Annotated in this window: 52 protein-coding genes, 1 other RNA gene and 1 pseudogene (2 of these 54 cut by a window edge); 13 read left to right on the top strand and 41 right to left on the bottom strand. The window is 53.9% G+C overall.

Annotated features, from left to right (window positions below):
* The 3 genes in view from GW579_RS11755 to GW579_RS11745 are tightly spaced (at most 23 nt apart) and all read right to left on the bottom strand, a layout consistent with a single transcriptional unit that may run on beyond the window.
* Window positions 1-1,041: the 5' portion of a M28 family peptidase gene (locus tag GW579_RS11755; RefSeq protein ID WP_165059214.1), read on the bottom strand. Its footprint begins 645 nt before the window's first position; only the first 1,041 of its 1,686 coding nucleotides appear in the window; the start codon lies at window positions 1,039-1,041; the stop codon falls past the left edge of the window.
* Window positions 1,041-1,838, bottom strand: a complete 798-nt coding sequence (locus GW579_RS11750) for a transporter substrate-binding domain-containing protein (RefSeq protein WP_152327791.1) — start codon at window positions 1,836-1,838, stop codon at window positions 1,041-1,043. Before GW579_RS11750 ends, GW579_RS11755 begins: the two co-directional genes overlap by 1 nt.
* 23 nt (window positions 1,839-1,861) lie before the next feature.
* Window positions 1,862-3,049, bottom strand: coding sequence for a M20 family metallopeptidase (locus GW579_RS11745; protein ID WP_165059212.1), 1,188 nt, complete (start codon window positions 3,047-3,049; stop codon window positions 1,862-1,864).
* 201 nt (window positions 3,050-3,250) lie between these two features.
* Here GW579_RS11745 and GW579_RS11740 point away from each other — a divergent pair, with 201 nt between their 5' ends.
* Window positions 3,251-4,120: a LysR family transcriptional regulator gene (locus GW579_RS11740; RefSeq protein WP_165059210.1), complete on the top strand. Its 870-nt coding sequence runs from the start codon at window positions 3,251-3,253 to the stop codon at window positions 4,118-4,120.
* On the opposite strand, the gene GW579_RS11735 is transcribed toward GW579_RS11740, so the two are convergent.
* Window positions 4,121-5,002: a PhzF family phenazine biosynthesis protein gene (locus GW579_RS11735; protein WP_165059208.1), complete on the bottom strand. Its 882-nt coding sequence runs from the start codon at window positions 5,000-5,002 to the stop codon at window positions 4,121-4,123.
* Window positions 5,003-5,154: 152 nt separating this feature from the next.
* Between GW579_RS11735 and GW579_RS11730 the strand changes: the two genes are divergently transcribed.
* The gene (locus tag GW579_RS11730) at window positions 5,155-6,435 is read left to right on the top strand and encodes a lysine N(6)-hydroxylase/L-ornithine N(5)-oxygenase family protein (protein WP_165059207.1); all 1,281 of its coding nucleotides are present in this window, start codon (window positions 5,155-5,157) and stop codon (window positions 6,433-6,435) included.
* Between the two features lie 61 nt (window positions 6,436-6,496).
* Here the strand turns inward: GW579_RS11730 and trhA are convergent, their stop codons facing one another.
* Window positions 6,497-7,141 carry a PAQR family membrane homeostasis protein TrhA gene (gene trhA / locus GW579_RS11725; RefSeq protein WP_152327786.1) on the bottom strand — a complete coding sequence of 215 codons (645 nt, stop codon included), beginning with the start codon at window positions 7,139-7,141 and terminating at the stop codon, window positions 6,497-6,499.
* A 348-nt stretch (window positions 7,142-7,489) separates the two neighbouring features.
* On the opposite strand from trhA, the gene GW579_RS11720 reads away from it, so the two are divergent.
* Window positions 7,490-8,098, top strand: coding sequence for an HD domain-containing protein (locus GW579_RS11720; protein WP_165059205.1), 609 nt, complete (start codon window positions 7,490-7,492; stop codon window positions 8,096-8,098).
* A gap of 39 nt (window positions 8,099-8,137) precedes the next feature.
* On the opposite strand, the gene GW579_RS11715 is transcribed toward GW579_RS11720, so the two are convergent.
* From GW579_RS11715 to GW579_RS11690, 6 genes are all read right to left on the bottom strand, one after another.
* Complete coding sequence (locus tag GW579_RS11715; protein ID WP_165059203.1) at window positions 8,138-9,445, bottom strand: ABC transporter substrate-binding protein; 1,308 nt, start codon at window positions 9,443-9,445, stop codon at window positions 8,138-8,140.
* Complete coding sequence (locus GW579_RS11710) at window positions 9,438-10,544, bottom strand: ABC transporter ATP-binding protein (RefSeq protein ID WP_206738898.1); 1,107 nt, start codon at window positions 10,542-10,544, stop codon at window positions 9,438-9,440. The genes GW579_RS11715 and GW579_RS11710 overlap by 8 nt, the downstream gene beginning before the upstream one ends.
* On the bottom strand, window positions 10,544-11,371 hold the full coding sequence (locus tag GW579_RS11705) for a phosphodiesterase (protein ID WP_165059199.1): 828 nt from the start codon (window positions 11,369-11,371) through the stop codon (window positions 10,544-10,546). The genes GW579_RS11710 and GW579_RS11705 overlap by 1 nt, the downstream gene beginning before the upstream one ends.
* 11 nt (window positions 11,372-11,382) lie before the next feature.
* Complete coding sequence (locus GW579_RS11700) at window positions 11,383-12,282, bottom strand: carbohydrate ABC transporter permease (protein ID WP_165059197.1); 900 nt, start codon at window positions 12,280-12,282, stop codon at window positions 11,383-11,385.
* Window positions 12,272-13,144, bottom strand: coding sequence for a carbohydrate ABC transporter permease (locus GW579_RS11695; RefSeq protein ID WP_165059195.1), 873 nt, complete (start codon window positions 13,142-13,144; stop codon window positions 12,272-12,274). The genes GW579_RS11700 and GW579_RS11695 overlap by 11 nt, the downstream gene beginning before the upstream one ends.
* 166 nt (window positions 13,145-13,310) lie before the next feature.
* A complete protein-coding gene (locus GW579_RS11690; protein ID WP_165059193.1) occupies window positions 13,311-13,613 on the bottom strand; it encodes a hypothetical protein in 303 nt (100 codons plus the stop codon).
* A 431-nt stretch (window positions 13,614-14,044) separates the two neighbouring features.
* Here GW579_RS11690 and GW579_RS11685 point away from each other — a divergent pair.
* Window positions 14,045-14,491: pseudogene (locus tag GW579_RS11685) on the top strand (STM2901 family protein).
* Entirely contained in the window at window positions 14,491-14,796 is a 306-nt protein-coding gene (locus GW579_RS11680) for a DUF1493 family protein (protein WP_420821541.1), read from the top strand. The pseudogene GW579_RS11685 and the gene GW579_RS11680 overlap by 1 nt, the downstream one beginning before the upstream one ends.
* A 24-nt stretch (window positions 14,797-14,820) precedes the next feature.
* Here the strand turns inward: GW579_RS11680 and GW579_RS11675 are convergent, their stop codons facing one another.
* The 17 genes from GW579_RS11675 to GW579_RS11595 form a co-directional block, all read right to left on the bottom strand.
* Window positions 14,821-15,303, bottom strand: coding sequence for an Hcp family type VI secretion system effector (locus GW579_RS11675; protein WP_165059191.1), 483 nt, complete (start codon window positions 15,301-15,303; stop codon window positions 14,821-14,823).
* 158 nt (window positions 15,304-15,461) lie between these two features.
* Window positions 15,462-16,394, bottom strand: a complete 933-nt coding sequence (rbsK, locus tag GW579_RS11670; RefSeq protein ID WP_165059189.1) for a ribokinase — start codon at window positions 16,392-16,394, stop codon at window positions 15,462-15,464.
* The gene (gene alsK, locus GW579_RS11665) at window positions 16,391-17,323 is read right to left on the bottom strand and encodes an allose kinase (RefSeq protein ID WP_152327777.1); all 933 of its coding nucleotides are present in this window, start codon (window positions 17,321-17,323) and stop codon (window positions 16,391-16,393) included. Before alsK ends, rbsK begins: the two co-directional genes overlap by 4 nt.
* A 15-nt stretch (window positions 17,324-17,338) precedes the next feature.
* The gene (alsE, locus tag GW579_RS11660) at window positions 17,339-18,019 is read right to left on the bottom strand and encodes a D-allulose 6-phosphate 3-epimerase (protein ID WP_104923174.1); all 681 of its coding nucleotides are present in this window, start codon (window positions 18,017-18,019) and stop codon (window positions 17,339-17,341) included.
* 38 nt (window positions 18,020-18,057) lie between these two features.
* On the bottom strand, window positions 18,058-19,131 hold the full coding sequence (locus tag GW579_RS11655) for an ABC transporter permease (protein WP_165059187.1): 1,074 nt from the start codon (window positions 19,129-19,131) through the stop codon (window positions 18,058-18,060).
* An 11-nt stretch (window positions 19,132-19,142) separates the two neighbouring features.
* Window positions 19,143-20,132: an ABC transporter permease gene (locus tag GW579_RS11650; RefSeq protein ID WP_165059186.1), complete on the bottom strand. Its 990-nt coding sequence runs from the start codon at window positions 20,130-20,132 to the stop codon at window positions 19,143-19,145.
* Entirely contained in the window at window positions 20,125-21,657 is a 1,533-nt protein-coding gene (locus GW579_RS11645) for a sugar ABC transporter ATP-binding protein (protein ID WP_165059184.1), read from the bottom strand. The genes GW579_RS11650 and GW579_RS11645 overlap by 8 nt, the downstream gene beginning before the upstream one ends.
* A 2-nt stretch (window positions 21,658-21,659) precedes the next feature.
* On the bottom strand, window positions 21,660-22,646 hold the full coding sequence (locus tag GW579_RS11640; protein WP_206738862.1) for a substrate-binding domain-containing protein: 987 nt from the start codon (window positions 22,644-22,646) through the stop codon (window positions 21,660-21,662).
* 18 nt (window positions 22,647-22,664) lie between these two features.
* Window positions 22,665-23,522 (bottom strand): DeoR/GlpR family DNA-binding transcription regulator, encoded by an 858-nt coding sequence (locus GW579_RS11635; protein WP_152327772.1) that lies wholly within the window; start codon window positions 23,520-23,522, stop codon window positions 22,665-22,667.
* 330 nt (window positions 23,523-23,852) lie between these two features.
* The gene (locus GW579_RS11630) at window positions 23,853-24,596 is read right to left on the bottom strand and encodes an SDR family oxidoreductase (protein ID WP_165059182.1); all 744 of its coding nucleotides are present in this window, start codon (window positions 24,594-24,596) and stop codon (window positions 23,853-23,855) included.
* Window positions 24,597-24,926: 330 nt separating this feature from the next.
* Window positions 24,927-27,800, bottom strand: coding sequence for an aminomethyl-transferring glycine dehydrogenase (gene gcvP, locus GW579_RS11625; protein ID WP_165059180.1), 2,874 nt, complete (start codon window positions 27,798-27,800; stop codon window positions 24,927-24,929).
* Between the two features lie 109 nt (window positions 27,801-27,909).
* Window positions 27,910-28,296, bottom strand: a complete 387-nt coding sequence (gene gcvH / locus GW579_RS11620; RefSeq protein ID WP_152327769.1) for a glycine cleavage system protein GcvH — start codon at window positions 28,294-28,296, stop codon at window positions 27,910-27,912.
* 60 nt (window positions 28,297-28,356) lie between these two features.
* Window positions 28,357-29,454: a glycine cleavage system aminomethyltransferase GcvT gene (gene gcvT / locus GW579_RS11615; protein WP_165059178.1), complete on the bottom strand. Its 1,098-nt coding sequence runs from the start codon at window positions 29,452-29,454 to the stop codon at window positions 28,357-28,359.
* 310 nt (window positions 29,455-29,764) lie between these two features.
* Window positions 29,765-30,991, bottom strand: a complete 1,227-nt coding sequence (gene ubiI / locus GW579_RS11610) for an FAD-dependent 2-octaprenylphenol hydroxylase (protein ID WP_165059176.1) — start codon at window positions 30,989-30,991, stop codon at window positions 29,765-29,767.
* A gap of 28 nt (window positions 30,992-31,019) precedes the next feature.
* Window positions 31,020-32,198 (bottom strand): 2-octaprenyl-6-methoxyphenyl hydroxylase, encoded by a 1,179-nt coding sequence (ubiH, locus tag GW579_RS11605; RefSeq protein WP_165059174.1) that lies wholly within the window; start codon window positions 32,196-32,198, stop codon window positions 31,020-31,022.
* A gap of 18 nt (window positions 32,199-32,216) precedes the next feature.
* Complete coding sequence (gene pepP / locus GW579_RS11600) at window positions 32,217-33,533, bottom strand: Xaa-Pro aminopeptidase (protein ID WP_165059172.1); 1,317 nt, start codon at window positions 33,531-33,533, stop codon at window positions 32,217-32,219.
* Window positions 33,534-33,587: 54 nt separating this feature from the next.
* On the bottom strand, window positions 33,588-34,160 hold the full coding sequence (locus GW579_RS11595) for a YecA/YgfB family protein (protein ID WP_101075350.1): 573 nt from the start codon (window positions 34,158-34,160) through the stop codon (window positions 33,588-33,590).
* Window positions 34,161-34,413: 253 nt separating this feature from the next.
* Here GW579_RS11595 and zapA point away from each other — a divergent pair, with 253 nt between their 5' ends.
* The 5 genes from zapA (at window position 34,414) to ydgU (ending at window position 36,469) form a co-directional block, all read left to right on the top strand.
* Window positions 34,414-34,743, top strand: coding sequence for a cell division protein ZapA (gene zapA, locus GW579_RS11590; RefSeq protein WP_013576788.1), 330 nt, complete (start codon window positions 34,414-34,416; stop codon window positions 34,741-34,743).
* Between the two features lie 49 nt (window positions 34,744-34,792).
* A non-coding RNA gene (ssrS, locus tag GW579_RS11585) (6S RNA) lies at window positions 34,793-34,976 on the top strand.
* Window positions 34,977-35,015: 39 nt separating this feature from the next.
* Complete coding sequence (locus GW579_RS11580) at window positions 35,016-35,612, top strand: 5-formyltetrahydrofolate cyclo-ligase (protein ID WP_165059171.1); 597 nt, start codon at window positions 35,016-35,018, stop codon at window positions 35,610-35,612.
* A 180-nt stretch (window positions 35,613-35,792) separates the two neighbouring features.
* The gene (gene asr / locus GW579_RS11575) at window positions 35,793-36,272 is read left to right on the top strand and encodes an acid resistance repetitive basic protein Asr (RefSeq protein ID WP_165059169.1); all 480 of its coding nucleotides are present in this window, start codon (window positions 35,793-35,795) and stop codon (window positions 36,270-36,272) included.
* A 113-nt stretch (window positions 36,273-36,385) separates the two neighbouring features.
* On the top strand, window positions 36,386-36,469 hold the full coding sequence (gene ydgU / locus GW579_RS24015) for a small membrane protein YdgU (protein WP_476705504.1): 84 nt from the start codon (window positions 36,386-36,388) through the stop codon (window positions 36,467-36,469).
* A 155-nt stretch (window positions 36,470-36,624) separates the two neighbouring features.
* Here ydgU and serA read toward each other — a convergent pair whose 3' ends face one another.
* Together serA and rpiA are read right to left on the bottom strand one after the other, a co-directional pair.
* A complete protein-coding gene (gene serA / locus GW579_RS11570; RefSeq protein WP_165059167.1) occupies window positions 36,625-37,863 on the bottom strand; it encodes a phosphoglycerate dehydrogenase in 1,239 nt (412 codons plus the stop codon).
* A gap of 340 nt (window positions 37,864-38,203) precedes the next feature.
* Entirely contained in the window at window positions 38,204-38,866 is a 663-nt protein-coding gene (gene rpiA, locus GW579_RS11565) for a ribose-5-phosphate isomerase RpiA (RefSeq protein ID WP_152327761.1), read from the bottom strand.
* Window positions 38,867-39,081: 215 nt separating this feature from the next.
* Between rpiA and GW579_RS11560 the strand changes: the two genes are divergently transcribed.
* Window positions 39,082-39,984 carry a LysR family transcriptional regulator ArgP gene (locus GW579_RS11560; protein WP_101075345.1) on the top strand — a complete coding sequence of 301 codons (903 nt, stop codon included), beginning with the start codon at window positions 39,082-39,084 and terminating at the stop codon, window positions 39,982-39,984.
* 62 nt (window positions 39,985-40,046) lie between these two features.
* On the opposite strand, the gene GW579_RS11555 is transcribed toward GW579_RS11560, so the two are convergent.
* The 10 genes from GW579_RS11555 to tkt form a co-directional block, all read right to left on the bottom strand.
* A complete protein-coding gene (locus GW579_RS11555) occupies window positions 40,047-40,787 on the bottom strand; it encodes an oxidative stress defense protein (protein WP_193333203.1) in 741 nt (246 codons plus the stop codon).
* Window positions 40,788-40,909: 122 nt separating this feature from the next.
* Window positions 40,910-41,527, bottom strand: coding sequence for an arginine exporter ArgO (argO, locus tag GW579_RS11550; RefSeq protein WP_152327759.1), 618 nt, complete (start codon window positions 41,525-41,527; stop codon window positions 40,910-40,912).
* 170 nt (window positions 41,528-41,697) lie between these two features.
* A complete protein-coding gene (gene mscS / locus GW579_RS11545; RefSeq protein WP_152327758.1) occupies window positions 41,698-42,579 on the bottom strand; it encodes a small-conductance mechanosensitive channel MscS in 882 nt (293 codons plus the stop codon).
* Window positions 42,580-42,714: 135 nt separating this feature from the next.
* Entirely contained in the window at window positions 42,715-43,983 is a 1,269-nt protein-coding gene (locus tag GW579_RS11540) for an MFS transporter (protein WP_165059165.1), read from the bottom strand.
* Window positions 43,984-44,043: 60 nt separating this feature from the next.
* Window positions 44,044-47,142, bottom strand: a complete 3,099-nt coding sequence (locus GW579_RS11535; RefSeq protein ID WP_165059163.1) for a beta-galactosidase — start codon at window positions 47,140-47,142, stop codon at window positions 44,044-44,046.
* A gap of 134 nt (window positions 47,143-47,276) precedes the next feature.
* On the bottom strand, window positions 47,277-48,359 hold the full coding sequence (locus GW579_RS11530) for a LacI family DNA-binding transcriptional regulator (protein WP_152327755.1): 1,083 nt from the start codon (window positions 48,357-48,359) through the stop codon (window positions 47,277-47,279).
* Window positions 48,360-48,493: 134 nt separating this feature from the next.
* Complete coding sequence (fbaA, locus tag GW579_RS11525; protein WP_165059161.1) at window positions 48,494-49,573, bottom strand: class II fructose-bisphosphate aldolase; 1,080 nt, start codon at window positions 49,571-49,573, stop codon at window positions 48,494-48,496.
* A 129-nt stretch (window positions 49,574-49,702) separates the two neighbouring features.
* Window positions 49,703-50,866: a phosphoglycerate kinase gene (gene pgk, locus GW579_RS11520; protein WP_165059159.1), complete on the bottom strand. Its 1,164-nt coding sequence runs from the start codon at window positions 50,864-50,866 to the stop codon at window positions 49,703-49,705.
* A 72-nt stretch (window positions 50,867-50,938) separates the two neighbouring features.
* Window positions 50,939-51,955, bottom strand: coding sequence for an erythrose-4-phosphate dehydrogenase (gene epd / locus GW579_RS11515; protein ID WP_165059157.1), 1,017 nt, complete (start codon window positions 51,953-51,955; stop codon window positions 50,939-50,941).
* A gap of 499 nt (window positions 51,956-52,454) precedes the next feature.
* Window positions 52,455-54,449, bottom strand: a complete 1,995-nt coding sequence (tkt, locus tag GW579_RS11510) for a transketolase (RefSeq protein ID WP_165059155.1) — start codon at window positions 54,447-54,449, stop codon at window positions 52,455-52,457.
* A 248-nt stretch (window positions 54,450-54,697) separates the two neighbouring features.
* Here tkt and loiP (GW579_RS11505) point away from each other — a divergent pair, with 248 nt between their 5' ends.
* Window positions 54,698-55,450 carry a metalloprotease LoiP gene (gene loiP / locus GW579_RS11505; RefSeq protein WP_152327750.1) on the top strand — a complete coding sequence of 251 codons (753 nt, stop codon included), beginning with the start codon at window positions 54,698-54,700 and terminating at the stop codon, window positions 55,448-55,450.
* Window positions 55,451-55,667: 217 nt separating this feature from the next.
* Window positions 55,668-56,426 (top strand): metalloprotease LoiP, encoded by a 759-nt coding sequence (loiP, locus tag GW579_RS11500; RefSeq protein ID WP_165059153.1) that lies wholly within the window; start codon window positions 55,668-55,670, stop codon window positions 56,424-56,426.
* A gap of 118 nt (window positions 56,427-56,544) precedes the next feature.
* Here loiP (GW579_RS11500) and speA read toward each other — a convergent pair whose 3' ends face one another.
* On the bottom strand, window positions 56,545-57,671 hold the 3' portion of the coding sequence (gene speA, locus GW579_RS11495) for a biosynthetic arginine decarboxylase (protein ID WP_152327748.1). The gene runs 856 nt beyond the window's last position; only the last 1,127 of its 1,983 coding nucleotides appear in the window; its start codon lies off the right edge, out of view — the gene reads right to left on this strand; the stop codon is at window positions 56,545-56,547.

Raw genomic sequence — 57,671 nt, 5'->3', positions numbered from 1 at the left:
CGCCGGTTCGCCGGTCACGGCTTCAACGGCGGCGTTTAAGAACGCATGCGATTCAGAACCGCTGGCATTCAGCACCACATTGACGGCGTCCAGACATCCCGGCGAATCCACGTTGATATGCGCCACACAATGTTGTTTCAGCTGCTGGCGGTAACGGTCGGCGTACCACGTCGAGCCGCCATAACGGGCATTGGAATGCCCCGGCCACCAGATAATCCGCAGCCCGCGCAACAACGTCTCGCGCTGCTGATAAAAATGGATCGCCATCGCCAGACACAACGCATTGCCGGTCGCGTTATCTGTCACGCCCTCATGCCAGGAATCGTAGTGGGAAGACAGCAATACAAACTCCGGGCTGCTGCCGGGAATATCCACCACCGGCATGCTGCATTCGGCGACGTGATAATTCAGCTGTGTGGCCATTTTCACGGTCATCCGCGGGTTATTCTGAAGCTCTGCCAGCAGCCGCTGGCCGCCCTGCTGATTGACTGAAATCACCGGCAGGCGCGGATAACGCAAAAAATCATCCGGCTCCGGCGTGCCCCAAACCGGCCCGACAGTTTCTTCATGCAGTGCGGATTCCGCAGAACCCCAGATATGGATCAGCCCGAGCGCACCGGCGGCACACAGCCGTTGCACGTAATCTTCAAAGCCCTGACCGGCGATCACGATTTTGCCTTTTACGTTCTGCGCCCACGCTTTCCACTGTAGATCGCTACGCGGCGCGCAGGCTTCTGCGTCATAAAAAGCCAGCCCTTCCACGCCCTGCGGGCAATGCGCAGAAAATGAACGGGTTTTCGCTTCACAGCGCCAGCCGGGTTTGCCGGACAATTCCAGGCTGCCGGCCAGCGGATCACTGAGATACAACGGGCAATGCATCAGGCGCGCATCCAGCCCCTGTTCCTGCAATAACGACACCATCCGATGCGCCGCCAGTTCAGCATCATCACAACCGGAAAGCCTGTGCAGCGAGGAAAACTCGTGCAACAGGCCGTCCATCAGCGGCAGTAAATGTTCACGAACCGGCGGACGCAGAGGCATTATTGGGCTTTCCCTTGCTGATGAACGGACATGTCCAGCGGGCCGAAATATTTCACCTTGATCTTCTCCCAGGTGCCGTCAGCCTTAATTTTTGCCAGCCCGTCGTTGAGCAACGCTTTGATTTTGGCGTCGTCTTTGCGCACGCCGTAGGAGGAGCCGACGCTGAATATTTTGTCGTCACGCACTTCCGGGCCGGTCAGTTCGAAGTTTTTACCTTCCGGCTTATTGAGGAAACCGAAGGTCACGGCGACCGCCGGGCTGAGCGCGCCGTCTAAACGCCCGGCGACCAAATCCTGATAGATCGTATCCTGATCGGCATAAGCCACCACATCGACGCCTTTCGGCTGCCAGAAGGTATTGGCGTACATTTCCTGAATCGATCCCTGCTGAACCGCAATGCGTTTACCCTGCAACGATTCCGGCGTCGGCATCAGCGGGCTGCCTTTTGCCACCACCAGCCTGGTCGGAATGTGATACACGAAATCACTGAAGTCGATCACTTTACGACGTTTTTCTGTCGCACCTTGTGGCGAAATAAAATCGACTTTTTTGGCAAGCAGGGAAGGAATTTCGGCGTCAAAACTGCTGACCACGAACTCGCATTTCACTTTCATCACGTCGCAGATGGCGTTGGTGATATCAATTTCAAAACCGGTCGGCGTCCCGCTGGCGTCACGGTACTGGAATGGGGGATAGCCCATGTCGGCGGCGACGCGCAGGGTTTCACCGTCAGCGTGAGCCATCGCGCTGCCAAAGGTCAGTGCCAGAACGGCAGCCGCCAGTGTTTTTTTCATCATTATTCTGTCCTCTCTTCCCAAAGTTATTGTTTTGACTGCCAGTTTGAAAATTCTTCTCTGACTGCGCGGAGCTTTGTGTCGTCCTGACATAAATCGAGAGCCGTCATCGCCAGCGCTTTGGCGGCCTGTAACATGCCCTGCAAACCGGCTTCTGAACCGGTGGCAACCGCGAATTCCGGCGTGTGAGGAAGGACATCGCCGATACGGATATACGGGTGGATTGCCGCCGTTATCTGGCTGACGTTGCCGATATCGGAGGAACCGATGCCGCCGTTCAGCGGAGGCGGGACGACCTCAACGCCGATTGATTCCAGATTTTGCTGGAAGAATCCGGCCAGCGTGAGGTTGTTGTTGCGTTCGGCATAGGTCAGCCCTTCTTCGATTTCCAGCCGCGCGCCGGTCATCAGCGCTGCGCCGCGTGCCGCATCGAAGACTTTTTGCTTCACGGCGGCCAGCCCTTTCACGGTGTCGGCGCGCATCAGGAATTTTGCTTCGCTGTAGGCGGGAACGATATTGGTGGCGCTGCCGCCGTCGGTGATGATGCCGTGAACGCGCACATCGTCGGTGAAAAGCTGACGTAACGCGTTGATCCCGTTGAAAGTGTGGATGACCGCATCCAGCGCGCTGATACCGTTTTGCGGCGCGGACGCCGCATGCGCCGCTTTACCATGAAATTTAAAGACGGCATCGACACACGCCAGCCCGCCGCGCACCACCATGGTTTTATCGCGTGGATGGAACATCATCACCGCATCGGCATCGTCAAAAATGCCTTTGTCGCTGAGGATAATTTTGCCGCCGCCTTCCTCTTCCGCCGGTGTACCGATCACTTCCAGCCTGCCCGTCAGAAACTGCGAAACCTGTTTCAGCGCCAGCGCTGCCGTCACAGAAGCCGTGCCGATCAGGTTATGTCCGCAGGCATGGCCCAGATTGACCAGCGCGTCATATTCGGCCAGTAACGCAATCACCGGCCCCGGTTTACCACTGTCATAAGTGGCGCGGAATGCCGTCGGCAAGCCGCCCAGTTCTTCTTCAATCTCAAAACCTGCCGCACGCAGGGGCGCAATGAGCGCCGCCGCAGAATTCACTTCTTCAAAACTGAGCTCCGGATTGGCATGAATGTTCAGCGCCAGCTCCGTCGCCTGAGCCGCCAGTAAATCGACGGCAGCGATAATCTGCGCCTTTTGTTCTTCTGTAGTGCAAACCGACATGTTTTATTCCCTGCGATGGTGCAAAGCCAAAAATTATTTTCTGACATCGTGAATTGGCCGTTGCGTTGTTTTGCCTCTATGCCTCCCAGAAATAGGGCTTTTAGGGATTTTGGTCAAATTGAGCCTTTTTATCTGTTGCCCTTTTTACGCAAAAATTATTTTATGGTATTCGACTTTGCGGGCAGTACTCCGGGGAAATCCATGAACGAAAAAGACTGGCTGATTTTGCGCGCCGTATATCAGCATAAAAATATTACCCGCGCGGCGGAGCAGCTTTACACCTCGCAGCCCGCCCTGAGTTATCGCCTGCGTCAGATCGAACGCAAACTGGCTATCCGTTTATTTGAAGAAGGGCAAAAGGGGCTGGTTTTCAGCGCGCAGGGGGAATATCTCGCGCAGCACGCGGTGACCGTACTCAGCGATTTACAACAACTGAAACTCAATCTGCACAGCCTGGATCAGGCGCAACAAGGGGAAATCTCGCTCGGCGTTTCCAGCAATTACGCGGCATATCGTCTGCCGCCTTTGCTGAGCCAGTTTCGCCAGACGCATCCGGGGATCCGCGTCAGCCTGATGAGCGGATTCAGCGAGGATATTATTCAAAAGCTGCTGCGCGGCGAGATTGATATGGCGCTGGTGAAAGATGATTTTAACTGGAAGGAAGGTAAGCACCTGATTGAAGAAGATGACTATGTGCTGGTGAACAGTCAGGATTTTGATTTTGCGCTGCTTCCGCACATGCCGCAGATAAAAATCCATCACGGCGCGCACGTCACGCAGCTGATTGAACGCTGGTGGAATGCCAATTTCTCGCACGCGCCGAACATCACGATGGAAGTCGATAAGCTCGAAGTGTGTATGGCAATGGTGGAGCACGGGCTGGGCTACGCGATTGTCGCCACATATTTACCGCTGCCGGAGCATTTTTACCGGCGGCCCGTCAGCGTCGATGGCACGACGGTGAAGAACCGCACCTGGCTGCTGCACCGCCATAACCTCAATGCCACGCCATATAGGCAGGCGTTTATTCATCTGTTACAGACGGCGCAACAAGGGCTGACGCCGCGCTGATCAGAGATCTAACGTGCCGTCGATCAGCGTGCAGGTATCGCCGCCAATCCACGGTTCGCCGTCCACGAAAGTGACTGTCACACGGCCATCGCGCTGAAGTTTTGTGCCCTGACGGACGCGGTAACTTTCGGCCATATGCGCACCGTCCGGGAATCCCCCGGCTTTCAAAACCCGCGCCAGACAGGCATTCGCGCTGCCCGTGACGGGATCTTCTTTCAGCACGCCGTCTTCGTCGATCAGCGCCCGCACTTCATAATCTGCCGGGCCGTTTTTATCGTGCAAACCGTAAACCGCAATGCCGTTCACGCCGAGGCGCGTTTGCAGCTCGCTGATGGCCGCTGCGTCAGCCGTGATATTCAGGCAATCCTGCGCGCTTTCCATGCGCACAACCAGCCAGATAATGCCCATGTCAGCCGCCACCGGCGTGACGTCAGCCTGAATTTTGCCACCGCGCAGCGCGGTCGCCAGCAACGCATTGTGTTCAGCCCCAAGCGGTTTCATTACCGCCGGCGGTGCAGAAAACGCCTGCCCGCCTTCGGACAACTGATTAACCTGAACCAACCCGACGCCGCATTCCTGTATCAGATGCCCCGGATTTTTAGGCTTCAGGCCGCTTTGCAACAACGCGTACGCCGTGCCCAGCGTCGGATGTCCGGCAAACGGCAACTCTTTGTCGGTGGTAAAAATACGGACGCGGTAATCGGCATCCGGCGATTCCGGTTTAAGCACAAAAGCGGTTTCCGCAAGATTGGTCCAGCGCGCCATGGCGAACATTTCGGCGTCGGTCAGCCCTTCGGCATCGAGGATTACGGCCAGTGCATTGCCTTTCAGCGGTTCAGCGGTAAACACATCAACTTGTTTAAAACGGCGCAGGCGGGTCATAACGGATCCTTTTGTTCATCTTTTGGAAACGAGCGAAGTGTCTGAGTCTATGAAGTTTTGTTTCTATTTTCGAGAAAAATGTCAGCTTGCGGTGGCTGGCCTATGCTTAAAGCACTTCACTGTCTTTTCTAAAACACATAAGGAACAGAAAGATGCCCGCGAAGGATTTGATTGGTATTGGCATCGGCCCGTTTAATCTGAGTCTGGCCGCCATGGCGAGGGATACCGCGAAACTTAACACGGCTTTTTTTGATGCCAACCCGGAATTCAGCTGGCATCCCGGCATGTTATTGCCAACGGCCACCATGCAGACCTACGTTTTGCAGGATCTGGTGACGACGGTAGCACCGCGCAGCGAATTCTCCTTTATCAACTATCTGGTTGAGCAGAAGAAGATTTACCGTTTTCTGGCGACAGAACAACTGATCATCAGCCGCGATGAATTCTCAGATTATCTGCGCTGGGCGTGTGACCGCATTCCCGGTCTGCATTTTTCCGAGCCGATTGAGCGTATTGATTTCGATGATAAAAAGCAGGAATTTGTGGTGCAGAGCGATAAAGGCGAGCACCGCGCGCGCAACATTTGCCTCGGCACCGGCCATGCGCCGTGGATCCCCAAACCGGCACGCGCGGCGCTGGGGGAAAACTGTTTCCACGCGGCTGAAATTGAATTGCGTGAACCAGATTTCACCGGCAAACGCGTCATTGTGGTCGGCGGTGGCCAGAGCGGCGCAGACATTATTCTCAATGCCCTGGGCGGGCACTGGGGTGAATTCGCGGAACTGAGCTGGTTGTCACGACGCCCGAATTTTCAGCCGCTGGATGAGTCGATTTTCACTAATGAATATTTCACGCCCGAGTATGTGAATTACTTCTACACGCTCCCCGAAGACGTGCGTGAGCAGGAGATCAGAACGCAGAAACTGCCTTCCGATGGCATCAGTTATCACACGCTGGAAGACATTTATAAGCAGCTGTATCACCGGTTTGACGTGTTGCATCAGCCGCGCAACGTGCGTTTACTGCCGCACCGCGCGCTGGATCATATCGTTCGCAACGCTTCCGGGGATTTCAGTTTGCAGGCGAAACACGGGCTGGAGAAATCCGAGGAACATTTCAGCGGCGATATCGTCATTCTCGCCACGGGTTATCGCCCCGGTTTGCCGGATTATCTCGCGCCAATGCTCAACAGAATTCCGTACGATCGCGAACAACATTTGCCGTTGCTGCCTAACTTCAACCTGCGCTGGGACGGCCCGGAACAGAACCGGATTTACGCGGTGAATGCCGGTATCCACAGCCACGGCAGCGCCGAAGGCCAGTTGACACTGACTGCGTGGCGCTCGGCCAAAATCCTGAACCATCTGCTGGGCGAACCGCATTACGATCTGCGCCCGGTGCCGTCGCTGGTGCAGTGGTGGTCTGGCGAATAGCAGCCACAAAAAAGCGGAGCACAAGACTCCGCTTTCATTTTTGTTTGACTCGCCGTTTTATCTACACGTAGAAGTAGATCGCCATAAAGTGGCAGGCGCTGCCGCCCAGCACAAAACCGTGCCAGATGGCGTGACCGAAACGGAAGCGTTTTGATGCATAGAAGATGACGCCCAGCGTGTACACCACGCCGCCCACAGCCAGTAACGTCACACCGCCAGGAGACAATTTGGTCGCCAGCTGATAAATCACAATCAGCGACAGCCAGCCCATGGTCAGGTAGGTGATCAGCGAAAGCACTTCAAAACGGTGCGCAAACGCCAGTTTGAAAATTACGCCAAACAGCGCCAGGCCCCAGATGACCGCCATCAGCCCTTTCGCCAGGGGAGAATTCAGCCCGATCAACAGGAACGGCGTGTAAGTTCCGGCAATCAGCAGATAAATCGCGCAGTGATCGAGTTTTTTCAGCCAGTATTTGGCTTTCTGATGCGGAATGGCGTGATACAACGTGGAGGCCAGATACAGCAAAATCATGCTGCCGCCGTACAAACTATAACTGGTGATCGCCATTGCGCTGGCGTTTACGCTGATCGCCTGCACCAGTAACAAGACCAGGCCGACAATCCCAAACACCAGCCCGACGCCGTGACTCAGGCTGTTGGCAATTTCTTCAGCCCACGGATATCCCTGTGGTGATGACTTACCCATACGATGAGAACCCTCGAGGCAAAACAATAAAATAACGTTAATCCGGCACTGTTTATAAATTACGCCGACAGGCAGATTAACTGAGAATGATTCCAGTGTACACCTGTAAGCCTAAATTGAGTATTTCCTGATGTAACAGTCTCTTAGCGGGATCATCATTTCAGTCAACCTCTTTCTGGAATCCCTTCAATTCATTCACTTTGTTTATAATTCCTCCGTGTGACATTCTGAAGACAGCGCCATTTTCCGCACCCAAAAACATGATTTTTTGTCATCAACCGATTAAGGTGTACCGGAAATCTCTGATAATGCTCTTCATAATGCCGTCAATTTGACTAAGGTTTGACTATGTCCGTAGCAACTTCCCCGCTGAATTTTGGCGCAATGACCGAAGTTTTTCAGTTCCTGATGGAAATCGACAAGTTGAAAAGCGTGCAACGTCGCACCAAAGTGTTAGGCACTGAGCGTCAGGAAAACTCTGCGGAACACAGCTGGCATTTCGCCGTGGCAGCCATGTCACTGGCACCTTTCGCACCGGAAGGCGTGGATATCAATAAAGTCATCCGCATGGCGCTTATCCACGACATCGTCGAAATCGATGCCGGTGACGTGCTGGTATACGATCTCGCTGCCCGTGCGGCGGTGCATGATCAGGAAATCATTGCTGCAAAACGCCTGTTCGGCCTGCTGCCTGCGCCGCTGAGCACACAATTTCTGGATCTGTGGAACGAGTACGAAGCCGGAGAAACCCCGGAAGCGCGGTTTGCGCTGGTCATTGACCGCGTCATGCCGATGGTCATGAACCTGAACAATCAGGGTCAGAGCTGGGTGGAGAACAATATCCGTCTGGAGCAGGTTTTAGCCCGCAATGCCTTTATCGCCGATATCCACCCGGAACTGTGGCTGCATATCCGCGGCCATCTTGATAACGCCCATCAGCAGGGCTGGCTGAAGTAATATAATCCTCCCCTTCACAGGGGAGGACGTTTAAAAAATTTACTTCGGTACCGTCAGCGCCGTTGATTCCACATAAGGTTTCATGATGGTGTCTGCATCTTTCTGTGCCTGCGCCGCCGCCGCTTCCGGTGTCACTTTTTCGTCGTTTACCAACGCAGCCAGCTGGTTTTCCATTGCCTGTCGAACCGCCACGGTTTCATAGGTCGCATACCACGGATAAGCGTATTTCAGCTGCTCCAGTGCAATCGACGCACGCGGGTCTTTTGCCAGATAATCTTTCATTTCCGGCGTGTCATAAGACGCCATACGCGGTGAAAAATAACCGGTAAATCGGCTCCAGGCACCGTTCACTTTCGGACTGACCAGATATTGCATGAACTGGTATGCCGCTTTTTTCTGATCGTCGGAAATCCCTTTAAAGCTCACCAGACTCGCGCCACCAATAGTCACTGCGTTACGCACTTTGGAAGGCATCATCGCCACCCCCAGCTCGAAATCTTTGGTGTTTTCACGCATAAAGCCCAGCGCGCCGGTGCTCAGCATCGCCATACCCAGTTTGCCAGAGAAGAACGCTGCGCTGATTTGTTTGGAATTCAGCACGCCTGAAGGCATCACTTTGTCGCGATAAACCAGGTTCTGCCAGAAGTGCAGTGCGCCCAGCGTGGACGGTTTGTCGTAATACACTTCGCCCGGGTAATCGGCGTTGTAATACTGCCCGCCGTTGGCACGCACCAGCGCGGATAAAATCCAGCCGCCGTAGTCATCGTTAGTCGATGGCAACATGATGCCCCACTGGCCTTTCGCCGAATCCGTCAGCTTTTTCGAATCTGCCAGCAATTCATCCCAGTCTTTCGGTGGCGCGGTAATACCCGCCCGGGCGAACATCGTTTTGTTGTAATACAAAATTGGCGTCGAGTTATGGAACGGAATGGCATACGTCACGCCGTTCACCTGCGCATTCTGGCGCATGGCGGGCCAGAAGTTTTGCGTCAGGAATGGCGTGGCTTTCTGATCGCCGAATTTGAACAGTTCGTCCATCGGCAGAATTTCATTTTTGATCGCCAGATCTGCCGTGAAGTTAGCAGACATGATCACCAGCGCCGGTGGCTGGCCGGATTTCGCCGCCGCTTCCGCTTTCACTTTGGTGGTGTCGTAACTGCCGGTAAAAATGCCGCGCACTTCGACATCATTTTGTGACTGGTTGAACTCTTTGATAACGCGGGTCATTTCCATGGTCAGCTTGCCGTCAACCGGCGCAGGGAACATGAAATCGATATTTTCTTTGGCGAAGGCGCTGCCTGTGGCAATGAAGCCAATGGCGAGCGTCAGTGCGTGAACTTTACGCATGATGGTGATTCTCCCGGTGCAGGTTCTGCTGGTTTTGGCCTGAAAAAAGATGAAGGTCGTGCAAAGAGAAATGCAAAGTGATGCGGTCGCCGGGTTGTGGGATCTCCCCGACGTTTTCCCGCAGCTGGTTTTTACGAACGTAACGAATTTTCCCCAGCGCAGTGTCGGCGTGGCAGAGATACTCCGCGCCGAGCAGTTCGCGATAGGTCAGTGTGGCCTGCAATTGCAGGCTTTCGCCATCCACCGGGCGGTCGCTGAGGTGTTCGGGTCTGATGCCCAGATACACTTCAGTAAGCGCCTGCGCGTGGTCAGTCTGCGGAAGACGCACCGGCTGATTTTCGACTGTCAGCACGCCTGCGGCGCACGGCAGCAGAAAAAGATTCATCGACGGTGTGCCGATAAATCCGGCGACAAATAAGTTAGCCGGATGCGCGTACAGCGCTTCCGGCGCGCCAATTTGTTGCAGATGGCCCTTATCCAGCACGGCGATCCTGTCCGCCATGGTCATGGCTTCCATCTGGTCGTGCGTAACGTAAACGGTGCTGGTTTTTAGCTGCTGATGCAGCTGCATAATCCCATCGCGGACTTCGGTACGCAGGCGCGCATCGAGGTTCGACAGCGGTTCATCCATCAGGAAAAGCTTCGGATCGCGCACTATCGCGCGGGCCATCGCCACGCGCTGACGCTGTCCGCCGGACAATTTGCCCGGTTTACGTTTGAGCAACGGCTCCAGCTGCAATAATCCGGCCACGCGATCGACACGCGCCTTGTGCTGATCTTTCGGCTCGTTGCGCATCCGCATACCGAACGTGATGTTCTGCTCAACGGTCATGTGCGGGAACAGCGCGTAGTTCTGAAATATCATCGAAAAATTACGTTCGCGGGGCGGCAAACCGGAGATGTCATTACCGTCGAGCATAATGCGCCCGTCGCTGACCTCTTCCAGACCGGCCAGCAAACGCAGCAGGGTACTTTTGCCACAACCCGACGGCCCGACCAGCACCAGAAATTCGCCGTCGGCAATCTCCAGCGACAGATGATTCACCGCCGTGCTGCCTTCAAACTGTTTGGTAATATTTTCCAGACGAATACCCGACATCATTGCTCATCCACCGGACAACTGATTTGTGCATCGTAAAGATACGGCCCCGGATATTGCGACAGCGGATGCAGATAACTGACCAGCCCGGTGTTATCCACCAGACGGTGCATGACGCAGGCCGCCGGTTCGAGGTTATAGAACGGCGCGGGATTATGATGGTAATACGGCACCTGATGCACAGTACCGGGAATGGTGGTGATGATCGCCTGTTTGTACTGGGTGAAAATCAGGCGGTGCGTATGGCCGCAGAACACGCGAACCAGCGACGGGAAGCGGTCAATCAGAGCCAGCAGCTGGTCGCCGTTTTCGCAGGAAATCGCGTCCATTTGCGCCGAACCAACTTTTACCGGCGGATGGTGCATAAACACCGCCGTCGGTTTCCCGCCGCCCTGCTCCAGCTGACCTTCCAGCCACGCCAGCGTTTCCAGCGTCAGGAACCCTTTTGATTCACCGGCCAGGCTGGAATCCACAAACAGCAGACGCATCGGGAAATCGTCGATGGCATAACGCATATTTTGCGGATCGGTGCCTAGCTGCGGACACAGCGGATGCAGCGCTTCCAGAAACTGCACTTTGTCATCGTGATTGCCGGGAATGATAAACAGCGGATAGCGCAGATTGCCCAGCGTGCGGCGCGCAACTTCATATTCCTGCGGCAGGCCACAGTTGACGATATCGCCGGTGATCACCACCGCATCCGGTTGTTCTTCCAGCGCATTGAGCTGGCTGACCACTTCGGCGTTACAGCCGTTCACATCGATAAAGTCATACAATTTGCGACCATGGCTGCGAAAGTGCATGTCGGAAATCTGAGCTAAAAACATGGATGACTCCTTTATTTAATGCCCGAGAAGCCAAAGCTTTTCAGGAACTGTTTCTGAAAAATAATGAACGCCAGCATCAGTGGCAGGCACACCATCAGCGTTCCGGCAGTAATCAATCCCCACTGGCCGCCCGATTCCGCGCCCATCGCGAAGGACACCAGCCCGACGGTGAGCACCTGTTTATCCGGATCGTTAAGCACCATCAGCGGCCATAAATATTCATTCCAGTGATAGGTAATGCTGACGGTCGCAAAGGCGAGAATGGCGGGCCATGACATCGGGATCAGCACGCGGAACACCACCTGCCACCAGCGGCAGCCTTCCATCAGAGCAGCTTCTTCGATTTCACGGGGAATACTGAGAAACGCCTGACGCATCAGGAACACGCCAAACGCTGAGGCGAAGTACGGCATCATTACGCCGGTCAGGGTGTTGAGCAGCCCGAACTGTTTGAGGATCATCATGTTCGGCACCATCATGATGACCGGCATGATCATCAGCTGGATAAGCAGCAGGTAGAACAGCGCCTGTTTGCCGCGAAATTCGTGATACGCGAAGACGTAACCGGCGGTGGTGATGGTCACCAGCTGAACCAGAAACGTGCCGAAGGAGAAGAAGATCGTATTGGCGTAAAGCCTCAGCCAGTCAGCGCTGTCCCATGCCTCACGGAAGTTTTGCAGTGTCAGCGGAAAGCGCGGCAGTAACGAGGCCATATCCGGCGAAAAGCTGCTTTCGCTGAACGCCGACGACAGCATCCACAGGAACGGTGCCATCCACAAAAACGCCGCGCACAGCAGTAAAACCGGCAATGTCGAACGACGCGCACCGCGCAATAACATCGACGGCGAACGCGCACCCGCCTGCGATTTTTTACCGGTCATCACCGGCGCTTCAGATGTTTCAACGCTCATAGTGAGCTCCTTTTTCCAGCACACGGAGATTCAGCATCGAAAAACCAAACAGCAGCACCAGCGTGAGGAAAGTCGCCGCCGAGGCCTTGCCTAAATCGTGGGTGTCATTGGCGAGACTCTGGATGTAATACAGCAGCACGGTGGTGGCATTATTCGGCCCGCCCTGCGTCATCACCGCGACGTGGTCGATCTGGGTAATGGAATAAATCAGCGCAATAGTGACCACAAAACTGATGGTCGGGCGCAGCAGCGGCAGGGTGACATAGAAGAAAACCTGAGGGCGCGACGCCCCTTCCATCAGCGCCGCTTCACGGGCAGAAGCGGGAATCGACTGCAATCCGGCGAGGAAAAACAGCATGTAATACCCGGCAAATTTCCATACACCGATAACGCTCAGGGCAATCAGCGCGCTGTTGCTCATGCCGAGATAGTTGTTATTCATCGGCCCGAACATTTTCGCCAGGGTGTAATCCAGCAGCCCCATGCCGGGCATAAAAATGAACAGCCACAGGGTTGCTGCGCTGACCAGCGGGATAATCATCGGAAAGAAAAACGCGGTACGCAGCCAGCGGTTGAGCGAAGTGTTTTCCCACAGCGCAACGGCCAGCAGCAGCGCCAGCACGATACCGGGCACGACGGTCATCAGGATGTAAGCCAGATTATTGAGCAGCGCACGCCAGAAAACGGGATCCTGCACCAGACGCAGATAGTTTTGCAGACCGACAAACGGCGGTGCGTCCGACGACAGATGGCTGTCAAACAGGCTGTCCATCGCTGACTGGAATAAAGGGTAATAGGTGAACAAAAACAGAAAAATCAGCGTCGGCAGCAAAATAAGATAAGGAAACAACGTGCGGCGCATTACAGGATACCGGTCAGCGAAATAAGGTGCCTATCCTGTCCTGCCTATGTGTCAGTTACATGGCGGAAGTGTGATGGTTATTTGAATGAAAAATGAGCGAATGTTACTGAACAAATAGGATGAAAAGACCGCCGTATTGCCGTCCTTAAAATCGTTACCCCTGAACTCATGACCTCGCCAGCGCGTTCCCGGCTTTTTCCGACAACTCAAACAAAGCAGGCAAAACATGCGCCGTAGCTTTGATGTACGCGCTCACCTGCGCCACACCTTCCGGCGGCAAAAGCTCCCCGCTTTCCAGACCTTCGCTCAGACAGAGCAAACCACGGCAAAGGCCTTCGGCAGATTCAGAGGCGACCGCGCCAAGATCATAAAGCTGGGGTTCGGTGAAGTTGCTGAGATCCATATCGGAAATCAAAGTGCGAAAAGCGGTGATGGAGTTTTCAGGGTATTGGGTTTCGGTTGTTGTCATGATGATCATTCCATTACCAGATTTAAGTTTCATCACGCCTTCAGGTTCCAAATTAAAGGAGTGTCTCAGACAGGTTTGGAACTCCGGATCTAGCGACCGGCCAATCATAAAGATTGCCCTGCCTGAGCCACGAATTGAAGTGTGCACGTAGCCGCTGAAAAAAAACAAATTTTTTCAGTTCCAGATATTCGGAGTTCCAAGTCCGGCTACGGATTTTGCCGCAGCGAGGTGACTATATTCCGATGATTTTGCCAATGAAACAGACTGTATGGATTTACAGGAAGTTACTTTGATAATTGGAAGGCGTCTCTCAGGAATGACTCCTGCTCGCCCCCTGTCAGGAAGAATTGAACCTATCTGCCTTGCTAATTTAATGCCCATTTTTAAGTGCTACTATCGCGAACCTCGTATGCGAACAGGGAACATAGGTAATGTATACAACAGAAGAGCTAAACGGGACGTATTTTTATCATGGGCATGAAAATGTATCGGCTCAGGAGTTATTCTGGTTAATATTTTTGGAAGAATTTTCAAAACATGAAGGTTTGGCGATTGAAACCGCTGCCACCATTCTTTCAGGCTGGCCGCTTATTCCTAAAAAGAAAGGATTAGGCAAGTCATCATGGGGTACCAGTGTTGCGTCTAAAATGTCCCGCAGGATATTTAAGGATATGCATTTTATTGAGCCCGTTGAAACACCCGTAGGAATATGGAAAACCCGATGGACAATCAGGGTCGGCACAGCCGTAGGGCGATATGTTCCGTACGTAGGATATGTTCAGGCAATGATAGTTTTTTCAATTGTCGCATAAGAAACCCGGAATAAATATAATCTGATTGCACGGCCTGACGACCGCATTCCATGGACCTATTTCTGATGTTCGATGAAAACGAAATCCTAAACTACATAACTGAGAAATATAGCTTCAGGAAACAGCCCGTCGGTAAAGAATGGACATTTCAGGAACACTTGAATTTTGTTCAGGAAGAGTTAGAAGAAATGTTAGTTGACCTGTTCACTCGATACGGCATCGAACACAACAACTTCAATCTCGATGATTACTTCGAACCAGAGTGGCCTGTTTGGTTATTGTGGAAAAGATTCCAGCGCAAAGAATATAAACCGCTCACGGTGGGAATGATTATTGAATCAGCAAAAGCGGGGAAATGGTTATATCAGTAAGGGGCATAATGGCCCCTTTTTTATTTATGCCGTCTGGCGGTCGTTCCATGCATCAGAGAAAATAATATTCCCGTCGTTATGTTTCCACGTAATTTTTTCATACCGCAGTTCAACAGATTCCATGTGATTATCATTTGGATTATCAGAAGCCCCCATCGTTGGGGATATCGAAACAATACGAACCTTTTCTAACATCATATTGAAGTATTCAACTTCTTGTCCGGCATCGTTAATCTTGTACCAGCGAATTTCTGCGGATTCGAGATTTTGGCCCGTTGCAACCGCCTTATAGAGATACGGGCTCGATGAATCAAAATCTTTCACGACAAGCATAGATGAATGCATCCGGGTACCCGTTACTTTTCCGGTGGCACTGTCCGTTGGGATCATCACGTTATGATGAAACCCTTTAACTTCAATACTGTATTCTCTGTCTTTAACGTCCACCGCGCCCTTGATCAGGGCGCCGCCATCATCTTTTAGCCACAGGTAAGCTGGAATAGCCATTTTCCTATCTCCTTATAAAAGTTATGGCTAACTTACTCCAGCCTTGTTTAATCACAAGCAAAAAACCTCATTAAAATCCATTTAATTGCATTTATTACAATGACTTATAATTATTACTTATACGTCGCGCACGCTCTTTTTTGCTGAAGAAAACCCAGTCAAACCACACCAACACCCATCCTTTCCCGTGCTTCTTCATAGGTCGGCATTGATGCCGCAGCCCCTGCTCTTTCCACACAAACGGATGCGTAGGCGGAGGCAAATTGCGCGGCTTCTGAAAGCGTGGAACCGGCGGCGAGCTGCGAGGCTAATGCGCCGTTGAAAGCATCGCCAGCGCCGGTGGTATCGACCGGTGTGGCCGGGCAGGCGGCGATGATTTGCGTTTCGCCATTCACGGAAAGCAGTGCGCCCTGCGTGCCGAGCGTGACGATCAGTGCCTGAATGCCCTTAGCGTGCAGCGCGAGGGCGGCGCACTTAGCGGATGGAATATCGTGAACCTCAATGCCGGTCAGTAATGTGCATTCAGTGGCGTTGGGCGTGAGCAAATCGACCTGCGCCAGCAGGTGGTCGGAAACCGGCTGGAACGGCGCGGGGTTGAGGATAATGTACGTCCCGTTTTCCCTGGCGATGTTGATCAGTTTTTCGATAGCCGGAAGATTATTTTCCAGCTGCGTCAGCAGGATATCCGCAGCGGCTACCGCCGGACGGCATTGTTCGACCTCTTCGTCGGTGACCGTCAGGTTCGCGCCCGGATCGACCGCTATCATGTTTTCCGCGTCCGCACCGGCGACGTAAATCAGCGCATTACCGGTCGGGCATTCGCTGGTGGAAAACAGCGTGACGGCATCGAAACCGGCGTTGTCGAGGTGGCGGCGGGCAAACATGCCGAAATCATCACGCCCGACTTTCCCAATGTAATGCACCCGCGCACCGGCGCGCAGTGCGGCAACTGCCTGATTCGCACCCTTTCCACCCGCACCCATCATGCTGTTACGCGCAATCAGGGATTCTCCCGGCTTGGGGAAACGCGCCATGCCAGCGACAATGTCGAGGTTGAAAGAACCAAATACGCATACCTTGCCTTTTTTCATGCCTCTCTCCTGAAAGAAAACGGTCGTGACTGCGACTGAAAAACGCGTTGTGCGGCCAGACAGGCGCCGCGGCAACCGGTCTCATCGGTGACGGCGCTGAAGTGGATCTTCAGTCCGTTCGCCGGATACGGGCTGCGCAGATGGCTGCGCAACTGCTGTTCGAGCTGCGCCAGCGGGAAATTCTCCATCGCCAGCACACCGCCGCCGAGCACCAGATATTCCGGGTCCAGAATGTTCATTTCACTGGCGACCGTTCGCGCCAGACGCGCTACAAATTCGGTTAAATCCACATGTTCTGCGTGACGCACAAACAGTTCGGCGAACGGCGTTTGCGGTGCGTGCTGCCGAGCCCAGCCGGTCAGCCAGTTGCCGGACGTCAGCGTCTCGACGCAGCCGGTTTTTCCGCAAGGGCACAGCAGCGGATTGCCTGCCAGCGGAATATGCCCGAGCTCGCCCGCACCGCCGTGCGCACCGTGATAAAAATCGCCGTTAATCCACAAACTGTTGCCCAGACCGGTGCCCAGATACAGGCCGACGGCGACGTCAGGCAGCGTGTCGTGCTGAAGTAAATCCCACCACATCAGATGGTTAACGTCTTTATCCATCGTCACCGGCAGATGCAGCCGCTGCGCAAGCTGCTCCGCGACCGGCTGATTATCCAGCGCGGAAATAAACGGCAGCGATAACACGGTTTGCCGGTCACGGGACAAGATCCCCGGCAAACCGAGCATCACCTGTGCCACCTGATGATGCGGATCCTGCGCATCCAGATACCCGCGGATCAGTGCTTCCAGCCCGCTCAGCGGATCACTTTGCCCTGCCCAACTTTGCGTCGGGGTTTTGTGGTAGCCGCGAAAATTTTGCTGGCTGTCCATCAGCATTAAACGGGTATTGGTGCCCCCGACATCCACTCCAAGAAAGTGCGGCATACGGCTCTCCTGCCCTCAGGCTGCGTGACGCGCCTGACGCATCTGATCGAGCATTTTGTCCCAGGCAATATCCAGATCGCTGTCGAGCGTGAACAGGCCGGAACTGCCGACGATCAGCACTTCCGCGCCCGCAGACATCAGATCCTGATACGTCCTCAGGTTGCAGGATCCGTCGATTTCGATCAGATAGCGGTAGCCTTTTTGCTGTTTGAGATCGCGCAGCTGAGCAATTTTCCCCAGCATTTCCGGGATGAACGGCTGCCCGGCATAGCCCGGATCGACGGTCATGACGGTAATTTTATCCAGCAGATGAATGTAGTGCTGGATGTATTCCACCGGCGTCGCAGGGTTAAGTACCACGCCGACCTTTTTACCCAGAGAACGGATCTGGTTGATGATGCGGAACGCGTCGCGGTTGATAGTTTCGGCGTGCGGGCAAATAAAATCGGCACCGGCTCTGGCTATCGGTTCGATAAAGTCGGACGGATTTTCCACCATCATATGCACGTCCAGAATCAGGGGCGTATGCGGGCGGATCTGTTCGATGAAGAACGGCGACAGCGTGATGTTTTTGACGTAATGGCCGTCCATGATGTCGATGTGCAGCATGTCAGCGCGGCGGTTCAGCACTTCGAGTTGCTGTTTGATGTCGATCAGGCTCATGCACATCAGCGACGGAGAAATTTTGTATTCCATGATGTTTTCCTAAGTCAGAAGCAATTTTAAAAAGGTGTTTAAGGTTGAGCCGCCCGCGCTTTGGCGGCGCTCATGCGTCCTGCGCGTTTTTGCAGGAAACGGGCACGGAAGAATTTCAGCGCCAGCACCACAATCAGTACCGCGCCCCACATCGCCAGGCTGAAATGCGGGCTGACGTTCAACAGATTCAGGCCGGTGGAAATCACCTGCAGGACAATCAGCGAGAGCACCACGCCCGCCACTTTGCCGAATCCGCCGTTCGGGTCGGTGCCGCCTAAAATGATCGCCAGTACGGTCAGCAGCAGGTAAGAATCGCCGTAGCCCATGCGTGCCGAGTTGAAGCGCGCCATCATCACCAGCCCGGCAATCACGCATAACATGCTGGAAATCACGTAAATGGCGATCAGCACGCGGTGGGTATTCACGCCGCTGAAATGGGTGGCGTTGATGTTGCTGCCGCTCATGTAGATGTATTTGCCAAGGCGCGTGCGTTCGAGGAATACCGCGATTAAGGCGGCCGTCAGCAGAAAGATGATTAACGGAACCGGCACGCCGAGCAGGGTTTCCGCGCCGATAAAGCGCACGATGTCGGGCATACCGCTGATGGCCGCGCCGCGTGAGAGATAGATGCCAACGCCGTTCACCATCGTCATGGTGGCGAGCGTGACCAGAATCGGATGCGCCCCGACATAGGCCACCAGCGCACCGGTCAGCATGCCGATGACCAGCGCCAGAATCATTGCGCCGACCAGCGCCACGGTCAGCCAGACCGCCTGCATCGCCATGCTGGCATCGGGCGGCAGCCAGGTGAGAAACACCCACGCCATCAGCAGGCTGGTCAGGTTAGCGGTGGCGATAATGCACAGGTTCAGGCCGCCGCTGAGGATCGGGATAAACATCGCCAGCGTCAGCAAACCGAGTTCCGGCAGCTGAAACGCGACGCTCATAAAGGTGGCGTCACTGAAGAATCGCCCCGGCATCGCCAGGCTGAAACCGATAATGACCACCAGCAGCAACAGCGATAATCCCAGTGTGGTGTTGTCTATTTTCAGGGAAGCCATTTTCAGCCGTGGCCGGGCTTTAAGATTCACATTTCTGCTTTTCGCGAACATAGCGGTTTTCCTCAGGCGTAGCCGACTTCGGTTTCTTTGCGTTTCTTGTAATGGGTGACGGTGATGGCCGCGACAATCACCACGCCGATGACGATATTCATGAAGTAGCTGGAGACACCGATCAGGTTGAGGCCGTTTTTCAGCACGCCAATCAGGAACACGCCCATCAGTGTGCCGACCACGCTGCCTTTGCCGCCGTTAAGGCTGGCGCCGCCGAGCACCGCCGCCGCCAGCACATCCAGCTCGCCGCCGACCAGCGCATTCGGCACCACTTCACCGACGCGATACACCTGTACCAGGCCGCCAATCGCCGCCATTGCACCGAGATAACCGTAAGCAAAAAGATGCAATAACCCGACACGGATCCCGATACGACGCGCGGATTCCTGATCACCGCCGACGGCAAACAGCTGGCGTCCCAGATGGGTTTTGTTGAGCAGGATCCAGCTCAGCGCTGCCACCGCCAGCATCACTACCACCGGCAAACCCACCTGATAGTGCTGCTCGCCGACGCTGAAGGGCAGCACGCGGAGCGGCGTGGTCAGCCAGTCCGGCAGGTCGTAGAGGCTGGTGCCGTTGGTCAGCCACATCAGCATGCCGAACAGCAGTGACTGCATGCTGATGGTGACGATGATCGAGACAATGCGCAGGCAGTAGATCAGGATGGCGTTGATCATCCCAAGGACGGTGCCGATGGCGATCGCCAGTAAAATGCTGCCGGTCGGGCTGCTCAGGCCATAATGAATGGCCAGGGTGGCGATGAGGTACTGCACGACGGACGCCACGGCGGCGAACGAAATATCAATGCCTCCGGTGACCAGCACCACAAACAGGCCGAGGGCGAAGATACCGCTGACGGCGTAGCTTTCGGTCAGATCGAGCAGGTTCTGAAGCGTCAGAAACTGATTGGTGAGCAGGGAAAACGTGACGATAACCACCAGCAAAACCCAGGCTAAATAACCTTCGTTGCTGGACGGGCGTAACCGGCTGAGCTTAAGCATTGACCGCCTCCGCAAGCTGTTGCTGAGTAATCGCGCCCGGAAGATATTCGCCCTTCACTGTGCCTTCGGAGAAATGCAGCACGCGGTCGCAGTTGAAATACACTTCCGGTACTTCGTCGGAAATCAGCAGGATCGAAATGCCCTCTTCCGCCAGCTGATGCACCAGCTGGTAAATACTGGCTTTCGCGCCGACATCCACGCCGACCGTTGGCGAATCGAGGATCAGGATTTTGGGCTGCGTCAGTACCCATTTTGCCAGCACGATCTTTTGCTGATTCCCGCCGGACAGCGTGGAAATCGCCTGATCAGGATTAGCGACTTTGACGCCGAGTTTTTCGATCCACTGCTGGATGATTTTGTTTTTGCGATATTCGTCGATCAGATGAAAACGGCTGCGCAGCTGATCCATGATCGCCAGCACGGTGTTGTCGCCGACCGACTGTTGCTGGATCAGGCCCAGGGTCAGACGGTCTTCCGAGACATAACCTATGCCGGATTTGATCGCGTCTTCGTGGCTGCGAAAACGCACGGGTTTGCTGTCGAGATAAATTTTGCCGCTGTCCGGCCTGGTCATACCAAACAGGCTGAGCGCCAGTTCAGTGCGCCCGGAACCAAGGAGGCCGCACAGGCCGAGCACTTCACCTGCATGAAGTTTAAAACTGACGTCGTGGTACTGACCCTCTCGGCTGAGTTTGTCGGTTTCCAGCATGATGCGCTGGTCATTCATGTTGGCGGCTTTCAGGCGGTGATCGAGTTTCAGACCGGTCATCAGTTCGGTCAGGCGTTCGCTGCTGACTTCAGAGGCCGGAAAGGTGCCGACTTTTTTACCGTCACGAATGACCGTGACGCTGTCGGAAATCTCAAGCACTTCATCGAGACGATGGCTGACGAACACCACGCTGATGCCTTTGTTTTTCAGGTAATGCACGGTGCGCAGCAGCTGATTCACTTCTGTGCGGGTCAGCGAGGCGGTCGGTTCATCCATAATCACTAACCGCGCATCGGCGACCAGCGCGCGGCAAATTGCCACCTGCTGGCGCTGGGCAATCGGCAGCGCTGACACTTTGCTGTCGAGGTCCAAGGTGTAATTGAGTTCAGTCAGAATGCGCTGCGCGGTGTCGCGCAGACGTGACGGGCGATACCAGCCCATCAGCCCTTGCAGGTTGTGGTCGAAGGCGATGTTTTCAAACACGCTCAGGTTCGGAAACAGCGAAAGATCCTGATAAATCACCTGAACGCCAAACTGCCGCGCCTGATCCGGGCTGAGTTTGCTGAACGTCGAAAGCCCCTGCGTGGCAGAACCCAGCGTGATCCGGCAACCGTTGTCCGGCTGATAAACCCCCGAGATCACTTTGATCAACGTACTTTTACCGCAGCCGTTGGTGCCCGCCAGGCAGTGAACTTCCCCCGGCATCAGCCGCAGGGAAATATCGTTAAGCGCGCGCTGTCCGCCAAAGGTCACCGACAGATTCTGTACATCAATCAGCGGCGTGTTATCTGTTTGAATGATCCCGGAGATTGCCATGATTACAGCCCCATTTTGACCAGTTTCGGCAGGTTGGCTTTATCCAGACTCTCAGTTTCGTTGCCCAGAATAGTGCGCGTGGCTTCATCGACTTTCACTTTACCCATGCCTTCGATGGTCATGCCGTCAGTGATTTTTTCGCCTTTTTCCAGCTTCTCGGCGATGCGCACGAAGACTTCACCGGCGACCATCGGATTCCAGATAAAGCCACCTTTGATGGCACCGGCTTTCACCAGGCTTGCGCCCTGGCCCGGACTGAATGGCCCGAAGACGCAGACATCATCGGTTTTGCCGCGGTTAAGCACCGCACGGCCTGCGCCGATCGGGCCTTGTGAACCGATCGCCAGAATGCCTTTCAGGTTGGCGTCTTTAGACATCAGGTCATTGGTAGTTCGGATGCTGTCATCAAGCGATTCGCCGACACCGAATTTGTCGCCGACCAGGTGCATGTTCGGATAATGTTCTTTCTGGTAATTGATGGCGGCATCGGCCCATTTCTGATGCAAAGGCACGGTCAGGCTGCCGACATACACCGCGTAATCGCCTTTTTCTTTCATACATTGTGCGAGGGCGATCATGTGGTTAATGCCGTGCTGCGTGGCATCGACCATTTCGAAATCCCAGTCGGCATATTTCTGATCCGGCGATTCATGCACAATGACTTTGATGCCGGCGTCGTGTGCGCGTTTCAGCACCGGCTCCAGCACGCGGGCATCGTTTGGCACCACGCCGATCACATCTACTTTTTGCGCAATCAGATCTTCAATCGCACGCACCTGCAACGCCGGATCCGCGCTGGTTGGTCCGACCTGCCACGCATCTATCCCGCGTTTGGCCGCTTCACTTTTGATCCCGGCTTCCATCGCATTGAACCAGGCGTTACCGCCGACTTTCACCACCACGCCCATGCGAATTTTATCGGCGGCGTGTGCCGACAGGGACAACATGGCTGTCGCGAACAGGCAGGCAAGAACGGATTTCTTGATCATGTTTACTCTCCTGGAAGGTCAGTTATGTGCCGCAGCTAACGGACCGTTGCGGCTGTTTTTAGTTTTTTTCTGTAGGGGTGACGGAGAAACTTCAATCACGTTGACGTTGCTCCAGGCCAGTTCCTGGCGGAATTCTTCATCCTCCAGATGGTCTGTTATCAGTGTGTCGATTTCCCGGTAGTGGCAGATCCGCGCAAAAGAGCGGCGGCCGAATTTGCTGGAGTCAGCCAGCAAAATTTTGTGCTCGGAGGAAAGCAGCATTTGCTGTTTCAGCCGCGCATGATGCTCGTTACTCTCACGGATGCCGCCTTCATGGCTGATGCCGTGACAGGAGAAAAACAGTTTATTGATGACGAACTCTTTCAGCATTTGCTCGGCCAGCACGCCGACAAAATCTTCGTATTTCGCCGAGTATTCACCGCCTAAACCGATGGTGCGCACATTGGCTTTCACCGACAGCGTCTGGATGATCTGCACTGAGTTGGTCAGCACCACCAGCTGAATGTCGGGCAACTGACGCGCCAGATACCAGCTTGTCGAACTGCTGTCGAGCAGCAGACAGTCACCCGGATTAATCAGCTGCAATGCGCGTTTGGCGATGCGCGTTTTGCTGTCAGGCGACTGATTACTGCGGTCACGAAACGATTCGCCCTGTTCAATCTGCGACGGTACATAGGTTTTTTCGCCCGCCGAATGTTCCGTAAAGACCGCGCCGCCGTGGCTGCGTAACAGCACGCCGCGCTTTTCCAGCAGCGCCAGATCCCGCCGCGCCGTTTCCAGCGAAATACGGCATAACTGCGCCACTTCCTGCACCAGAATGCGTCCGCGCTGGGTGAGAATTTCGGTAATAAAACGATGTCGCTCTACTGGCAGCATGTGGTGATTCCTCTTTCCCGATGTCAAACAGGATACGCAGCCCGGTGGTTGTGGAATGCGCAGTGCCTCAAACGCGGCTGTGTGCATTTTTTGCCACCGCCGTCATGTGATAGTTGTCACGAAAAGCTGAGAAAAGATGAAATGTTAAAGTTTGGATCTGTGGCGGGAACGGCATTAAATCGTCATTTGCGTTGCAACAAGACAGCAACAGTTTTGCAAACGGTCACAATTCCTCGTGGTTTCTCATGACCGGTTATGACCGTTTGTGTGGAGCTGACCGTTTGGACATAAAAAAAGCGCCCTAAGGCGCTTCTGCATCCGAAGAAAGTATTATCTCCCACCCGCCAGATCGAGAAAACTGCCGGTGACGTAGGAGGAGGAATCGGAGAGCAGCCAGTAAATCGCCTGCGCCACTTCTTCCGGCTGGCCACCGCGCTGCATCGGCAGATTGGCCTTCACGCGATCGACGCGTCCCGGCTCACCGCCGCTGGCGTGCATTTCGGTATAAATCAGACCGGGCCGCACGCAGTTAACGCGAATACCGTACGCCGCCACTTCCAGCGCCAGACCGGTGGTCAGGGTATCCACCGCCCCTTTTGACGCGGCGTAATCAACATATTCGCCCGGCGCCCCCAGACGGGCAGCCGCCGAAGAGACATTCACAATCGTCCCGCCCTTTCCGCCGTGCCGGTACGACATGATTTTCACCGCCTCGCGGCAGCACAGGAAATAGCCCGTCACGTTGGTGGACAGCACTTTATTAATCCGCTCCGCCGAGAGGTTTTCAATGGTGGTCTGCTGGAACAGAATTCCGGCATTATTCACCAGCGCGGTGATTGTCCCGAGTTCTTCGCCCAGGCGTTTAAACATCGCGACCACCTGCGTTTCGTCGGCAATATCAGCCTGAAGCGCGATGGCTTTGCCACCGGCCTGATGAATTTCATCGACGACAGATTGTGCAGCGGTTTCGTTATTCAGATAGTTGACGCCGACGGCGTAACCCTGCTGCGCGAGGAGGATCGCGGTTGCACGGCCGATACCGCGGCTACCGCCGGTGACGAGAGCGATTTTCATTGAATACTCCAGTGGGATCTTAAATTCAAAAACACAGGGGGTTTATCTTTTAGAAAACGTAATTGGCGTGCTCAAAATTCAGCTGAACGGAGCGGCTTCAAGACCTATGGCTTGAAGACCGAGAGAAGGCAGTGCGAAGCACCTGAATTTACGCCACTCACTATTTTAACGAAGCATGTCCATCGTAAATGCGACAGCGCGGAGTGAAAAAACGCAGGATTGTTAAGGGGCGCGTTTACGCCCCTTAACCCGGTGTGGGCCGGCGCCCACGCCCCTGATTTAGACGTTAGCTGAGGCCGCAGATAATGGCGGCCTCAGTCAAAACGAGTCTTACTCGTAATCTGACATCGGTACACATGAACAGAATAAATTCCTGTCCCCGTACACGTCATCCAGACGTTTCACGGTCGGCCAGTATTTGTTGTCGTACCCGGCCGGGAATACCGCCACTTCGCGGGTGTACGGATGGTTCCAGTCGCTGACCAGCTCATTCTGCACGTGCGGTGCATTCACCAGCGGGTTGTCTTCCAGCGGCCATTCGCCTTTCGCTACGCGGTCGATTTCACTGCGGATTGCCAGCAGCGCCTCGATAAAGCGATCCAGTTCCACTTTGCTTTCTGATTCGGTGGGCTCAACCATCAGCGTGCCGGCAACCGGGAAGGACATGGTCGGGGCGTGGAATCCATAGTCGATCAGGCGTTTGGCGATATCCATTTCGCTGATACCGGTCGTTTCCTTCAGCGGACGGATATCCAGAATACATTCGTGCGCCACACGACCGTCGCGGCCAGTGTAGAGCACCGGATACGCGTCCTTCAGACGGGTAGCGATGTAGTTGGCGTTAAGGATAGCGACCTGGCTGGCTTGTTTCAGGCCTTCCGCGCCCATCATACGGATGTACATCCAGCTGATTGGCAGGATTGACGCGCTGCCGAACGGGGCCGCAGAAACCGCACCGTTTTGCGTCAGCACGCCGTCAATCTGTACCACGCTGTGACCCGGAACAAACGGTGCCAGATGCGCTTTCACACCAATCGGCCCCATGCCCGGACCGCCGCCGCCGTGCGGGATACAGAAGGTTTTGTGCAGGTTAAGGTGCGAGACGTCAGCACCGATGTAACCCGGCGTGGTGATGCCGACCTGTGCGTTCATGTTCGCGCCGTCGAGGTAAACCTGACCGCCGTACTGGTGAACAATCTGGCAGACTTCGCGGATGGTTTCTTCGTAAACGCCGTGCGTTGAAGGATAAGTCACCATGATACAAGACAGTTCGTCACCCGCTTTCGCCGCTTTCTCACGCAGGTCGCTCAGGTCAATGTTGCCTTGCTTATCACAAGCCACCACCACGACGGTCATACTCGCCATCTGTGCAGATGCCGGGTTGGTGCCGTGTGCTGAACTTGGGATCAGGCAGATGTGACGACCACTTTCGTTACGGCTTTCGTGGTAACGACGGATGGCCAGCAGACCCGCATATTCACCCTGCGCGCCGGAGTTTGGCTGCATACAGACAGCGTCGTAACCGGTGAGCTGAACCAGCCATTGTGACAGCTGACCGATCATTTGCTGATAACCGCCCGCCTGTTCTGTCGGGCAGAACGGATGCAGTTCGGCGAATTCCGGCCAGGTTATCGGGATCATTTCTGCCGCAGCATTCAGTTTCATGGTGCAGGAACCCAGCGGGATCATCGCCTGATTCAGCGCCAGATCCTTTTTCTCCAGACGGTGCATATAACGCATCATCTCGGTTTCGCTGTGGTACTGGTTGAATACCGGATGGGTGAGGATCGGATCCACACGCAGCATGGCCGCAGGAATCGAGTTGCTGTCGGTCGATGCGGCATTGTCCAGCTTGTCGATGTCCAGACCGTTATCGTCACCCAGCAGGGCAGCGAAAAGCACCTGAACGTCTTCGCGAGAGGTCGCTTCGTCGAGCGTGATACCGACCGCGCCGTGAATGTCTGTACGCAGGTTGAGACCGAAGCTCAGCGCGCGTTCAAGCACAGCAGCTTTGTCTTTCACTTCAACAGTCAGCGTATCGAACCAGGTGTTATGACGCAGTGTCAGACCGCCCTGTTTCAGACCAGCGGCCAGGATGTCGGTCAGGCGGTGAATGCGTGACGCAATGCGTTTCAGGCCTTCAGGGCCGTGGAATACCGCATAAAGGCTGGCAATATTGGCCAGTAAAACCTGCGAGGTACAAATGTTGGAGTTGGCTTTTTCGCGGCGGATATGTTGCTCGCGGGTTTGCATCGCCATGCGCAGTGCTGTTTTACCTGCAGCATCGCGGGAAACGCCGATGATACGGCCCGGCATGGAACGTTTGAATTCGTCTACGCAGGCAAAGAACGCCGCGTGCGGACCGCCGTAACCCATCGGTACGCCAAAGCGTTGCGCCGAACCAAAGACGACGTCTGCGCCCTGCCTGCCCGGTGCGGCCAGCAGCACCAGCGCCATAATATCAGCGGCAACGCTGGTGATAATTTTGCGGGATTTCAGTTCGCCCAGCAGCGCAGTGTAATCGTGCACTTCGCCGGTAGTGCCGACCTGCTGTAACAGCACGCCGAACACGCCTTCCAGTTCGAGCACTTTTTCAGCTTTATCAACGATGATGTCAAAGCCGAACGTTTCCGCACGGGTGCGAACTACGTCCAGCGTTTGCGGATGCACGTCGTCCGCCACGAAGAAGCGGTTAGCATCTTTCAGTTTGCTGGCGCGTTTTGCCAGCGCCATCGCTTCTGCCGCAGCGGTTGCTTCATCGAGCAAAGAAGCAGAAGCCAGATCCAGACCGGTCAGGTCTAATGTCAGTTGTTGGAAATTCAGCAACGCTTCAAGACGGCCCTGCGACACTTCCGGCTGATACGGGGTATACGCTGTATACCAGCCCGGATTTTCCAGCATATTGCGCAGGATAACCGGCGGTGTCAGCACCGCGCTGTAACCCATACCGATGTAGGATTTATAGCGCTGGTTCTGGCTGGCAATGGCTTTCAGCTCAGCCAGCGCCTGATGTTCCGTCACGGCATCACCGACGGCCGGTGGCCCCGGCAGCTGAATATCGACCGGAACGATCTGCTGGATCAGCGCGTTTAACGAGTCTGCACCGACCGTATCCAGCATCTGTTGCTGCTGCTGAGAAGACGGACCAATGTGACGGCCGATAAAGGCTTCGTTGTTTTCGAGTTGGCTGAGAGTATGAGTCATTTGCTACGCATTCCTGAAATCTGCTGGAGGTGTCTTGGGATACTGACAAAAGCTACGGGTGTTGAATTCGCCCCGCAAACGGGTTGCGGGGCGGGCATTGCAGTCCTGATTATTCGTCTACAGAAGCAGCATAGGCTTCTGCATCAAGCAGGTTAGCCAGTTCGCTTTCGTCTGACGCTTTAATCTGGAACAGGAAACCTGCGCCGTACGGCTCGCTGTTGACCAGTTCCGGAGAACCTTCCAGTTCGCCGTTAACCGCAACGATTTCGCCGCTGACTGGAGAATAAATATCGGAAGCCGCTTTAACCGATTCCGCCACGGCGCAGTCTTCACCTGCGGCGACTTCACGGCCCACTTCTGGCAAATCAACGAAAACCATGTCGCCCAGTAATTCCTGCGCGTGTTCAGTGATGCCTACGGTGTAAACGCCGTTGCCTTCTGAACGTACCCACTCGTGGGAAGAGGCATATTTCAAATCTGCTGGAACATTGCTCATTATATTTTCTCCAAAAAAGTGCTTAATTCAGCGTTAACTGGATAATTTTATCTCAAATTTTTACTGCGCCAGCGGTTTGCCATTGCGGACAAAACCTGGTTTGGTGACTTTCACCGGCATTTCGCGGTTACGGATTTGCACAATGGCGTGCTCGCCAATGCCCGCCGGAACGCGTGCCAGAGCAATACTGTAGCCGAGCGTCGGAGAGAATGAGCCGCTGGTAATCACGCCTTCCAGCGTGTTGCCCGCGCTGTCGGTGAATCGTACCGGCAGTTCGTTACGCAATACGCCTTTCTCTGTCATCACTAAACCGACCAGCTGTTCGGTGCCCTGCTCGCGCTGTCTTTCCAGTGCGTCACGGCCAATAAAGTTGCGGTCTTCAGGTGCCCAGGCGATGGTCCAGCCCATGTTGGCTGCCAGCGGTGAAACGCCTTCGTCCATTTCCTGACCGTAAAGATTCATACCCGCTTCCAGACGCAGCGTGTCGCGCGCGCCCAGACCGGCAGGTTTCACGCCTGCTGCCAGCAGTTTCTGCCAGAAATCAGCAACCTGTTCTTGCGGGAGTGCGATTTCATATCCTGCTTCGCCGGTATAACCGGTGGTGGCGATAAACAGGTCACCCACCTGAACGCCGAAGAACGGCTTCATCCCCGCGACCGCTTGTTTTTGTTCAGCGGTAAAAAGTGTTTCTGCTTTCTCTTTTGCATGAGGGCCCTGCACGGCTACCAGCGCTAAGTCATCACGCACGGTCAGTTCGATGCCATACGGTTCTGCATGCTGCGAAATCCATGCCAGATCTTTCTCCCGGGTCGCGGAGTTCACCACCAGGCGGAAATAGTTTTCGTTGAGGAAGTAAACGATCAGGTCGTCGATCACGCCGCCGGACGCATTGAGCATGCCGGTATAAAGCGCTTTACCGGGAACGGTGAGTTTGGCGACATCATTCGCCAGCAGGTAACGGAGGAATTCACGGGTACGGGCACCGTGGAGATCAACGATGGTCATGTGCGAGACGTCAAACATACCGGCATCCTGACGCACAATGTGGTGTTCATCCAGCTGAGAGCCGTAATGCAATGGCATCATCCAGCCGTGGAAATCGACCATACGCGCGCCGCACGCAACATGTTGTTCATAAAGCTGAGTCTGCTTAACCATCTTATTCCTCATTTAATTAAGTGCATAAACAGCACACCGCGCAAACGATACCCTTTGCTCGAACTTACCACTGAATAAGCTCACTAACCATAAGTTAAAATATGCAGAGCGGGATAAATGTCAGTGATTTCACAAGGGCATTGTGCAGAGTTTTTGACTGGTAAACTGGGGTTTGTGGCGCAAAATCTACAAATAAACATCAAAAGTATCGATGTTATATAACGACAAGGCCAGATTTCTCACCATTTGCAGAATGAGAAATCCGGCCCCGGATTAGAAAATGTAATGGAAAAACTGAGCTGAAATTAGATTATTTCAATCGAAGTAAATCGTCCTGTAACCACTCCGGTAAATCATTCAGCCCCATCGCCTGACGCACCAGTTTTGGTTTCACGCCCGGCAGAGAATCCGCCAGCGTAAGACCAATATCGCGCAGCAGTTTTTTGGCAGGATTGTCACCGGCAAACAATTCGCGGAAGCCCTGCATACCCGCCAGCATCAGCGCGGCGCTGTGTTTGCGGCGGAGCTCGTAACGACGCAGGTACATATGCTGGCCGAAATCTTTGCCTTCTTTTTGCAGGCGTCTGATTTCCGATGCCAGTTCTGCGGCATCCATGAAACCTAAATTGACGCCCTGTCCTGCCAGCGGGTGCACGGTGTGCGCGGCATCACCGACCAGCGCCAGACGTTGTCCGGCAAAGCTGCGGGCATAACGGCCGGTCAGCGGGAAGGTCAGGCGCTCACTTTCAACGGTACAAATACCCAGGCGCAGGTCAAAAGTGCTGGCGAGGATTTTGTTGAACTCCTCAGGCTCCAGCGCGCTCAGACGCTGAGCTTCATCCGGCGAAACTGACCAGACGATAGAAGACAAATGCGCATCAGCCAGCGGCAGAAACGCCAGAATGCCTTCGCCGTGGAATACCTGACGTGCAACAGACTGGTGCGGCTCTTCAGTGCGGATGGTCGCCACCAGTGCATGATGGCGATAATCCCAGAATGTCAGCGGAATGTCGGCGTGCTGACGCAGCCAGGACTGGGCACCGTCCGCTCCGACCACTAACCGCGCGCTGAGCTGGCGATCGTCATTAAGGGTGATAAACGCCTCATTCTCGCCCCACGCCACGTTTTTCAGTGTGGCCGGCGCAAGCAAAGTGATGTCGGAAGATTTTTCCGCACGCTGCCACAGGGCGCGGTGGATCACCTGATTCTCAATAATGTGCCCGAGATGACTGAACCCATATTCTTCGCCACTAAATGCAATTTTACCGAAGCTGTCGCGATCCCAGACTTCCATTCCCTGATACGCATTGGCGCGCTGAGCGATGATGTTGTCCCAGACGCCGATATATTTGAGCAGGCGCTCGCTGGCGGCGTTGATGGCAGAAACGCGCAGACCCGGCTGTTCCGGCAATGGCGAATCGAGATCCGGCAGCTGGTTTTCCAGCACCGCAACGCGCAGACCGCTGCCCTGTAAACCACATGCCAGCGCCAGACCGACCATTCCGCCCCCGGCGATAACCACATCAAAAGATTGCATAATTTTTCCTGTAAAGCCCGGAACGGAATTAACGGTCAACCCAGCCGAGCGTCCGTCGGGTAAACGCATCGCGCAACGGCGTGATGCCTTCCATCGCCAGTAAACCCAGATTGCGGCCAACCATTAACGGCAGATAACGGTTGGCAAAGAGGTGGATCAGGCCGTCGGTCACGCCGACGGTCGCCAGCTGATCGGGCTGACGGCGGTTCTGATAATCGCAAAGTACGCGATAACTGCCGACGTCGTTACCCTGCTTTGCGGCGCTTGCCAGCGTTTCCGCCAGCGTCATCACATCGCGCAGGCCGAGGTTAAAACCCTGACCGGCAATCGGATGCAGCGTTTGCGCCGCGTTACCCACCAGCGCCAGACGATGGCTGATATGGCTGTTGGCTTTTTGTAATTGCAGCGGATAACTGAAGCGTTTACCGGCCTGTTTCATGGTACCCAGACGCCAGCCAAATGCCTTTTGCAGTTCGCTGAGGAACTTCGCCTCGCTCCAGTGATCAATTTCTTCACGGGCTTCGCGCGGGTGGCACCAGACCAGCGAACTGCGCCCGTCGGACATCGGCAATAAAGCCAGCGGTCCGTTTTGGGTGAAGCGTTCGAACGCGCGGCCGTTATGCGGTTCGCTGGTGGCGATGTTGGCGATGACGGCAATCTGCCCGTAATCCTCGCGCTGCCAGCTGATATTGCAGGCTTTCGCCAGCGAAGAGTGGGAACCGTCGGCAGCGACCAGCAACTGCGCGGTCAGAGTTTCACCGCTGTCGAGCGTGACACTCGCGCTGTCGGTTTGTCTTTGAACATCAACCACTTTTGCCGGGCAATGCACCGTCACGCCGGGAGCTTTGGTGAGCATGGCAAACAAACGATTACCGACTTCATGCAGCTCCACAACGTGACCAAGCGCTTCGACACCATAATGCCCCGCAGTGAGATTCACAAAAGCCGCATGGCCGCGATCGCTGACGTGAATGTCACGGATAGGCGTCGCGATTTTTGCCAGTGCCGGCCAGATCCCGACGCGCGCCAGTTGCTGGCAGGTTCCCTGCGCGAGCGCAATCGAACGGGCATCAAAACCCGGATGCTCGTGTTCTTGCGGCGCGGTCGCCTCCACCAGATGCACCGGCAGACGCCCCTGCGTCAGCGAGGAAATTGCCAGCGCCAGCGTGGCACCGGTCATTCCGCCACCAACAATCACTATGCTCATAGAGAAACAATGCTCATATTATTTACGTGCCGCCGCCATTAAGGCTTCGATATCATCGGCTTCTTTCACCACGTCGCCGGTCAGAATTTCGATGCCGGTGGAAGTGATCAGAATGTCGTCTTCGATGCGGATGCCGATACCGCGATACGCTTCAGGTACGTCAGCATCCGGCGCGATATACAGGCCCGGTTCAACGGTCAGTACCATGCCGGGTTCCAGCGTACGGCTGCGATCAACCGAGCCATAATGACCGACGTCATGAACATCGAGCCCCAGCCAGTGAGATAAACCGTGCATGAAGAACTGGCGATGCGCCTGCTCAGCGTAAAGCGTTTCAACATCACCTTTCATCACGCCCAGTTTGACCAGTCCTTCGATCATGACGCGGACAGCCGCTTCGGTCGCCGCCTGAATACTGCTGCCCGGTCCGAAGACTTCCAGTGCTTTGTATTCTGACGCCAGCACGATGTCGTAGATCTCACGCTGTGCTTTGCTGAACTTGCCGTTCACCGGGAATGTACGGGTGATATCACCGGCATAGCCCTGATATTCACAACCGGCGTCGATCAGCACTAAATCGCCGTCACGCAGCTCACATTCGTTTTCGGTGTAGTGCAGGATGCAGCCGTTTTCGCCACCGCCAACAATCGTGTTGTATGAAGGATAACGCGCGCCGTGGCGGTTGAATTCGTGATGAATTTCTCCCTCGAGCTGATATTCAAACATTCCCGGACGACATTTTTCCATTGCGCGGGTGTGTGCCAGCGCAGTGATTTGCCCGGCACGGCGCATAACTGCGATTTCTTCGGCGGATTTGAACAGACGCATATCGTGAACCCACGGACGCCAGTCAGTGACGGTCGCGGGCGCGGCGAAGTTCTGACGAAAACCTTTACGCAGTTTTTCCATCGCGCGGTTAACGATTTCATCGGCATAGGCATATTCGCCCTGCGCGTGATAGACCACGTCAAGGCCGTTGAGCAGTAAATGAAGCTGGTCGTTGATGTCGCCGAAAGGCAAGGCTTTGGTCACGCCCAGCTTAGCCGGTGCTGCTTCCTGCCCCAGACGGCGCCCGAACCAGATTTCAGCGGTGAGATCACGCACGCGGTTAAACAGCACGCTGTGGTTATGATTTTCATCACTTTTAACCAGAATCAGCACAGCTTCCGGTTCGTTGAAACCGGTGAAATACCAGAAGTCACTGTTCTGACGATACGGGTATTCACTGTCGGCGCTGCGCGGGGCTTCGGGGGCCGCAAAAATTATCGCAGCACTTCCCGGTACCATTTTCGCTAACAGCGCCTGGCGACGGTTCTCGATCTCTTGCTGAGTCATCACTTTCTCCTGAAATCGTTTTAGTTCGTTGTTATTAACTGGGTTCTCAAATTATCAGTGCAACGTGCGGGTATTTTCCGGTGCAGACGGCAGGCTGTGGCCAAATTCGCCAAAGCATAAAATGGCTGCCACGCGGACGTACTCCACCACTTCCTCTAAAGATTGCGCCAGTTGCTCCTGATCTTCATCTTCGTCGTAGCCAAGTTGCGCGATGCTGCGCAAATCATCGATGGCTTCGCCGACTTCGCCTTTCACTTTCGCAAGTTTAGGCTGCATCATGCCAAGGCCGAGCAGGAAATGGTTGACCCAACCGGCGAGGGCGTCGGCACGTTCGAAGACACTTTTGTCGTCATCGGGCATCATCATTTTAAATTCGAAGCTGTCATCTTCCAGCGTATCGGACGTAACTTTACGAAGTTGTTGCAGCAAATCCGCCAGCGTATGCGGGAAGGCCAGGCCTTCATTGGTCAGGTCATGCACCATCGTCAGCCAGCTGCCGTCGCGGTTGCCGCCACACAGTAAGCCACTGATCAGACCGTGCATTTCTGCTGCGGTCAAAGCAACCGATTGTTGTTTCAGGTTTTGATCCAACGAATCGTAAGTAGGGTAAGTATTCTCAATAGACATGCGCATTCGCCATCGTTGGCAGGTTAAGTTCGTGTTATGCTACCACCAAGGTCTGTCGTAGTACCAGATTAGCAGCCCGCAATCAGGCTCAGTTTGGCCTGAATGGCACGCCCTGAACAATCGGGCAGCAGTCAGCCGGTCATGGGGTTGTAACCTGGTATTGAGATAGTTATAGTGGCGCCCGCTTCCAACATCCTGCGCCAGGTCGTAGTGGTCACGTTGGGGCGGACGAATAAATCAGCAGGAAGGTGGCATGTCTGCACAACCGGTAGATATTCAAATTTTTGGTCGCTCGTTACGGGTGAATTGTCCGCCAGAACAACAGGAAGCACTGAATCTGGCAGCTGAAGATCTTAATCAGCGGTTGCAAGATCTTAAAGTTCGCACTAGAGTCACCAATACAGAGCAACTGGTTTTCATCGCGGCATTGAACGTATGTCACGAACTTGCTCAGGAAAGGTTGAAAACGCGCGATTACGCATCCAATATGGAACAACGTATCCGGATGCTGCAACAAACCATCGAGCAGGCATTGCTCGAACAAGGCCGGATCTCTGAACGTGAAGGGGCGCCTTTCGAATAACACACGTTGCTGATGTGGCTCGTCACAGGCCAGTCAGAAGCGGTAAAAAATTTCTCTGAGATGTTCGCCAGCGGGCCCGTCCCCTGAGCCGATAATTAGTACCAACAGAATGTGATGATCCGTAATCGGTGCGCATGCTCGGTCCGTCCGAGAAGCCTAAAGATTGCGACAGCACGTTCACCTTGAACCATGGGTTCAAGGGTTACAGCCTGCGACGGCATCTCGGAGATTCCCCTTTCTTTTCGGTACATCCCTTTCTGGTGTTTGTATCTATGTCGCACACTCCTCTTTTTGCTTCTGCCCGACAAAATATTCGCACTGAAATTCGCCAGCGTAGAAAAAATCTGATTGCCAGTCAGCAAACAGAGTTTGCCCTTCAGGCCGCAGATCGCGTTGCCGCGCACCCTGAAATTCAGTCTGCCACCACGATTTCAGTTTTTCTGTCCTTCGACGGAGAACTTGATACCACACCGCTGATTCAGCGCCTGTGGCAGGAAGGAAAAGAGCTTTGTCTGCCGGTGCTGCATCCGTTTTCCCCTCACCATCTGTTGTTCCTGCGCTATGCGCCTGAAACACCGCTGGTACGCAATCGTCTTAAAATCCTCCAGCCACAACTTGATGTCACACAGGTTGTGCCATTGTCTCAGTTGGATATCATCCTGACGCCGCTGGTCGCGTTTGACCGCCACGGACAACGTCTGGGTATGGGCGGAGGGTTCTACGACCGCACGCTGGAGCACTGGCGGGATGGCGGGCCGTATCCGATTGGCTTAGCGCATGATTGCCAGCAGGTGGACGTCTTGCCGGTGGAGCACTGGGATGTGCCTTTGCCGCAAGTGATCACGCCGGGCAAAGTGTGGACGTGGTGAAGATAGGCTGACTGTTGGTACTCCTCTCAGATAATACTCCCCTCAGAAAATTCCCCTTATACATACCGTTACACGCCGAAACCAATCCCTCACGGACAATAAATTCCGGCATGTCTATTATCTTCTCAACGGCCCCGCAGTGGGGCAGACACATAAACCGATATCGCTGAGGAATTAAACATGAAAAAAGTATTAGCTCTGGTTGTAGCCGCTGCAATGGGTCTGTCTTCTGTCGCTTTCGCTGCTGAAACAACCGCTACTCCGGCACCTGCTGCTGCAACGACCGCTGCGCCTGCGGCCAAGCATGTAACTAAACACAAGACTCACAAGAAAGTCGCTCAAAAAGCGCAGGCTGCTAAAAAACACGTGAAACACGCTAAGAAAGCTGCTCCGGTAGCGCAGAAAGCGCAGGCTGCTAAGAAACACGTGAAACATGCTAAGAAAGCAACTCCGGTAGCGCAGAAAGCGCAGGCTGCTAAAAAACACGTGAAACATGCTAAGAAAGCTGCTCCGGTAGCTCAGAAAGCGCAGGCTGCTAAAAAACACGTGAAACATGCTAAGAAAGCAGCTCCGGTAGCGCAGAAAGCGCAGGCTGCTAAAAAACACGTGAAACATGCTAAGAAAGCTGCTCCGGCTACAAAAGCAACCCCAGCAGCATAAGAAGTTACCAAGAAGTCTTTGTGAGGTATTAACTCGCAATTACCTGAAATGCTAAATTTACACCCGGTTCGCCGGGTGTTTTTTTCTCCAGTTTTTATCCTGAGGTACTGTGGATGATGCTGCGCCGCTTCCAGTTCGAAATCACCCTGTCTTCACTGATCCTCTGTGGTCTGGTCAGCCTGTTCTTTTACTTATGACATTTTCGTGAAGTGCCCTGAGATGGCGCCCGTCATCGGCTCAACGCCTTGAGCAATCTGGCAAACGACTCATCCGGTAAGATCTTCCCGTCTGCGGGAAATAGCATAAAAAAACCGCCTTTCGGCGGTTTATAGTCTGTTACTGCGCAGATCTCTCAATAAAGCAAGCGCGCACGGATCGTGCCCGGAATCGCTTTCATCAGTTGCAGCGCGGTGTTCAACGTTGTGACATCCGTTTCAGCATCGATAACCACATAACCGACTTCCGGGCTGGTTTGCAGATACTGTGCTGCAATGTTGATGCCCTGCTCCGCGAAAATCTGGTTGATGCTGGTCAGCACACCCGGACGGTTTTCGTGGATATGCAGCAAACGGCTGGCTTTCTCGGTATGCGCTGGCAAAGAGGCTTCCGGGAAGTTAACCGCGGACAAAGTCGAACCGTTGTCAGAGTATTTCGCCAGTTTGCCCGCCACTTCCAGGCCTATGCCTTCCTGCGCTTCCATGGTAGAACCGCCGATGTGTGGCGTCAGCAGCACGTTGTCGAATTCACACAGCGGAGAATTGAACGGATCGCTGTTGGTCGCCGGTTCTTCCGGGAAGACGTCGATAGCTGCACCGGACAGATGTTTGCTGCGCAGCGCATTGCACAGGGCAGGAATGTCGATCACCGTGCCGCGTGAGGCGTTGATCAGCAATGCGCCCTGTTTGATTTGTGCCAGCTGCACTTCGGAAATCATGTTTTTGGTGCCTGGCGTTTCTGGAACGTGCAGGGTCACGACGTCGCTGGTGCTGAGCAGTTCTTCCAGAGTCGCAATCGGCTGCGCATTACCCAGCGGCAATTTGCTTTCGATGTCGTAATAGAAGACGCGCATCCCCAGGCTTTCCGCCAGAATACCTAACTGTGTACCGATGTGGCCGTAGCCGACAATACCCAAACGTTTACCGCGCGCTTCAAAAGAACCGACGGCCAGTTTGTTCCAGATCCCGCGGTGCGCCTTGGCGTTGGCCTCAGGAATACCACGCATCATCAGCAGCATTTCGCCCAGCACCATTTCGGCGACGGAACGGGTATTAGAGAACGGTGCGTTAAAGACCGGAATACCACGACGGGTTGCCGCTTTCAGGTCAACCTGATTGGTACCGATACAGAAACACCCTACAGCCACCAGTTTTTCTGCTGCCTGGAACACTTCTTCGGTCAGCTGAGTACGCGATCGGAGTCCAACAAAGTGCGCATCACGGATCGATTCTTTCAGCGATTCCGTATCTAAAGCACCTTTGTGAAATTCAATATTGGTGTAACCCGCGGCACGGAGTGTATCAACCGCACTTTGGTGGACGCCTTCCACTAACAAAAATTTAATCTTGTCTTTCTCAAGTGATACTTTTGCCATTTCCCGACCCTATATTTTTTCTGGCTGAATTCGAACTGCTAGGTGACTGCTCACAGTCAACATAACAAAAAATACGCCATCATCAATACAAACGATTGCCTGCCAGACAGCAGAAGGCTCACCGCGCCTGTTGGTTTTCAGCATTTCCTGCTGGTTAGATTTTACAAAGCAAGACGTTCAGGAGGCGATAGTGAGAAATGTGACATAAGTCACCAAATTCAGGCTTTTGAAGAAAAGATGATTCATTCAGAAAATTATCATCTTCATAACATTGTGTTATGACAGGGGGATGACTGGCTGCTTTCAGCAAAAGCAGCCAGATCTTCTGCTTATTGATAGGTTACTTCAGCGTGACAGTTTTTACGCCTTCAGAAGTGCCTACCAGCGCAACGTCGGCGCCACGGTTGGCGAACAGCCCGACCGTCACCACGCCCGCAATTCCGTTGATCTTATTTTCCATCGCGACGGCATCCAGAATGCTCAGATTATGGACGTCGAGAATGATATTGCCGTTGTCAGTCAGAACGTTCTGGCGGTATTCCGGCAGACCACCGAGTTTCACCAGTTCACGCGCAACGTAAGAACGCGCCATCGGGATGACTTCTACCGGCAGCGGGAATTTACCCAGCACATCGACTTGCTTAGACGCGTCCACAATACAGACGAATTTTTTGGCGATCGCGGCAATGATTTTTTCGCGGGTCAGCGCAGCGCCGCCGCCTTTGATCATCTGCATGAAGCCGTTGATTTCATCCGCGCCGTCAACGTAAACGTCCAGCGAGTCCACTTCGTTGCTGTCGAAAACGTGAATGCCTAAGCTTTTCAGTTTTGCCGTTGAAGCGTCAGAACTGGAAACGGCGCCCTCGATCTGACCTTTGATCGAACCCAGTGCATCGATGAAATGGGCGGCGGTGGATCCGGTTCCGACACCGACGATGGTGCCCGGAGTCACGTAATCCAGTGCGGCCCAGCCGACTGCTTTTTTCAATTCTTCCTGCGTCATAATGGCTTCTCTGTCTGATAACGTAAGTGGCGTGAATACGGAAAAGTGTCGGTGATTATAAAGCATGTGCCGGCAGATTGGGCAGACAAGAGCGTGACCAGATCACACTTATTAAGTGCAATTGGGTTGTAAACGCCCCGATTTTCCTCACCACAAAACCTGACAATCTGTGGCATAGTGTTCGGATAAAATTAAATCCAAGGGACAGAACTCCGATGAAACGCCCGGACTATAGAACGCTACAGGCACTGGACGCGGTGATCCGTGAGCGCGGTTTTGAGCGCGCCGCACAAAAGCTTTGCATCACCCAATCGGCGGTCTCTCAGCGCATTAAACAACTGGAAAATTTGTTCGGCCAGCCTCTGCTGGTGCGTACCGTGCCGCCTCGTCCGACGGAACAGGGGCAGAAATTACTGGCCCTGTTACATCAGGTGGAACTGCTGGAAGAAGAGTGGCTCGGCAGTGACAGTAACAGCGACAGTAACGATACGCCGCTGCTGCTTTCGCTGGCGGTTAACGCCGACAGCCTGGCAACCTGGCTGTTACCGGCGCTGAAATCCGTGCTGGTCGATTCACCTATCCGCCTGAATTTGCAGGTTGAAGATGAAACCCGGACGCAGGAACGTCTGCGCCGCGGTGAAGTGGTCGGCGCGGTGAGTATTCAACCGCAGCCGCTTCCGAGTTGTCTGGTCGATCAACTTGGCGCGCTGGATTACCTGTTTGTCGCTTCCAAGCCGTTTGCCGATCGGTATTTCCCGAACGGCGTCACCCGTTCCGCGCTGCTGAAAGCGCCGGCGGTTGCGTTTGATCATCTCGACGATATGCACCAGGCATTCCTTCAACAGAACTTCGATTTGTCACCGGGCAGCGTGCCGTGTCATATCGTTAACTCGTCGGAAGCCTTTGTGCAGCTGGCACGTCAGGGCACGACCTGTTGTATGATCCCGCATCTGCAAATCGAGAAAGAGCTGGAAAGCGGCGAGCTTATCGACCTGACGCCCGGCCTGTTCCAGCGCCGGATGCTTTACTGGCACCGCTTTGCGCCGGAAAGCCGCATGATGCGTAAAGTCACCGATGCCCTGCTGGCACACGGACATCAGGTGTTGCGTCAGGACTGATTTAGCGCCGCAGAAAACAAAAAACCCGCCGGAGCGGGTTTTTCATTATTACGGCGTCATATTTACTGAGCTGGTGCGGGTGCCTGCGGCTGCAGTTCGAACACCACATCGACCTGATCATCAAAGTGAATGCTTTGCTGTTCGTAGGTTTCAGCGGCATCATTTTGCGTGGGTGCGGCGGCGGCTTTAAACATGCGCGCAACCGGCATTGGCTGGTAGTTGGCGACGTGATAACGAATGCTGTAAACCGGCCCCAGTTTGGTGTGGAAGCCCTCTGCCAAAGATTTTGCCTGCTGTGTGGCGTTATCAATGGCTTTCTGACGCGCTTCGTCACGGAAACGATCAGGATTTGCCACACCCAGTTCGATAGAACGGATTTCATTCAGGCCGGATTTTAATGCACCATCCAGCAAATCGTTCAGTTTATCCAGCTGACGCAATGTCACCTGAACCTGACGCACCGCACGGTAGCCTTTCAGCTCTGAACTGCCGTCTTTCAGGTAATTATATTCCGGCTGTGTGCTGAGATTAGCGGCATTGATGTCTTTCTTTTCAATTCCGTTTTTCTGCAGGAAACCAAAATATTCCGCCACACGATCGTCGGCTTGTTTCTTGGCGCTCGCGGAATCTTTTGCCGATACGCTCACTTCAATGGCCAGCGTCGCGATATCCGGTGTGGCGTCAACGCTTGCCGTACCTGATGTCACCACGTGCGGGCCGGCAGGAACTTCTGCCGCGTGCAACGCTAAAGGTAAAGTCCCTAATCCCAACATCGCTGCTACAGCCAATGCTTTCAGTTTCACAGTGCCTCCATTAATCATCAAAGATCTGGCAATAGTTAATTCAATCAATCCGCAAAACCGTAGCATAAACCGTTACAACTGAAACTAAGATTAGTGACAAAAACCTGTTTTCGGGTAAAAACTCAAAATACGCCGGTCTGACGCGCCAGTTGTACGGCAATCCCCCACATAATTACGCCAACAATAAAGTTGATGACGCGCTGCACTTTCCCGGTGTTTAACCAGGGCGCGAGTAATGCCGCGAGAATGGCCAGCCCGAAGAACCACAGCACAGAAGCACTGACCGCGCCGAGCGCAAACCACGAACGTTCATCGTGGCTCAGGCTTCCGCCCAGACTACCCAATACGACGAACGTATCGAGATAAACGTGAGGATTGAGCCAGGTCACCGCCAGCATACTGACGACAATCTTCCAGCGGCTTTGCTTCGCCACTTCCGCCTGTGCCAGTTCAGGATTTTTGCTGAATGCCGTGCGAAACGCGCCCCAGCCATACCACAGCAGAAATGCCACGCCGCCCCAACTTACCAGCGCTAATAACAGCGGCGATTTGCTCAGCAGCGCGCTGCCGCCAAATATCCCGCCGCAAATCAGCACGATATCGCTCAGCGCGCATAAAGACGCAATCATCAGATGATACTGGCGGCGAATGCCCTGATTCATCACAAACGCATTCTGCGGTCCGAGGGGTAAAATCATTGCGGCGCTCATCGCCAGTCCTTGCAGGAAAATAGCCAGCACGTGAATATCCTTAAAGAGTTAATAACAGAGATTGCGCGCAGTGTAAGGGCTTTGGTGTCATTAGAGGAAATGGATATTTCTAATCGGTCATTAGCCTGACTTATTTGTGAGGAGCCCATTTTTCAGACACAAAAAAGGCGCCCGCAGGCGCCCTTTGAGAAGCCGCGACTTTATTCCGCAGGCTGTACGTTTTTATCCACAACGACAGGGGCCGCCGGATACAAATGAACGTCCATTTGCGGATACGCAATATTGATATTGTTTTTATCCAGCGCACGTTTGAACGATTCCAGAAGATCCCATTTCACGTTCTGCGCATCACCGTTGCTGGTCCATGCGTACACGATGAAATTCAGGGTAGAAGCGGCCATTTCATTCAGACGTACGGTGACGCCTTTATCCTGTAACACACGCTGATCGGCAGTGATGATCTCGGTGAGGATCGATTTGACCAGATCAATGTCAGAGTCATAACCCACGCCGATGGTCATATCGATACGGCTTGTCGGTTCGCGTGAATTGTTGATGATGTTACCGGCAATAATTTTACCGTTTGGTACGACGATGATTTTGTTGTCCGGCGTACGCAGAGTGGTTGAGAAAATCTGTACGTGCGTCACCGTACCGGCTACGCCGCCGAGATCCACATATTCACCGGCACGGAACGGACGGAAAATAACCAACAACACGCCAGCCGCGAAGTTAGACAGCGAGCCCTGTAACGCCAGACCGACGGCCAGACCGGCGGCACCGATAACCGCAATCACCGACGTGGTTTGCACCCCGATGCGTCCGAGAACCGCAATCAGCGTGAAGGCGATAATCGCGTAACGCACCATAGCGGAAAGGAAATCAGAAACCGTGATATCAATACCACGAACTTTCAGAACACGGCTGACACCGCCGGAAACGACGCGGGCGATTATCAGACCGACGATCAGAATGAAAATAGCCGCCACAATGTTCACAGCATAATGCAGAAGTAAGGCCTGGTTTCTCACCAACCAGTTGCCAGCATTATTAATGCTGCCTACAACGTTCAAATCATCCATTTAAAGTACCCCAAAATTACACCCTGTCGGGCTGCAAGAAACCAAAGCTGCCCGACGATGCGGGCAGCAAGTGTGCTTTAAGGTTAACTAACAATGCGATGAAGTGCCAACCGCCCGTTGAGAAAGGCTATCAGATTAGGAATTTACGCGGCTGTTCTTAAGCGTTTCAGGCGTTTTGAAAGCCTGTAACGGCCCTCTTCCGCTCAGCATGAAGGCCGAAATCACGGTGAACGTCAGCGCCACTAATCCCAGGATCAGGTACGTGCCGTGGAAACCGATACGGTCATACATATTCCCGGCGAAGACGGACATAAACATGATCGCCACCTGTTTGAAGAAGCAGAACGTCACCAGATAAATCGTCGCGGAGAAGCGCACTTCAAACACTGAAGTGATGTATTTGAAGCAGCCGACAATCAGGAACGGCACCTCAAACATGTGCAGCGTTTTGAGCACCACGACTTCCAGCGGCGATGAGGCAAACGACGAGCCGATGATGCGAATCGACATAATCGTTCCGGCCAGCAGCAGCGCATTTTTCCCGCCAATGCGGTTCACGATAAGCGGTGCGAAGAACATGATGCAGGCGTTCAGCAACTCGCCCATGGTGGTGACATAGCCGAAAACGCGTGTGCCTTCGGACGACGAATCAAAGAACGAAGTAAAGAAGTTGGCGAACTGCTGGTCGAAGACGTCGTACGTGCAGGACACGCCGATCACGTAAATCGCCAGGAACCAGAGTTTGCGGTCTTTGAGCAGCTCAAGGGCAATCTTCAGGTTGAACGGTTTGGTGTTCGCGCCCAGTTCATTAACTACGCGCGCGGTAGGCGTAACTTCAGGTTTGGCGATCAGCAAGAGGATTGCCAGAATGACCGCACAGCCGGAACCGAGCCAGAAAACAAATTCGTTGTTGATGGTGAACATGATGCCGACCACCGACGCACACAGCGCCCAGCCGACACAACCGAACATCCGCGCACGGCCAAATTCAAAGCTGCTGCGGCGGCTGACTTTTTCGATATACGCTTCAATCGCAGGCGCACCGGCGTTGTAAATCAGGCCGAGATAAATCCCGCCGACCACCGAACCGAGATAGATATTAATTTTCAGCAGCGGGCCGAACACGTAAATAAAGAATGGTGCGAAGAGAACCAGCATACCGGTGATCACCCAGAGCAAATGCTTTTTCAGCCCCAGTTTATCGGCCAGTAAACCAAACACCGGCTGAAAAAGCAGGGAGAACAGCGAAATGCTGGCAAATATTATTCCGGTGTCACTTTTACTGATCTGATTGATGTCGTGCAGCCAGATCGGGAAGAACGGGAAATATGCACCCATGATGAAAAAATAGAAGAAGAAGAACAGCCCGAACATCCAAAAGTTAGTATTTTTCAGGTAATACATACGCAGTTTCCTTACGTCTGAATATTTCGCCGCCGGAGATGAACCCGGCGGCACAGGCTGTCAGGCACGTTTCCAGGTGAATGAATAATGATACTGGCCGGCAGTCAGCAGGAAATCAGGGCTGACGCTCGGGCTCCACGAATCATCACCACCGACGCCCATATGGAAACCGTCGATGTTCAGCCAGGTGCCCTCTTCTTCACGCAAAAGGTGACGATGACTGGTTTCCATCAGCTGTTGCAGGCTGAAGCGGCTCAGGCCAAAGTGGAAATTACCCTGCAACGTCCAACCGGCGTATTCCAGTTCACGCGTCCCACCGCGCAAACCGTTTTCGGTCGGGAAAACGTACGGCGTATACAGATCGCCGAGTGGCAATGTCCAGCGCCCGTGCTGCGCGGCCAGACGACGATCCGGATAGTTTTCATGCGGTCCCAGCCCCAGCCAGCGGACGTTTTCCGCGATATCTGCCAGCTGACAGGTCAGGCCGATGCGCCCCGGCGACGGCACGTTCGCCGCCACACTGACGTCGGCGCTGATATGCAACTCACCCTGATTATCGATGCGGAAAATTTTGCGGCTCAGCAAACGCACTTCCTCACCCGCCATAAATGCATGCGTGGTAGTAATCACCACGCCATCCTGCAACTGATCGGCGGAAATATTCAGCAGACGCGATTCCAGCTGATACATTCCGGCGGCTTTCCAGCGCTCCACCCACGCATTCGGATCGATTCTGGTGACTTCGCTGACGCCTATATCGTTATCCACCGGCGCACGGACAAACTGGTCGCGCAGTGCAGAGAGCAGGCGCGGCGTTTTGTCATCAAACCACTGTTCCAGTAGTCCGGTTTGCTGACTGAACTGCCAGCGTTGCGCGCCGTGGACTACAGAAATCATATCGCCCTGCCGATCCAGAACCGGCGCGCTGGTGGAGGTTTTCTCCTGCACCGGCAGGCTGAGCGGTTGCGGCAGCTGCCATTGATCCCAGGCGCTGCGGTGCCCCGCTTCGGACCACGCGGTTGCCTGCGGCTGGTGTATCGCGACGTTCAGCCACAAATCGCCTTCTGCCTGAGGGATATCACCCAGATCCAACACTTGTTTGCCGTCAGGCGCGATGTTCAGTACCGTTTCGCCCTGTGAAATGACTTCGCCGTCACGCTCGATACGCCAGACCAGCTGTTCGTTATCACTTTGGCGGAACAGATACTCGCTCTGAATTTCAATCGTCAGCGGTGAGGTGCCGGTGAGCGAGAACTGGAAGAATTGCTGCGCACGCTGCGCTTCAAACAGCGACGGATGCGGCGTGCGGTCGGCAAATACCAGTCCGTTCATGCAGAACTGACGATCGTTTGGCGTATCGCCAAAATCACCGCCGTAGGCCATATAACGTTCGCCGTCTGCGCCGGTGCGCAGCAGACTTTGATCGACCCAGTCCCAGACGAAACCGCCCTGTAAACGCGGGAACTGGCGGAAGGCTTTCCAGTATTTATCGAAACCGCCGAAGCTGTTGCCCATGGCATGGGCGTATTCGCAGAGGATCAGCGGACGCGTTTCGTCCGGCATACTGATCCACTTTTTAATCGACCATTTGGGTACCGCCGGGAATGGCTGATCCTGCTCAACGCGGGAATACATCGGGCAAATGATGTCGGTCGCCGCGCTGTTGGCACCGCCGCCTTCATACTGCACCGGACGCGTCGGATCGACAGATTTTATCCAGCGGTACAGCGCGTCGTGATTCGCACCGTGGCCGGATTCATTGCCCAGCGACCAGATGATGATGCAGGGATGGTTGCGGTCACGCTGAACCATGCGGGTGACGCGCTCGCTGAAGGCGTTGAACCACACCGGATCGTCTGAAAGACGATTCATCGGCTGCATACCGTGGGTTTCGATATTGGCTTCATCGACCACATACAGGCCGTATTCATCGCAAAGTGTGTACCACAGCGGATGATTCGGATAATGCGAGCAGCGCACGGCGTTAAAGTTGTGCTGTTTCATCAGCACAATGTCACGGCGCATGGTGACTTCATCCATCACCTGACCATTTTCAGGATGATGTTCGTGACGGTTAGTACCGCGGATCAGAACCGGCCGTCCGTTGACTTTCAGCAGCCCGTTGCTGATTTCCACCTGACGGAAACCGACGTCGCAGGCTTCAGCTTCGATAAGCTCACCCTGCGGAGAAATCAGGGAAACCACCGCGCGATAAAGAGCGGGCTGTTCGGCACTCCATAGTGCAGGATGGCTGACCGGCAGACGCAGCGTGGTGCGATCATATGCCGCCCCGCGTTCATCAATGATTTCACTGCCAAGCGCCTGCTGATGTTCTGCGACCTGCTTATCGCCCTGCCACAACTGAACGCGCACCTGATAATCAGCCGCGCTTTCCTGAGGTACCGCCGCGCTGACCTGCACTTCCAGTTCAGCCTGCGTAAAACCGTGGAACAGATGCGTGCGCACCTGGTAATCCGTGATCTGCTCCCGGGGTTTATGCAGCAATGTGACATCGCGGAAGATGCCACTCATGCGCCACATATCCTGATCTTCCAGATAGCTGCCGTCGCTCCAGCGCAGAACCATCACTGCCAGACGGTTTTCACCGGCATGTAGAACATCACTGAGATCGAACTCCGCCGGTAAACGGCTGTCCTGCGAGTAACCGATCCACTGGCCGTTGCACCACAGATAAAACGCCGAACTGACGCCGTTAAACACGATGCGGGTCTGTCCGCTGCTCAGCCAGTCATTATCCACAGAAACTGTGAGCGAGTAACAACCTGTAGGATTTTCTGCGGGCACAAACGGCGGATTAACCGGGATGGGATACTGAACGTTGGTGTAAATCGGCGCATCATAACCTGCAAGCTGCCAGTTAGATGGCACCTGCACCTTGTCTGCATCCGCGAGGTCACCTTCCAGCCATTGTTCGGGCACGGCTTCTGGCCGGTTAAAATAGCTGAATTTCCATTCCCCGCTCAGGGAAACAATATTAGGGGAACCTTGATTTCGTCTGGCTTCTTCACTTTCCCGCCAGCTGTTAAAAGGCGGGTGCGCCGCAAGACGGTTATATTGCGTTGATGATGGTTTTTCCCAGTCACGGCGCCCCAGAACGGTGGCCAGTGACGACAGTTTTTCATCCGCTGATAATGTCATAATAATCCCCATGCAAATTGTTATGCGCTCACAATAATATAAACATGCGTAAAGGGAGCAATTAAGTAAAGCAAGGGAGTGCGGGAAAGGGACGCGGATCACAGATCCCGCGCCGGAGAAGCAAAAAAAGTAAATCAGCGCGGGCTGAGCTGGCGGGCGATGCGGAGAAGTTCCTGCGACAGTGCTTCCTGAGAAACGGCAGATTCACCGGGTTTCGACGTTGTGTGGCGTTCCACCAGAGAGGTCGGCAATAACAGCGACGATTGCTGCTTATCGCCATGATGATGCAGATGGTCAACCAGCCGCTTGACGCTCTCGTGGCCGAGCAGACGGAAATCTTGCTTGATGGTAGTCAGCGGCGGGAAGAAAAACGCGCTGTCTTCGGTATCGTCATAGCCGATCACCGAAATCTGTTCCGGTACGCGCAGGCCAAATTCATGCACCGCACGTAACACACCGAGCGCCATCTGATCATTGGCAATCAGGATCGCCGTAGGCCGCACCGGCTGGTTGAGCAGTAATAATGCCTGCTGATAGCCGGAAGCCGCGCTCCAGTCACCGTGCTGTATGGCACAGGGCGTAATCTGGTGCTTTGCCAGCGTACTCAGCCAGCCTTCGTAACGCAGCCGCGCAGAGATGGATTCCAGCGGGCCGGTCAGCACCGCAATTTTCTGATGCCCCAGCGCCAGAAGGTGTTCAACGCCCTGCTCTGCCCCGCAATGCGGATCGAACAGAATTTTAAAGACGTCAGCCTGCGGATCGACATCCAGAAACAGCACCGGTAAATCACCGCAAAGCTGTGCAATGACGCCCGCATCATCGTTTGACAGCGGCACGTTAATCAGCACGCCATCGACGCGCTGAGACATCAGCTCATTCACCGCCGTGCGGCAGGCAGAAAGGCTCAGGTTATCAATCATCGAAATAACAACGTTAAAACCTAACTGATTGGCGCGGGTTTTCATTGCAGAAGCAATTTGGGACGGCGCATGAAGGGCGAGTTCGGTAGTCGCCAGCCCCAGCGTATAACTTTGTTTCCCGGCCAGCTGCTGGGCAACGCGATTCGGCACGTAGTTTAAAGCCGCCATGGCCTGCTCAACTTTATCCCGCGTTTTTGCCGAGACGTGCGCCGCCTGATTCAGCACACGCGATACAGTCTGATAAGAAACGCCCGCCTGACGCGCGACGTCATCGAGGGTGACAGATTTTGGCTTCATGGCTCTCTCTTTGGGGTGCGGCCGCAAATACGTAACAGGCTATTGTGTCTGGAAAACAGGCAATAAAAAAGGGGCCGAAGCCCCTTTGACGATTATCCTCACATTCCGGTGGTCAAGCACCGGAAGGGTAAGAATTACAGTACGTCGATTGCGTTCAGTTCTTTGAATGCCAGTTCCAGGCGAGTCACCATGGAGGACTGTGCAGCACGCAGCCAAACGCGCGGGTCATAGAATTTCTTGTTAGGTTTGTCCGCGCCTTCCGGGTTACCCAACTGACCTTGCAGGTAAGCTTCGTTTTTCTTGTAGAACTGGAGGATACCATCCCAGTTAGCCCACTGGGTGTCGGTGTCGATGTTCATTTTGATAACACCGTAGCCTACAGACTCTTTGATTTCAGCTGCAGTAGAACCGGAACCGCCGTGGAATACGAAGTTCAGGCTGTTGTGTGGCAGGTTGTGTTTTTTGCACACGTATTCCTGAGAATCACGCAGGATCGTTGGAGTCAGTTTAACGTTACCTGGTTTGTAAACACCGTGTACGTTACCGAATGACGCAGCGATAGTGAAACGCGGGCTGATAGCGTTCAGTTTTTCGTATGCGTAATCAACGTCTTGTGGCTGAGTGTACAGTGCAGATGCGTCCATATGGCTGTTGTCCACGCCATCTTCTTCACCGCCGGTGCAACCCAGTTCGATTTCCAGAGTCATGTCGATTTTTGCCATGCGAGCTAAGTACTTGCTGCAAATTTCGATGTTTTCTTCCAGAGACTCTTCAGACAGGTCGATCATATGGGAAGAGAACAGTGGCTTACCGGTTTTCGCGTAGTGAGCTTCACCCGCGTCCAGCAGACCGTCGATCCATGGCAGCAGTTTTTTCGCGCAATGGTCGGTATGCAGGATAACGGGCACGCCGTAATGTTCTGCCATCTGGTGTACGTGATGTGCGCCAGAGATTGCACCCAGGATTGCCGCGCCTTGTGGCACGTCAGTTTTCAGGCCTTTACCCGCGATGAACGCAGCGCCACCGTTAGAGAACTGAACGATAACCGGTGAACGGACTTTCGCAGCAGCTTCGAGAACGGCGTTGATAGAGTCGGTGCCTACGCAGTTAACCGCTGGCAGAGCAAATTTGTTTTCTTTAGCAATAGCGAAAACTTTCTGTACATCATCACCAGTGATAACGCCTGGTTTTACGAAATCAAAAATTTTAGACATAGTTCTTTGTCCTGTATTCGTCGGCCGTAGATGGATTGAATCGGTTTGCTATGTCGCGCGAGTTCCACTGTGCAGCCCCTCGCGCGGCAAAGAAGAACAGGAAGCCGCTGGCTCCCCGCTCAGGGTTCATTACTTCTTAGCACGCTCTTCCAGCATCACAACCGCTGGCAGTGCTTTCCCTTCAACGAATTCCAGGAATGCGCCACCGCCAGTGGAGATATAGGAAATTTTGTCAGCGATACCGAACAGGTCGATAGCCGCCAGAGTGTCGCCGCCGCCTGCGATAGAGAATGCATCGCTGTCAGCAATAGCCTGCGCCACAATTTCGGTCCCTTTACGGAAGTTAGGGAACTCGAACACGCCTACAGGACCATTCCACAGAATGGTTTTAGCGTTTTTAATGATCTCAGCCAGGCGGTATGCAGACTCATCGCCCATGTCGAGAATTTGTTCGTCATCTTTGATGTCTTTTACAGACTTCACCGTCGCGGTAGCCGTTTCGGAGAACTCAGTCGCCACGCGAACATCTGTAGGAACTGGAATGTCGCAGGTTTCCAGCAATTTGCTTGCGGTACCGACCAGATCTGCTTCGTACAGGGATTTACCGACGTTGTTGCCTTGAGCAGCGACGAAGGTGTTCGCGATACCGCCACCAACGATCAGCTGGTCAGCGATTTTGGACAGGGAATCCAGAACGGTCAGTTTGGTAGAAACTTTAGAACCGCCAACGATAGCCACCATCGGACGAGCCGGGTTACCCAGCGCTTTACCCAGTGCTTCCAGTTCTGCAGACAGCAGCGGACCGGCACAGGCGATTGGCGCAAATTTACCCACACCGTGAGTAGAAGCTTGTGCGCGGTGCGCAGTACCGAAGGCGTCCATCACATAGATGTCACACAGGGCAGCATATTTTTTGGACAGGGCTTCGTCGTCTTTCTTTTCGCCTTTGTTGAAGCGAACGTTTTCCAGAACAACCAGCTCGCCTTCTGCAACTTCAACGCCATCAAGGTAATCTTTCGCCAGACGCACTGGAGATTTCAGATGTTCTTTCAGGTAGTTAACAACCGGCAGCAGAGAAAACTCTTCGTTATATTCGCCTTCAGTCGGACGACCCAGATGCGAGGTAACCATCACGCGTGCGCCTTGTTTCAGGGCAATTTCGATGGTTGGCAAAGAAGCGCGGATACGTGCATCTGACGTTACTTTGCCATCTTTAACTGGCACGTTCAGATCGGCACGGATCAGTACGCGTTTACCCGCTAAATCCAGATCGCTCATCTTAATAACAGACATGGTGAATCCTCTCGTTGATTCTCTTTAAAGTTGCTTGAAGGCAATTTCGGCCAGAAGGCCGGAACAGCCGTACTAGAAACCGCTAGCGGACATTGCCAATGTTGTATCCAACATTCGGTTGGCAAAACCCCACTCGTTATCGCACCAGACCAGTGTTTTTATCAGGTGCTGTCCACTTACCCGCGTCTGCGTTCCATCGACGATGGCGCTGTGGGGATCATGGTTAAAATCTGTCGAGACTAATGGTAGTTCGGTATAGTCAACTATACCACGAAAAGCACCTGTTGCGGCCTTTTGCAGCAGCTGGTTCACCTCGTCTACCGTCACGGAACCCTCGACAAATACGCTCAAATCAATGGCTGTGACATTGATGGTCGGCACACGCACTGAGATAGCTTCAAAGCGATCGCAGAATTTGGGCATGATGCGCGTGATCCCTGCGGCCAGTTTGGTATCGACCGGAATAATGGACTGACTGGCCGCGCGCGTACGGCGTAAATCTGCGTGGTACGCATCAATGACCGGCTGGTCATTCATCGAAGAATGGATGGTCGTTACCGTGCCCGACTCAATGCCAAAGGCATCGTCGAGCAGCTTGATCACAGGGATAATACAGTTGGTGGTGCAGGACGCATTGGACACAATGCGGTGCTGGCGTTCGAGCAACTCGTGGTTCACACCGTAAACCACCGTAGCGTCAAGATCATGACCGCCGGGATGCGCGAACAGAATTTTTTTGGCACCGGCCGCGAGCTGAGCTTCACCGTCTTCACGGCTGCCATAAACGCCGGTGCAATCGAGCACGACGTCAATACTCAGTTCGCCCCATGGCAACTGGCTGGCATCAGACTGATGAAGTAAACGGATGGAGTCATCGCCGACGTAAAGGTTTTCCCCTTCCTGGCGGACATCCCAGGCGAAGCGCCCGTGGCTGGAGTCGTATTTGAGCAGATGTGCCATGCCTTCAGGGCTGGCGATTTCATTGATGGCAATAACGGAGATTTCCGCCCGACGCCCGGATTCGTATAATGCGCGCAATACGCTACGGCCAATGCGACCAAAGCCATTAATTGCAATACGTATTGGCATACATCTCCCTGTTACACGGTTGTTACTCAATATCAGTAACACCTATAGTAATGCAGCGTGCGTTTACGGTGAATCACCATCGTCATCTGTCAGCACAATGCGTACGGCAGAAAAATCTCAGTTTCAGTCACGATAACAACCTGGTGACGATGTTAAGCTCAAATAGCCCGACTGAAACGGTTCAGCTGAGAATAAACCAAACGATGAATAAAAGGAATAATTCGTCAAACACTGAGGCATTAATCGCGCTGAACGCTTAAAAAAACGCCAGCCAATTCTGTGTATTCACAGTGATTTTACTTTTTCATCACCTTTTCAACAGTGATTTCCTCAAAAACCGACGGTTTGAAACAGCATCAGAATGCAGGGAGTTTAGCGGAGTCGGCACACGAAGGGTTTGACCTGCGTCATTTCGCGCGAAACTGAGAACCTGCGCATGAAATTGCCGACGAAAAAAAAGCACCCGAAGGTGCTTTTAAGCAGCGTTAAGAAAACCGGATTACTTCAGCAACGCCTGTGCCTGAGCAACAACGTTATCTACAGTGAAACCAAATTCTTTGAACAGCAGGTCTGCCGGAGCAGATTCGCCGAAGCTGTGCATACCGACGATCGCGCCATTCAGGCCAACGTATTTGAACCAGTAATCCGCGATACCTGCTTCAACTGCAACACGTGCAGAAACGGCTTTCGGCAACACAGATTCACGGTAAGCCGCGTCCTGTTTGTCAAAGGCGTCAGTTGAAGGCATGGAAACCACGCGCACTTTAGTGCCCGCAGCCGCCAGTTTATCAGCCGCTTCTACAGTGATACCGACTTCAGAACCGGTCGCAATCAGGATGACTTCCGGCGTACCGTCGCAATCTTTCAGCACATAACCACCGCGCGACACGTTGGCTAATTGCTCAGCGGTACGTGGTTGCTGAGTCAGGTTCTGGCGGGAGAAGATCAGAGTCACCGGGCCGTCATTACGCTCAATCGCGTATTTCCATGCCACAGCAGATTCAACCTGATCCGCAGGACGCCAGGTGCTCATGTTTGGCGTCACGCGCAGGCTGGCAATTTGCTCAACCGGCTGGTGCGTCGGGCCGTCTTCGCCCAGACCGATAGAATCATGGGTGTACACGAACACGTTGCGGATTTTCATCAGCGCAGCCATACGCACGGCGTTACGTGCGTATTCCACGAACATCAGGAAGGTCGCAGAGTACGGCAGGAAACCACCGTGCAGCGCGATACCGTTGGTGATCGCGGTCATGCCGAATTCACGCACACCGTAATGGATGTAGTTACCCGCCTGATCGTCGCCAATAGACTTAGAACCGGACCACATGGTCAGGTTGCTTGGCGCCAGGTCGGCAGAGCCGCCCAGGAATTCCGGCAACACTTTACCAAAAGCTTCCAGCGCGTTTTGTGATGCTTTACGGCTGGCGATGTTGGCAGGTTTAGCCTGCAGTTCTTCGATAAATTTCTGTGCTTCTGCTTCCCAGTTGGCTGGCAGCTCGCCGTTCACACGACGTTTGAACTCTTTTGCCAGCTCAGGGTGTGCCTTGGCGTAAGCATCAAACTTGTCGTTCCATGCCGCTTCTTTCGCCTGGCCCGCTTCTTTAGCATCCCACTGAGCATAAATATCTTGCGGAATTTCGAAGGCAGCGTATTTCCAGCCCAGCGCTTCACGGGTTGCCGCCACTTCAGCAGCACCCAGTGCAGCACCGTGGACATCGTGAGTCCCGGCTTTGTTCGGTGAACCGAAACCGATCACGGTTTTGCACATCAGCAGCGATGGCTTATCAGTCACTTTATGTGCTTCTTCGATAGCCGCTTTGATGGCGTCAGGATTATGGCCATCAACACCACGCACAACGTGCCAGCCGTAAGCTTCGAAACGTTTAGCGGTATCATCGGTGAACCAGCCTTCTACGTGGCCGTCGATAGAGATACCGTTGTCATCATAAAACGCGGTCAGTTTGCCGAGTTTCATGGTACCGGCCAGAGAACACACTTCGTGAGAAATGCCTTCCATCATGCAGCCGTCGCCCAGGAACGCGTAAGTCTGGTGATCGACGATGTCGTGGCCTGGTTTGTTGAACTGCGCGCCCAGCGTACGTTCTGCGATCGCCATACCCACTGCATTCGCAATGCCCTGACCGAGCGGGCCAGTGGTGGTTTCTACGCCAGGGGTATAACCGTATTCCGGGTGACCCGGAGTTTTAGAATGCAACTGACGGAAGTTCGCCAGCTCGCTGATTGGCAGGTCATAACCGGTGAGGTGAAGCAGGCTATAAATCAGCATGGAACCATGGCCATTGGACAGCACGAAGCGGTCGCGGTCAGCCCAGTTCGGGTTTGACGGGTTGTGGTTCAGGTAATCACGCCACAAGACTTCGGCAATGTCTGCCATGCCCATAGGGGCGCCAGGGTGGCCGGAATTCGCTTTCTGCACGGCGTCCATACTAAGTGCGCGGATAGCGTTCGCAAGCTCTTTACGAGAGGACATGTTCTACTCCAGGTCGGATTAAAAAAGCAGTCAAGAAAGTCATTTTCTCAGACTCGGCATTAAAACGGCAATCCTTAATCACTCTCGTGACTAAGTTCACAGAATTCGCTTTTAAATCAGTGCGTTTTTTCAGACTTACACTATAGATCGGGCGATCCCAAAAACCTATCTTAACGCTATTCTTACAATCAGCGCTTTTTTGAGGCTGTACTGACTTTATTATTAACGTTCTCCGGGAACCCAAACTGATGAAATTCCACCCCGTTTTGCTGAGTCTTTGCGCGGCCGCACTGGTCAGCGGTTGTTCAACCCTTAATACCGATACCTTAATGCAATCCGGCGCGCAGGCTTATCAGGCTTATACACTGAGCGACGCCGATGTAAAAACCCTGAGTGTTCAGTCCTGCGAAGAAATGGATAAAAAAGCGCAAATAGCACCAGAAAGCAGCGAATACGCGCAACGTCTGAAAAAAATCTCGGCAGCGCTGGGGGACAACATCAATGGCACGCCAGCCAACTATAAGGTGTACCTGACCAAGGACGTCAACGCCTGGGCGATGGCGAACGGCTGTATCCGCGTGTACAGCGGCCTGATGGATATGATGAACGATAACGAAGTCGAAGGCGTACTCGGCCACGAAATGGGTCACGTCGCGCTGGGGCATACCCGTAAAGCGATGCAGGTTGCCTACAGCGCCACGGCGGCACGGACGGCGGTGGCGTCACTGGGCGGCGTCAGCACCACGCTTTCGCAATCGCAGCTGGCCGATCTCGGTGAGAAATATGTTAACGCGCAGTTCTCTCAGAAACAGGAATCCGAAGCCGATGATTACTCGTTTGATCTGCTGAAAAAACGCGGGATAGATCCGACCGGGCTGGCGACCAGTTTTGAAAAACTGGCAAAACTGGATCAGGGAAGCAGCATTGGCTGGTTTGACGATCACCCGTCATCCGAAGCGCGTGCCAAACATATCCGCGATCGCATAGCTGCCGGTAATTAATTCCTTCATATATAAAGATGCGCCCGCTAAGGGGTGCATCTTTTTATTACCTGTATAAGTGAAGCTTCCTAATTTCATTAAAAATCCATTATTCAGAAATAAATACCGCACAAAATCTGAAAATAACCCTCCATGAAGACTTTTCCTCGCTAAGTAAAAACGTTTCGTTATTCTTCCTGCGTTTTTATTTAATTTAACTATCAAAGGAAGATGGATTATGAATTTTCGCATAACTGCAATTGCGTTCGGGATCACCGTATTATTAAGTGGTTGTCAAAACGGCGCGCTCAATACCGATGCCTTAATGAAATCGGGTTCAGATGCTTACAAAGCGGCCACGCTGACCGATCAGGATGTCATCAATATGACGGAAGGTTCCTGTAAAGCGCTGGATGCCGAATCCCAAATTGCTTCATCAAAAAGCAAATACACAAAACGCCTGAATAAAATTGCCAAAAACCTCGGTAACGACATCAATGGCCGGCAGGCTAACTACAAAGTCTATCTCACCAGCGACGTCAACGCCTGGGCGATGGCGAACGGCTGTATCCGCGTTTACAGCGGCCTGATGGACATGATGACCGACGATGAAGTCGAAGGCGTACTGGGCCACGAAATAGGTCACGTCGCCCTGGGTCACAGCAAAAAAGCCATGCAGGTGGCATACAGCACTTCCGCCGCGCACAATGCAGCGGGCGCAGCCGGTGGCATTGCCGGACAGCTTTCCAGCACACAGCTGGCCGATCTGGGTGAAGACCTGATTAACGCGCAGTTCTCTCAGAAACAGGAATCTGACGCTGATAATTATTCCTACGACTTGCTGAAAAAACGCGGCCTGCCGACCAAAGGGCTGGTTACTGCCTTTGAGAAACTGGCAAAAATGAGCGGTGGCAGTGAGAAGAGTTTATTCAGCTCTCACCCGCCTTCTCAGGAGCGCGCAGATAATATTAAAAAGCGTATCGCCGAAGATAAATAACCGCGAGAACAAATTCGTTATTTATATCCTCAAAAATAGAATATTCACAACCTAAATAATAAAGGCACCCGAAGGTGCCTTTATTTTATCTTTCATTCAGAGCCGAAAACCGGCGCCCTTATTCGTCTTCTTCCAGATACGTATAACCGTATAAACCGGATTCAAACTCTTCCACAAACTGCGCCTGCAGTTCCGCATCCAGATCGGTTTCTTTTACCTGATCGCGGAAGCGGGTCAGCAACACATTCGGGTCAAGCTGCACGTATTCGAGCATATCGGCCACGGTGTCGCCTTCGTCAGACTGCTGCACTTCTATGCTGCCGTCAGGGAACACAAACACGTCCACTGCCGCGGTATCGCCGAACAGGTTGTGCATGTTGCCGAGAATTTCCTGATACGCGCCAACCATGAAGAAGCCCAGCACCGGCGGGTTCTCAGGATCATACGGAGGCATCGGCATTGTGGTCGCCACACCGTCACCGTCGATGTAGTGATCGATAGTCCCGTCGGAATCACAGGTAATATCCAGCAGCACCGCACGGCCAACCGGCGGTTTGTCCAGCCCTTCGAGCGGCAGAACCGGGAACAGCTGATCGATACCCCACGCATCCGGCATGGACTGGAACAGCGAAAAGTTCACGTACAGCTTATCGGCCATACGTTCCTGCAATTCGTCGATAATCGGACGGTGCGCGCGGTTGCTTGGATCCAGCTGATCCTGAATTTTATTACAGATATTCAGGTAGATATCTTCCGCCCAGGCGCGCTGAGTCAGATCCAGAATACCGTGTGCATAGGCCGAATGGACGTCGTGCAAGTCCATCTGGCTGTCGTGCAACCATTCGCGCAGTGAGCGACGGTTTTCCGGATCGTGCATTTCGTTCCAGGTATCCCACATGCTGCCCAGCGCACGTGGTGCATCATCTTCCGGCGCAACCGGCTCTTTGAACTCGTTGCGCTCAACGCCAATCACGTTGGAAACCAGAACTGTGTGGTGCGCGGTTACAGCACGGCCAGACTCGGTAATCACCGTCGGATGCGGCAAACCATGTTCATTACAGGCGTCGCCAATACCCCAGATGACGTTGTTGGCGTATTCGTTCAGGCCGTAGTTCACCGAACAGTCAGACTGCGAACGGGTGCCTTCGTAATCCACACCCAGACCGCCGCCGACGTCGAAGCACTGAATGTTGACGCCAAGCTTGTGCAGTTCAACGTAGAAGCGCGCCGACTCCCGCACACCAG

It is taken from the genome of Rahnella contaminans, assembly GCF_011065485.1.
GTDB lineage: Bacteria > Pseudomonadota > Gammaproteobacteria > Enterobacterales > Enterobacteriaceae > Rahnella > Rahnella contaminans.
Note: the sequence above shows the minus strand (reverse complement) of the source record. Positions and strands in the feature narration are given on the sequence as shown.

Bases quoted from the DNA above. Each gene is read 5' to 3' on its own strand.
- GW579_RS11750 (WP_152327791.1), bottom strand. From the start codon at position 1,838: ATGATGAAAAAAACACTGGCGGCTGCCGTTCTGGCACTGACCTTTGGC.
- GW579_RS11745 (WP_165059212.1), bottom strand. From the start codon at position 3,049: ATGTCGGTTTGCACTACAGAAGAACAAAAGGCGCAGATTATCGCTGCC.
- GW579_RS11740 (WP_165059210.1), top strand. From the start codon at position 3,251: ATGAACGAAAAAGACTGGCTGATTTTGCGCGCCGTATATCAGCATAAA.
- GW579_RS11735 (WP_165059208.1), bottom strand. From the start codon at position 5,002: ATGACCCGCCTGCGCCGTTTTAAACAAGTTGATGTGTTTACCGCTGAA.
- GW579_RS11730 (WP_165059207.1), top strand. From the start codon at position 5,155: ATGCCCGCGAAGGATTTGATTGGTATTGGCATCGGCCCGTTTAATCTG.
- trhA (WP_152327786.1), bottom strand. From the start codon at position 7,141: ATGGGTAAGTCATCACCACAGGGATATCCGTGGGCTGAAGAAATTGCC.
- GW579_RS11720 (WP_165059205.1), top strand. From the start codon at position 7,490: ATGTCCGTAGCAACTTCCCCGCTGAATTTTGGCGCAATGACCGAAGTT.
- GW579_RS11715 (WP_165059203.1), bottom strand. From the start codon at position 9,445: ATGCGTAAAGTTCACGCACTGACGCTCGCCATTGGCTTCATTGCCACA.
- GW579_RS11710 (WP_206738898.1), bottom strand. From the start codon at position 10,544: ATGTCGGGTATTCGTCTGGAAAATATTACCAAACAGTTTGAAGGCAGC.
- GW579_RS11705 (WP_165059199.1), bottom strand. From the start codon at position 11,371: ATGTTTTTAGCTCAGATTTCCGACATGCACTTTCGCAGCCATGGTCGC.
- GW579_RS11700 (WP_165059197.1), bottom strand. From the start codon at position 12,282: ATGAGCGTTGAAACATCTGAAGCGCCGGTGATGACCGGTAAAAAATCG.
- GW579_RS11695 (WP_165059195.1), bottom strand. From the start codon at position 13,144: ATGCGCCGCACGTTGTTTCCTTATCTTATTTTGCTGCCGACGCTGATT.
- GW579_RS11690 (WP_165059193.1), bottom strand. From the start codon at position 13,613: ATGACAACAACCGAAACCCAATACCCTGAAAACTCCATCACCGCTTTT.
- GW579_RS11680 (WP_420821541.1), top strand. From the start codon at position 14,491: ATGTTCGATGAAAACGAAATCCTAAACTACATAACTGAGAAATATAGC.
- GW579_RS11675 (WP_165059191.1), bottom strand. From the start codon at position 15,303: ATGGCTATTCCAGCTTACCTGTGGCTAAAAGATGATGGCGGCGCCCTG.
- rbsK (WP_165059189.1), bottom strand. From the start codon at position 16,394: ATGAAAAAAGGCAAGGTATGCGTATTTGGTTCTTTCAACCTCGACATT.
- alsK (WP_152327777.1), bottom strand. From the start codon at position 17,323: ATGCCGCACTTTCTTGGAGTGGATGTCGGGGGCACCAATACCCGTTTA.
- alsE (WP_104923174.1), bottom strand. From the start codon at position 18,019: ATGGAATACAAAATTTCTCCGTCGCTGATGTGCATGAGCCTGATCGAC.
- GW579_RS11655 (WP_165059187.1), bottom strand. From the start codon at position 19,131: ATGTTCGCGAAAAGCAGAAATGTGAATCTTAAAGCCCGGCCACGGCTG.
- GW579_RS11650 (WP_165059186.1), bottom strand. From the start codon at position 20,132: ATGCTTAAGCTCAGCCGGTTACGCCCGTCCAGCAACGAAGGTTATTTA.
- GW579_RS11645 (WP_165059184.1), bottom strand. From the start codon at position 21,657: ATGGCAATCTCCGGGATCATTCAAACAGATAACACGCCGCTGATTGAT.
- GW579_RS11640 (WP_206738862.1), bottom strand. From the start codon at position 22,646: ATGATCAAGAAATCCGTTCTTGCCTGCCTGTTCGCGACAGCCATGTTG.
- GW579_RS11635 (WP_152327772.1), bottom strand. From the start codon at position 23,522: ATGCTGCCAGTAGAGCGACATCGTTTTATTACCGAAATTCTCACCCAG.
- GW579_RS11630 (WP_165059182.1), bottom strand. From the start codon at position 24,596: ATGAAAATCGCTCTCGTCACCGGCGGTAGCCGCGGTATCGGCCGTGCA.
- gcvP (WP_165059180.1), bottom strand. From the start codon at position 27,800: ATGACTCATACTCTCAGCCAACTCGAAAACAACGAAGCCTTTATCGGC.
- gcvH (WP_152327769.1), bottom strand. From the start codon at position 28,296: ATGAGCAATGTTCCAGCAGATTTGAAATATGCCTCTTCCCACGAGTGG.
- gcvT (WP_165059178.1), bottom strand. From the start codon at position 29,454: ATGGTTAAGCAGACTCAGCTTTATGAACAACATGTTGCGTGCGGCGCG.
- ubiI (WP_165059176.1), bottom strand. From the start codon at position 30,991: ATGCAATCTTTTGATGTGGTTATCGCCGGGGGCGGAATGGTCGGTCTG.
- ubiH (WP_165059174.1), bottom strand. From the start codon at position 32,198: ATGAGCATAGTGATTGTTGGTGGCGGAATGACCGGTGCCACGCTGGCG.
- pepP (WP_165059172.1), bottom strand. From the start codon at position 33,533: ATGACTCAGCAAGAGATCGAGAACCGTCGCCAGGCGCTGTTAGCGAAA.
- GW579_RS11595 (WP_101075350.1), bottom strand. From the start codon at position 34,160: ATGTCTATTGAGAATACTTACCCTACTTACGATTCGTTGGATCAAAAC.
- zapA (WP_013576788.1), top strand. From the start codon at position 34,414: ATGTCTGCACAACCGGTAGATATTCAAATTTTTGGTCGCTCGTTACGG.
- GW579_RS11580 (WP_165059171.1), top strand. From the start codon at position 35,016: ATGTCGCACACTCCTCTTTTTGCTTCTGCCCGACAAAATATTCGCACT.
- asr (WP_165059169.1), top strand. From the start codon at position 35,793: ATGAAAAAAGTATTAGCTCTGGTTGTAGCCGCTGCAATGGGTCTGTCT.
- ydgU (WP_476705504.1), top strand. From the start codon at position 36,386: ATGATGCTGCGCCGCTTCCAGTTCGAAATCACCCTGTCTTCACTGATC.
- serA (WP_165059167.1), bottom strand. From the start codon at position 37,863: ATGGCAAAAGTATCACTTGAGAAAGACAAGATTAAATTTTTGTTAGTG.
- rpiA (WP_152327761.1), bottom strand. From the start codon at position 38,866: ATGACGCAGGAAGAATTGAAAAAAGCAGTCGGCTGGGCCGCACTGGAT.
- GW579_RS11560 (WP_101075345.1), top strand. From the start codon at position 39,082: ATGAAACGCCCGGACTATAGAACGCTACAGGCACTGGACGCGGTGATC.
- mscS (WP_152327758.1), bottom strand. From the start codon at position 42,579: ATGGATGATTTGAACGTTGTAGGCAGCATTAATAATGCTGGCAACTGG.
- GW579_RS11540 (WP_165059165.1), bottom strand. From the start codon at position 43,983: ATGTATTACCTGAAAAATACTAACTTTTGGATGTTCGGGCTGTTCTTC.
- GW579_RS11535 (WP_165059163.1), bottom strand. From the start codon at position 47,142: ATGACATTATCAGCGGATGAAAAACTGTCGTCACTGGCCACCGTTCTG.
- GW579_RS11530 (WP_152327755.1), bottom strand. From the start codon at position 48,359: ATGAAGCCAAAATCTGTCACCCTCGATGACGTCGCGCGTCAGGCGGGC.
- fbaA (WP_165059161.1), bottom strand. From the start codon at position 49,573: ATGTCTAAAATTTTTGATTTCGTAAAACCAGGCGTTATCACTGGTGAT.
- pgk (WP_165059159.1), bottom strand. From the start codon at position 50,866: ATGTCTGTTATTAAGATGAGCGATCTGGATTTAGCGGGTAAACGCGTA.
- epd (WP_165059157.1), bottom strand. From the start codon at position 51,955: ATGCCAATACGTATTGCAATTAATGGCTTTGGTCGCATTGGCCGTAGC.
- tkt (WP_165059155.1), bottom strand. From the start codon at position 54,449: ATGTCCTCTCGTAAAGAGCTTGCGAACGCTATCCGCGCACTTAGTATG.
- loiP (WP_152327750.1), top strand. From the start codon at position 54,698: ATGAAATTCCACCCCGTTTTGCTGAGTCTTTGCGCGGCCGCACTGGTC.
- loiP (WP_165059153.1), top strand. From the start codon at position 55,668: ATGAATTTTCGCATAACTGCAATTGCGTTCGGGATCACCGTATTATTA.